Below are 46459 nucleotides of genomic sequence, written 5' to 3' on the forward strand. Positions count from 1 at the left end.
GCGCTTCGCACTCCCGGGCGGGTCCGCTGCGCTCCCCCGCCTAACAGCCCTTCCAACTGCACCTCCAGGACCGCTTGACCCGCTGCGCGGCCAGGCTGATCGAGTCCTGACGATACGGCTAATACGTTGTTAGGTATGAGAGTTGGGAAGTGCAGGGAGCGCTTCGCACTCCCGGGCGGATCCGCTGCGCTCCCCCGCCTAACAGCCCTTCCGGCTGCGCCTCCAGGACCGCTTGGGCCCGCTTCGCGGGCCAGGCTGGCTACGAGTGGCAGGGGTGTTCGTTTGGGGTGGGTTTCGGTGTGGTGGCTGCATCAGTTTGATGCAGCATGTAGCACTGGTGAAAATGTAGGACGCCCTCTGAGCCCAGCCGCACAAAGCATTGAGGAGGATCACTTGCCTGCGGCCAGGAACATGGAGATTGTCGCTGTGTGTTCTGCTTGGCGCTCAGGGGTATGTTTCCAGCGGTCAGCGCTGCGGTGAGCGTCGGCCGTGCGGGCGGCGCCGTGGTCCAGCAACAACCGGACGGTTGTCGGTCGGCCCCCGAACGCCGCCCACTCCAGCGGTGTCTGGTCCCGTCCCACCGACTCAAGGCCTGCGCCGTAATCCAGCAACATTTGAGCGATGCCCTCATGGCCCTCGGCGGCCGCCATCATCAAGGCAGTAGCCCGTCCCTCGCACAGCCGGCCATCAGGCTCCGCCCCGGCCTCCAGCAGAATGCGGGCGGTGGCCCGCATACCTCGCTCGGCAGTGAAGCGTAGTGGCAGCGTCTCGGCGTACTGCCCGATGGACCTCTTGGTGGCCAGGGCGGATTCGTCGACCGGGCGCACGCTGAGCTCCGTGGCAGCGGACTTCCCGGCGAGATCGGAACCTCAAGGCTCCTGACTGCTCGGCTAGAGCGTGTCTCTTTGGTGTTGTCCGCCATGCGAAGCTGTTCGCCGTGGCGCCTTCGATAGTCCGTGGACTTGCTTTGCCCGCCCCGCTGACATCGCTCATCGATCGCGGCCTCTGGCGTCACCCGGGCGATGCGGTGCTAGCGAAGGTCATCCCGTGGTTCAGGGACCCACTTGCCTTTGTATCGAACCCCGAGCAGATGGCGTACGCGTCCCAATCAATGGACATGTTCGCCGATGATCCGCACTCCGCCTTCTTTCGCCAGGCACGCGGAATCAGGGGCGCCGCCCCGCTCGAACTTCCTTGGCTTGACGTTGAACAGGCAGTGCTGATCGCCACCACTCGCAACCCCGGCGATGATGGCGCCTTGGCTCTCGACTACCGGACTGACCCCTCTGATCCCCGCGTAGTCGGCAGTGACTTCTGGACGGACCACCTTCTGTGCCAGTGGCGGGTCGTATCACCTACTTTCTCGGGCTTCGTCTCGAGCTTGGGCCTGTAGGTTCTGCGGTCATGTCATTGACGCGCCCAGATAAGGATGGACGCGACGTGGAGTGCGGCCCGGTAGGCAATGGCGAGTTTGTCAGTCCGCAGGGCCAGGCCGCGACACTGCTTGAGTCGGGCGATGCACCGCTCGACGGCATTGCGCTCCTTGTATTTCTCGGCGTTGAAGCTGGGCGGGCGGCCTCCGGCACGGCCTCGCCGCAGGCGGTGACCGATCTGGTCGGCGGGCTGCGGGATGACAGCCCGGCTGCCTCGGCGACGAAGGTGTCTACGGATCGCGCGGGACGAATAGGCGCGATCCGCTAGGACGATTGCCGGGCGGGTCCTTGGCCTCCCAGGTCCGCTGCGCGGGATCCGAATCCTGGCCATGACCGCCTCGAAAGCCGGCGCGTCACCAGCCTGACCGGCGGTGACGTGGATACCCAGAGGACGAGCCCGGCTGTCACTGGCCAAACGGACTTTCGTGCTCAGCCCGCCACGAGAGCGTCCGAACGCGTGATCCTCAGGCGCTGACCGGCCTGGCGCCCCCTTTTCCTGGCTCCGGCCGAATGCTGGTGACCCCGGCAGGCAGTGGAATCCACGGAGACTGTCCAGTCCACACCGTCACCATCATCCGTCGCAGCAAGTAGTGCCGCGAAGGTGCGTTCCCATGTGCCTACCACGGCCCACCTGATCAAGCGCTTGTGAGCGGTCCGAAAAGACCCGAGTTTGCTGGGCAGATCCCGCCAGGGCGAGCAGGTGCGCTACTTCCACGCAATAGCCTCAAGGGTCCACCGGTGGTCAGCCCACCGTCACCCACGGGCCGGATCGGCCGGCATCAGCGGCTCGATCCGGCCCCACATCGCATCAGTGATCACCAACCGGACAGACATATCCGATCAACTGGCCAGCGCATCAAAGAGACACGCCCTAGTCGAGGTACAGGTGAGTGGTGCCGCACGGCCGTCTCGGCGCGGCCTCGGTAGGCGCCATCATCAAATCGGAGTCGGGGAAGGTCCATCTGACTGCCCTGACAGGGCGGAGGTGACTTCCTCGATTTCGCCTCGGGACGTCATGAGGAGCAGCCCGACGATGTCCTCCCAGGAGGAGAGCATTGCGTCCAGCGGTTCCGGCCGGCCGGGTTCGGCGTTCTCCCACCGTACGAACTTGTCCGGAAAGACGCTCAGCGCCCATCCGGACTCGTGCTTCAGTGAGACGTCCGGGTGTTCCTCGTCCGCGTTGCTGAGTTCGGCGAGGATTTCGCGGATCCGGGTCTCGTCGGGCTCGTCGAATGCTTCGCCCATGTTGTCGTGCATGGAGTAGGTCACGGTCATTCTCTCCGGATTGCCGGTGCGCCGCTGGGATGGCCCCGTCCGCCCGCACGCTGCTGTCACCGGCTACGTTGCCAGAATTCGCTCGGCCCGCCTAACGGGTGCCTCAGCAAACCCGCTGCATGGAAAGGGAGTTGCCGACGTGGGGCCCGGCATGTCCGTTCGCCCGTCCGCGGTTTGTGGGTGAAGCCGGAGAGTACCTGCGTGCAGCTCGACACCCCCACTACCTTCGGAGGATCCCGTGATCTTCAAGCGCCTCTCACCGCTCAAGGGCACTTCCAGACGGACTCGGCTCGTCGCCGTGGCGGCCGCTCTCGTGACCGCCGTCGCGCTCGCCGCTCCCTCGGCGATCGCCGCCCCGTCGGCCGACACCTGCGCCGTCAAGTCGAAGCCCGCCGGCAAGGTGCTCCAGGGCTACTGGGAGAACTGGGACGGCGCCGCCAACGGCGTTCACCCGCCCCTCGGTTGGATCCCCATCACCGACAGCCGTATCCAGAGCCACGGCTACAACGTGATCAACGCGGCGTTCCCCGTCATCCGCTCGGACGGCACCGTCCTGTGGGAAGACGGCATGGACACGACGGTGAAGGTCGCGACTCCGGCCGAGATGTGCCAGGCCAAGACCTCGGGGCAGACGATCCTGATGTCGATCGGCGGCGCGGCCGCCGGTATCGACCTCAGCTCCAGCGCCGTCGCCGACCGCTTCGTCGCGACGGTGGTGCCGATCCTGAAGAAGTACAACTTCGACGGAATCGACATCGACATCGAGACCGGCCTGGTCGGCAGTGGCAACATCAACACGCTGTCCGCGTCGCAGGCCAACCTGATCCGCATCATCGACGGCGTACTCGCCCAGATGCCCTCGAACTTCGGTCTCACCATGGCGCCGGAGACGGCGTACGTCACGGGCGGCAGCGTCGCGTACGGCTCGATCTGGGGCGCGTACCTGCCCATCGTGAAGAAGTACGCCGACAACGGACGCCTGTGGTGGCTGAACATGCAGTACTACAACGGCAGCATGTACGGCTGCTCGGGCGACTCCTACTCAGCGGGCACCGTCCAGGGCTTCACCGCCCAGACCGACTGCCTGAACCGGGGGCTGGTGATCCAGGGCACCACCATCAAGGTTCCGTACGACAAGCAGGTCCCCGGGCTGCCGGCCCAACCGGGCGCGGGCGGTGGCTACATGAGCCCGAGTTTGGTGGCACAGGCCTGGAACACGTACGGCAGCAGCCTCAAGGGGCTGATGACCTGGTCCGCCAACTGGGACGGCTCGAAGAACTGGACCTTCGGCAACAACGTCAAGGCCCTCCAAGGCCGCTGACTCACACCTCACCACGCCACGGGTACCAAGTTGGCTGGAGCCCGTCTCCAGAGTGGCTCAGGGAGAACGGCATCCATGGCGCGGGGCCGGCCTGGGCCGTCGTGCTCAGCGGTCCAGTCGGTGTCGGACGTACTCCGGTAAGGCATCACCGGTCTCGATGCGGTTTTCGTCGAGGCCGTTGGCGATCCGCAAGCAGCCCCCGGCGAAGACGAACTCCACCGTCACCGAGCCGGCGGCCAGGTCGCGATTGGGCTCTGCCGGCCGCCACTCAAGTAGTGCGACCTCGCGCAGTTCCTGGCCGACGAACGGCTCCAGATATTCATCGCGGTGGGACCACCGGGGTGTGAACTCGGACCACTCCCACCCGGTGATACTCGCTTCGGTGTCGATCGTGTCCCAGCCGATCGCGAGTTCGTCGAACTTCGAGTGACACACCTCCACCTGAACGCCGTCGAAGTCCAGCATCACCGGGCAATCGGCGAACCAGTCCCCGTCCTCGACGAAGCGCACCAGAGCGAACTCCGTCAGCCGCTGGCCTGCGAGCTTCACCAGAGGTGATTCGTGTGCCTGCCGAACCGACTCGATCCCGACCAGGAAGGACGGATTGAAACCAGAGATCCCCATGTTCACACCACCTGAGTCTCCCGGCCCTCAGCCCGACAGGCCAGCGCAAGATATCCAGAGCGAGCCGCGGTCGCGGCGCCACCCGGCAGTCCCGGCCCGCAGAACCCGTGAAAGGCGGTCGGGGGTTCATGGCCCGCTGGGATGCTGCCAGTTGCTCGACAGGCTTGCTCCGTCGATGCCGGGGAGTCAGAGACCCCGGCCCGGGCATCGAGGGCCGCGAGACCTCCACGAACTGCTAGCGCCGCCTCGTCGAGCACACGGCGTTCGTGCACTCACCAGTTCGCGTCGATGCGAAACGAATCTCCCTTGAAACGGGGGAAGACATGCAGGTGGACGTGGAAGATCTCCTGGAAGGCCGCCTCGCCGTCAGCCAGGAAGAGTGCGACGCCTTCACACCGAAGGCCGGACAGCCTCAGCGCCCGTCCGACACGGTGCCCCACTTCCCAGACTCGTACCCCCAGATCGTCCGGCAGGTCCACCAGTCCTTCCGCATGAGACTTCGGAACAACGAGCACGTGCCCCGGGGTAACGGGGCTCAGGTCCATGAAGGCGACAACCCGGTCGTCCTCATGAACAACGCTCGCAACCACATGGCCTCGCGCGATCCCGCAGAAGACGCAACCATCGTTCGGCAACCCGGCCTCCTCAGACTCGCGGACATCGCCTGCCTCAGCACATCAGACATAGCTGTTTCGGGGGAGGGCGCTTCCCGCCGACGCGCAGTCGGCCAGTGCGGGATGACGCACCGGACGATCAGGTTCGACGTACGTTCCTTTTGCCTGGAACTGGCGCGAAGCGGCTCGAAACCCGGGCAATGCGGCGCTCAACTACTGTTGCTGCGCATGGCAGTCACCACGACCGACATCACCGAGGACTTGATCCGGGATCTGCTGCGCGAGCAGCATCCCGACCTGGCTGACCGGCCCGCGAGGCTCGGAGCGCGGGGTTGGGACAATCAGGTGTGGCGGCTCGGCGACGATCTCGCCGTCCGGCTGCCCTGGGCGACGCAGTCTGCGGACGCGCTGCTGCGGAAAGAACATGCCTGGGTGCCCGCCCTCGCCCCGCGCCTCCCTCTGCCGATTCCCGTACCGCAGCGTCTCGGTGAGCCCTCCGAGCGGTTTCCACGGCCTTGGATCGTCACCACGTGGGTGCCGGGCGAGCCCGCCGACCGTGCCCCCGTCACGCGCGCCGCAGAGGCGGCCGACACCTTGGCCGCTTTTCTGACGGCCCTTCACCAGCCCGCCCCCGCCGGTGCGCCCGCCGGCCGTGATCGCGGGGGCCCGCTGGCCGGCAGTGCCGAAGGCCTCGCCCAAGGGCTCGCCTCGGCAACCGAGCTGGGGCTGATCCGTGAACCGGACGCCGTCCGCGCGGTGTGGGAAGACGCCGTCGCCGCGCCCGGCTGGACGGGCCGCGAATTGTGGCTGCACGGCGACCTGCATCCGGCCAACGTTCTCACCGCTGACGGCACCCTGTGCGGCGTGATCGACTTCGGTGACCTCTTCGCCGGTGACCCGGCCTGCGACCTCGCCGCCGCCTGGTTCCTGCTGCCCGACGGCGCCGCCGACCGATTTCACCGCGCCTACCGGCCGACCCCGGACGCCGCGACCTTGCGCCGCGCCCGCGGCTGGGCCGTACTGCGGGCCCTCAGCGGCCTCCACATCGGACACGCCGGTGACCACGGACGCCCCGGAGGCAAGTCCACGTGGGGTCCGCCCGCCCAGGCCGCACTGCGGCGCCTCACCGCGACGGTCCACCGGTGAGAGGCAAGCCCCGAAGCCGCGTGAGGCATCCGTCATCCCGGAAATCGGCTCGGCAGTACACCGCGGAACCGGCACAGTGAACTCATGAGTGGACAGGGACTGGCCCCCGACGGAACGATCGCTCGCGAGGGCGCGCCGGACCGGGTGCCGGCGGCGTTCGTCCCCGTCGTCGACGCCGCCCGCAACCGAATCGCCGAGACGTACGGCGGCGTGCGGCTGCACAGCGCCTACCTCTACGGCAGCATCCCCCGCGGCACCGCCGTCCCCGGCGTGTCCGACCTCGACCTCCAGCTCGCCCTTCGCCATGAGCCCACCGACACCGACCGGGCCGACGCGGTGGCGATCGAGGAGGCACTCGACCACGCGTACCCCCAGATCGACGGCGTCGGCATCCTGCTGACCAGCACACGCGCTCTGCTGAGCGACATCGAACGCCACGACGCCGGGTTCTTCATCGCCTGCCTGTGCACCCCGCTGCTCGGCCCCGACCTCGCTGAGCAGCTCCCCCGCTACCGGCCCACCACCCTCCTCGCCCGCGAAACGAACGGCGACCTCCATCTCGTGCTGAAACGCTGGCGTAGTCGGGCCGCCGAGGCCGTCACGGACGCCGATCGCCGCGCCCTCAGCCGCGTGGTCGCCCGCCGTATCGTGCGTACAGGATTCACTTTGATCATGCCCCGCTGGGGTGGCTGGACCAGCGACCTCGACGAATCCGCCGAGCTCTTCGCGCGCTACTACCCCGAGCACGGTGACCGGATGCGTACCGCCGCGGCGGTCGGCCGTGTGCCCTCGGCCGACCCGGCCGTGCTCGGCGCGCTCATCGGCGACCTGGGGCCCTGGCTCGCCGCCGAATACACGGTCGTGCACGGCGAGAAGCGACTCCGGGTGTAGAAGCCTCACCCCGTCGCCCTTACCATCCCGGAATGAACGTCCGCGAAGGCACAGCCCATCTGGAATGGTGGGCCAACCCCGCAACGTGCCTGGCTCGCCTACCGGTCAGGGTCACCTCCACGCCCGATGGCGCCGCCTTCTGCTCGCTCCACTTCGATGACAGCTCGGCCGTCAGTGTCGAAGCGGCACAATCCGGAGACGTCAACTACCTGTGGCTCAGAGTGGTCTTGGCCCCTGATTCGGGGGCCGAATTCGATCGAAGCGGGGCGGTGCTCGAAGCAGTAGCGTGAACCCGCGACAGTCAGATCCCCTCGAAGGCATTCACTCGGGTGGTGGGGCGGGAGTGAGGCGGGTCCAGCCGGTAGGTGGGGCCAGGAGTGTGCGGACATGGGGTTTGCGGGTGCGCGGGCGTACGTGGCCCTGGTGGCCGTGAAGGATGAGGTGGGCGAGGTGTTCGAGAGCCTTGACGGCGAAGCCGTTCGCCGGGCACATGCCGTCGCCTTTGCCGAAGGGGAGGTAGGAGCGCCGCTGGGCGTCGGTCGGCCGCTCCCAGCGTGAGGGACGGAAGTCCAGCGGTCTGTCCCATACGGCCGCCGACCGGTGGATCGCGTGCGTCCCGATCAGGACGTGTTCACCCTCCTGGACCCGGGCGCCCGCGATGTCGTGGGCGGTGGCTGCCACCCGGATCAGGCGCCACGCGGTCGGATACAGGCGTAGCGCCTCTCTGACCAGCCGCTGGATCTGCGTGTGGCTCACCGTCGGGGTGTCGTAGCCGTGCTGGATGCCGAGCATCACCACCCATTCGAGCGTCACGCCGGTGAAGCCGACGGTGGACAGCACGAGGCGTTGCAGTAGCTGTGCGCGGTCGGCCGGGGTCAGGTCTCCGGGCAGGCCGAGCACCAGGTCGACCAGGTCCTGTGCGCCGTCCTCCGGCGCGGGGAGTCGGTCGAGTTGTTCGGCGAGCCCGGCCCGGATGGCGGGCACCGTGCGATGCGACCGCCTCAGGACATGGCCGACGATGTCGTCGGCGACGACGCTCGACGTCACATAGGTGTCAAGGAGGACGTTGATCTCGGTATGACGCCGGTGAGCGATGACGGGGGCGAAGTAGCGCCGGACCAGCTCGACGCCCCAGTGCTGGTGCCGCAGACGGCCGTGGCGGTCAGTCACCTCGCCGAGCGCCAGGTCGAGGTCGAACGACTGCGGGAGGTCGTGCCGGGCCAGAACCCTGAGCAGGGCGCGGGAGGCTTCGCTCCGGACCTCGTCGGGCAGGGACTTCCGTCCGAGGCGGAAGAACCCGGACTGGGAGAGGTAGTTGCCGGCCGGATCGACGAGCACGTCCCGGGCCGCGGCGGCGTCGGCCACGAAGAGGGTGCCGAAGCGGAGCCTGAACGGACCGTCGCGGTCCGCGGCCTGCTCCTCCCACCGCCGCAGATGCGGCCACAGGCTCTTTCTGTCCAGGAACACGGTCGTCCGCCCGAGGTCCGCCGGATGTCAGTCGTTGTGGCCGTACCTGTCGCCGTACTCGTTGCGGCGCGTACGCCCCTCACCGCTGAGCGCCCGAAGGCTCCTGATGATCCATGACATCGCGGATGTCCTCCTTGTCGTTCGGGGTGTGCCTGTTCCGGCCGCCGGGCGTCAGTCCTGCTGCCCGTAGCCGACGAAGTACCCGTGCCACCGTGCACGCATCTCACCGCTGAGGGCTCGGAGGCTGCTGGTCACCCATGACATCGCCGGTCGTACTGCCCGATACGGCGACTCGGCGCCTTGGCACCACACTCGCCGGTCGGCCGCGAGGTGAGTAAGCACGCTACTCCCGCCGCAGGGCCGGACCAGCTGCCGGAACCGGCCAAAGACGCTCCCCAAGTGCCTTCCGACCAGCCCGTGGAGCGACGCCGTCAGCGAGGTGGGCCGAGGATGATCTGGCCGTACTTGTCCGTCGCCTCCGCCAGGCGCTCCGGTGAGATCTCGAAGCCTTCGGGGCGGGGGGACGCCAGGTCGCGTCCGGCGTGGCGGAACATGCCTTCGATACCCGCCGGGGTGCACATCATCAGCATGTCTGCTGTGTCGGACGTGATCCGGTATCCGTGCGGCACGTTACGGGGCAGGTAGACGATCCCGCCCTCCGACAGCTCCATCTCCTCGTCGTCGCACCACAGCAGCGCGGTGCCCTTGAGCAGCATGAAGACCTCGTCCTCGCGGGTGTGCATGTGGTACGGGGGTGCCTCGCCCTTGTTCACGGTGAACCGTCCGACTGTCAGCTGGCCGTCCGTGGCCGCGCTGTCCAGGAGGACGGCGAACTGGCCGCCGTCCAGCCATTCGAGCTTCTGCTGCTGATCGGGCTGTGCGAGATAGGCCATGGTCACGGCGGTCTCCGTTCCGTACTGTCGGCGGGCCCTGAGTCATCGCCGATGGGTTGACGCAAGCGTCAAAGGTGGTCGTGAGTGATCATTGTCCGCCCCGTATCGCACCATAAATCGACAGACCATGGGCAGTGCATGACTGATCTTGTCAGTTCGTGTCAGGGCCCCGTTTCGGCGTCCCGTCAATTTCCGCCGCGTCGACTTGCCCACGCGCTGTTGCGCGTGGGAGGGCCAACCGCGGCGGCCACGCGGACATCACGATCGGCGCGACGCGCGGTGGCTCAGGAACGCAGGAACGCCGACAGGGCCGCCGTCAGGCGTTCGATGTCGTCCGCGTTGTTGTACGGGGACAGGCCCACGCGCAGGCCGCCGGCGGTTCCCAGGCCGAGGTGGCGGGAGGCCTCCAGGGCGTAGAACGAGCCCGCCGGTGCGTGGATCCGGGAGCGGGCCAGGAAGTGGTAGGCGTCCGTCGCCTCGTGGTTGTCGAACGTGAGGAGCAGCGTGGGGGTTCGCAGGGCCGCGCGGGAGTGCTGTGTCACGCCGTCGAGTTGGGACATCGCCTCCTCGGCGCGCTCGCGCAGGGCCGTCTCGTGCACCTCGATCGCCGCGAAGGCGCTCCGGAGGCGGGTACGCCGGTCCTGCGCCGTGCCGGGGGTGTCGGGGGTGTCGGGGGCGAGGTCCGCCAGGAAGTCCACGGCGGCGCGGGTGCCCGCCAGGGCTTCGTACGGGAGGGTGCCGAGCTCGAAGCGTTCCGGTACGGCGTCGGTGGACGGCGCCAGTTTGTCCGGTCGCAGGGTCTCCAACAGGCCCGGGGAAGCGGCGAGTACGCCGTGGTGGGGGCCGAAGAACTTGTACGGCGAGCAGACGAAGAAGTCCGCGCCCAGTGCCGTGACGTCCACGAACGCGTGGGCGGCGAGGTGGACGCCGTCGACGTACAGCAGGGCTCCCGCCCGGTGGACCAGGTCGGCGATGGCCGTGACGTCCGGGCGGGTGCCGATCAGGTTCGACGCGGCCGTCACCGTGACCAGGCGTGTGCGGTCGGTCAGCAGGGCGCCGATGGATGTCACCGGCAGTTCGCCGGTGGCCGGATCGAAGTCCGCCCAGCGCACCACCGCACCGGCTTGTCCGGCCGCCTGGACCCAGGGGCGGATGTTGGCGTCGTGGTCCAGCCGGCTGACGATCACCTCGTCGCCGGGGGCCCAACCGCGGGCCAGTACGCGGGAGAAGTCGTAGGTGAGCTGTGTGGCGCTGCGCCCGACGACGATGCCCGCGGTCTCCGCGCCGAGCAGGTCGGCCATCGCGAGCCGGAAGTCGCGCACGATCGTCTCGGCGTTGATCTCTCCCGGTGCGACGGAGCCCCTGACCGAAAGGGGGTTGCTCAGCGCGTGCGTGATGGCCTCGACGACCGGCGTGGGCGTCTGCGTGCCGCCCGGGCCGTCGAAGTGCGCCACTCCCGCGCGCAGGGCGGGAATCCGGGCGCGCAGCGCGTCGATGTCGATGCCGGTCCTGGTTCCGGTGTCGTACGTCATGAATGCCCCCGGCCGCCGCTCGGTCCGGGACAGGTGTCCCGGCTACGGCCGATCATCGCAGAGGGGACCGACATCTTCCCCGTGCGCTCACTGCTCGTACGACTCCACCTCGGCCACCGGGCGCGCTTCCACCCGCTGCGTATCCGCGCCGGAGTCCGCCTCCGCACGCCGTCTGCGCAGCAGGTCCCAGCACTGGTCCAGCCGCTGTTCCAGCACCTGGAGGCGTGCGCGTTCCTCCGGGTCGAGGCCCTTTCCGGGGGCCCGCTCACGGAGGCGGTGTTCCTCCGCGACCAGTGTGTCGATCGTGCGCAGAATGTCGTCCGCCATCACTACCTCCGCTGTTGTGGGCCGCCACCCGGCCGGACTCGCCCGCTCACAGCATCTCCAGCGGTACCGGGCCCCGGACGGGCGGAAAAGCGTCGTCAAGGGCGGCGAGGTCGTCGTCGGTCAGGGTGAGTGTGAGCGCGGCGTGGTTCTCGCGTACGTGCTCCGCCCTGCCCGTCCGGGGGATCGCGATCACGCCGCTCTGCCGGAGGACCCAGGCCAGGGCCACCTGCGCGGGTGTGGCCTCGTGGCGGCGGGCCACGGCGTGGAGCACTCGGGCGGGCAGCAGCCGGCCTTGTTCGACCGGTGAGTAGGCCATGACCGGGACGCCGGTCTCCTGGCACCGGGGCAGCAGGTCGTACTCGATTCCGCGCCGGGTCAGGTTGTAGAGGACCTGGTTCGTGGCCGCCGCGTCGCCGCCCGGTAGCGCCGCCAGCTCCCGTAGGTCCGCCGGGTCGAAGTTGCTGACTCCCCAGTGGCGGATCTTGCCCGCGTCGCGCAGGTCCTCGAAGGCTTCGAGCGTCTCCGCCAGCGGGACGGCCCCGCGCCAGTGCAGCAGGTAGAGGTCGATCCGGTCGGTTCGCAGGCGTTTGAGGCTGCGTTCGCAGGCGTTGGCGGTGTCCGTGCGGCTCGCGTTGTACGGCAGCACCTTGGTCACCAGAAAGGCCTCGTCCCGGCGGCCGGCGAGCGTTTCTCCCACCAGTTCCTCCGCGGCGCCCTGGCCGTACATCTCGGCCGTGTCGATCAGGGTCAGGCCGAGGTCCAGTCCCAGCAGCAGGGACTCCTTCTCGCCGGCCCGTCGCGCCGGGTCCTGTGCCCAGCCCCATGTGCCCTGTCCCAGCACGGGAACGTGCTCGCCGGAGGGGAGCGGGACGGTGCGGACCTCTGGTGGCTGTCCCATCGGCACCCCTCCTCTCCTGGCTCTTCGCGCGCCTCTTCAAGGCTCTCACCGGGGCGGCGTCTGTCAACCGCGCTGATCACATCGCTCTGCCGCCGTACACGTTCCCGCGCCGTGCGGCCGAGACATGACGTTCCGGGACGGCGTCCCTTGCACCACGCAGTGGTCTAGACCTAGCGTGTGCCCCTTGCGGCCCGTCCGTCTCGTACAGAGGACCGATCCTGTGATCGACATCGTTGTTGTACTCCGCGCCGAAGACGCCGTACTCGACTTCCTGTCCGTTCTCACCGACGGGGAGTGCGCCCTCGTCCTGGCCGATCACGGCCGGACACTCGCCTTCCCCGCCGGGCGGAGCCCGGCCGAACGGCTCGCCGGGATCGCGCGGTATGTGCGGCCGGCCGACGACGGGGCCGGATCGCCCGGTCCCGGTGCCCTGGCGGAGCTCGTACGCGAGGCGGGCGGTGACCGTGACGCGCGGGTGTGGACGCACTCGCCGGCGGACAACCGGCGCAGCAGGGGCAAGGTGGGGCGGGACACGGCGATCGGCTGTGCGGGCCGCGAGGTGCGGCACGCCGTCGGTTATTCGCCGTTCCTCCAGGTCGTGAGCGACATCGACCGGCCCCTGGAGCGTGAACTGGTCGCCACCAAGCTCGACTTCGTCAACCGGGCGTGCGAGCACCTGCTCACGGAGCCGTCGGCGGAGTACGTGGTCCAGACACCGCGCATACCCGCCACCGAGCGGTTCTTCCACACCGACGCCGACGAACGCGAACGGCTCTTCGCGCTGCTGGCGAGCCTGGACGACGAGGCCGCCTCCGTGCCGGATCCCTGGGAGTTCGGCAGCTCTCCCTACGAGAAGGACCGGCTGGACGCCACCGCCGCCTGGGTGCTGGGCCATCGCGGCGAGGCGGGTGACCCGCTGGTGGAAGTGGGCGCGTGCGAAGGCGCCCTGACACATCGTCTGGTGGCCGCAGGCCGCACCGTTCACGCCACCGAGCCCAACCCCCTTTTCCGGACGCGTCTTTCGGAGGCCGTACGCGGGACGGAGAGCGTACGGGTCTCCGCCGACGATCTCGCGGCGCTCACCGGGGAGGGCCGTCCGCGCGCCGGAGCCCATCTGCTCATCGAGATGCTCTACTACGGCCAGGACCTCGGCCTGCTGGACGGGCTGCCCACCGACCATGTCTTCGTGGCCCTCGAACCCGCCACCATGGACACCCTTCTGCGGCCGTGGCTCGCGGCGTCCGCGACCTGGCGGGAGGCGGAGAGCGTGCGTCTGGTCCCGCCGCGCGTCGAGACCGTCTGCGCGGGCCGCGCGTATCTCATCAAACGCGGCAGCGACGGGCTCCTGCTCCGGCGCACCGCCGGCTGAACGCCCCCATGACGCACCTGAATCCGGCCGCCTGGTCCGACGCGAACGACCCGTACGACGTCTGCGTGGGGCTCGGCTACCACTGCGAGACGACCTATCAGCTCCGCCGCATCACCGGGAACGAGTCGGCGCACTTCTTCGACTGGCTCGACCTCGACTTCGACGCGGTGGTCGAGACCATCACCGAGGACTTCGCCCACGTACTGCGTCCGGGGCGGGTGGAGCCGTTCAGCGACGGGCTCTGCGCACTCGACCGGGGCTCGGACATCCGCTTCTTCCACGACTTCGCGCCGGGCGAGGGACGCCTGCTCACCCAGGACGACATCGATCGCCAACTCGACGGCGTCCGGGCCAAGTTCATGGCCCTCGCGGAACGCTGGCGCGCCCTCGCGGCGTCCTCGGCCCATGTGCTGTACGTCCACCACGACGCCTTCGACGAGTGCGCCGCCAGGGACCTGGCCCGGCTGCGCCACACGATCGCGACCGCGCACCCCGGGCAGCGGTTCTCGCTGCTGTGGCTGCGCCGTACGCCGCCCGCCGACGCCGCGGACCTCGCGCCGGGAATCGCCTGGGGGACGGTGGCGGAGGCCGCCGGCCGCTGGGAGGGTGACGACGCCCAGTGGGACGAGGTGTTCAGCGCCGTACCGATGGCGCCGCGGCGTACCGATGCCGCCCGATCCGCCGCGACCCATCCGATGACCGAGGAGACCCCTGCATGACTCCCCCACCGCCCGGCACCGTCATCCTCTCGCCGCACTTCGACGACGCGGTGCTCTCACTCGCGGGGCTCATCCCCCAACTCCCCGGCCCCGTGACGGTCGTGACGGTGTACGGCGGTGAGCCCGGGCCGCACAACCCCGTCTCCTGGTGGGACAGCGTCTGCGGGTTCTCCACCGCGCGGGAGGCCCATCGCGCCCGCCGTACGGAGGACGAGCGGGCCTGCGCGCTCCTGGGGGTCCGCAGCGTCGCCCTGGGCCATCCCGACGGCCCCTACGGCGAGCGGACGGAACTGACGGACATCGACTCCTGTCTGGCCGAACTGTCCCCGGAGACCACGCTGTTGATCCCCGTGGCCACCAACCAGAAGGACCACCAGAAGGTCCGGGACCGCGCGCTGGCGGTGACCGAGAAGCTCGGCCGCCCGCTGCCGCTCGTCTACGCGGACCTCCCCTACACCGGCCATCTTGACGAGTGGGGCTCCCCCGAGACCGACGACGCGCTCGGCCGCAGCCATCCGTACGGGCTCGCCTACCAGGATCTGACGAGCCGTCATGAGCTGCGTCTCGCCCACCATCTGATGCTGACGGACGAACAGTGGGCCCTGAAGCGGGAGGCGGTGCAGTGCTACGGCTCGCAACTCGCCCCGCTGGCCGCCGATCACGGCATGGTGCTGGCGCGTACCGGGCCGCTGCGTGCCGAGCGAGTCTGGTCGATGGAGCCGCTGGCCGGGAGCGTCTGACGGAATTGACGGACGGTCACCAGCGGACGGATCGCGGGGGCTCGGGCGGCGGGGTGCCGGTGTCACGGTTCGCCGTGCCGGCCCCGCCCGTCCAGGTCGGCGGAACGGGCATCGTACGCGAGGCGCCCGGCGCCTCGGTCAGCTCCGGCCGGTTCGTCTCGCGCTTCCTGGCGGAGGTTTCGTTCCACTCGCCGTCCCCGAGGATCAGGAGCGGGTCGAACATGACGATCACGCCGGCCAGCACGAGAAAGACGACCGGCCCCAGCAGCATCGGGAACATGATCGAGGGCAGCGCGTCGCCGGAGGCCCCCGTGCGGGGCGCCCCGCCGGCGAGATGCACGCTGACCGCGGCCATCCCCGTGTAGTGCATCGCGGTCACGGCCACGCCCATGATGAGGCTCGCGAGGAGGCTGGGGAAGAAGCCGCGTACGGAGACCGCCGCCCACAACGCCGCGGTCGCGGCGACGACGGCGATCACCACGGAGATCGTCACGATCGCGCTGTCGTAGTGGAGTTGGCCCTCCAGGCTCAGGCCGGCCATGCCCAGATAGTGCATCGCCGCGACGCCGAGACCGGTGATGACTCCGGCGGTGATCAGGACGGCCGGGGCGCTGCCCAGGTAGCCCACGATGAACACTCCGGCGCCGACCACGAGGACCGCCACGGCCAGGCTGGCGACGGTGAGCGGGACGTCGTGGCCGATCGGCGTCTCGCGTACCTGAAAGCCCATCATGGCGATGAAGTGCATCGTCCAGATGCCGCAGCCGATGGAGGCCGCTCCGAGCGACAGCCAACCGGGTTTGAAGGACTGCGCCGCCCGGAGTGAGCGGGTGACGCAGCGCAGTCCCAGCGCGCTGCCCAGACAGGCCATCACGAAAGCCGCGATCGGCGTGAAGACCCCATAACTGAATCCGTCAACCGTGCCTTGCATGCGCAGTGCCCCTGTCCCTCACATCTGTGGAGATGATGTGTAGGCGCTCAGATGGCCGGATGACAAGCCTCGTGCCCCAATATGCAGGAACTCCGGTGCGCAAATACCCTGTAGCGGCTGATAGTCACCCGGCGGCGGGGCGGGGCGGCCACGCGCAGGGCGAGCCCATCGAGTCGCGGATGACCGTCGAGATCTGGCCGAGCGCGCGCAGTTGGTCCGCGTCGATCGGGTCGAGTACGAGCCGGCGGACCGCCTCGACATGGCCGGGCGCGGTGGCGACGAGTTTGTCGTATCCGGCGTCGGTGAGGGTCGCGACCGTGACGCGGCCGTTCCCCGGGGAGGGGCTGCGGCGGACCCAGCCGCGCTTCTCCAGCGTGGACACGGCGTGGGAGAGGCGCGAGAGGGAGCCGTGCGCCAGGACCGACAGGTCGCTCATGGGCAGCGTACGTCCGGGTGCCTCGGACAGGCCCGCCAGCACCAGATAGCCGAAGAAGCTCACCTTGGCGTCGCTCTGGAGCTGGGCGTCGAGCGCGCTGACGAGACCGAGGAGCATCCCGCTCAACGGCACCCACGACTCCAGCTCCGTCGCGGAGAGCCACGGCGTGTCGTCGCCCGGGGTGGTCTCGTCTGTCATGCGACGATCGTAGCGGCTTGACTTGAGACTTCAAGCGCGGGCAGGATTGCGTCAGTTGACATCTCAAGCCAGGAGCAGGTTCATGACGGTGAAGATCGCGATCATTCTTGGCAGCACCCGCCCCGGCCGTAACGGCGAGGCCGTGGCCAAGTGGGCCCAGGAGATCGCCTCCCGGCGCACCGACGCGGAGTTCGAACTGGTCGACATCGCCGAGTTCAAGCTGCCGCATCTGGACGAGGCGATTCCGGCGACGATGGGGCAGTACGCGCACGACCACACCGTGGCGTGGGCGGAGAAGATCGCCTCCTTCGACGGCTATCTCTTCGTGACTCCCGAGTACAACCACTCGACGTCGGGCGCCCTGAAGAACGCCATCGACTTCCTGTACGGCGAGTGGAACAACAAGGCCGCCGGCTTCATCAGCTACGGCAGCGTCGGCGGCACCCGGGCCGTAGAGCACCTGCGTCTGATCATGTCCGAGCTCCAGGTGGCGACCGTACGGGCCCAGGTCGCCCTCACGCTCAACGGGGACTTCGAGAACTACACCAAGTTCACGCCCGGCGCGCACCAGCAGGGGGCCCTGGAAACCACGCTCGACCAGCTCGTGAGCTGGACGAAGGCGCTGCGGACGGTCCGTACCGACGCCTGACCGAGCACGACGCGGGACCCGGCCGTTGGCGGGGGCCGTTGACTCGGTCCTTGGCGCGTCCTACGTTCCCCTTGTTCATGTCCGGGATCGCGACCGGCGTCCGACATATCGAACAAAGGTGAGGAACGCATGGCCTCTACCGCCCACTTCACCCTCGACCCCGCCTTCAGCGTCGGCGAGGTCGACGCCCGCCTCTTCGGCTCCTTCGTGGAGCACCTCGGCCGCTGCGTCTACACGGGGGTGTACGAGCCGGGCCACCCGTCCGCCGACGCCGCGGGCCTGCGGGGTGATGTGCTCGCTCTCGTAAGGGAGTTGGGCGTCAGCGTGATCCGCTATCCCGGCGGCAACTTCGTCTCCGGCCACCGGTGGGAGGACTCCGTCGGCCCCGTCGACGAGCGGCCCCGCCGGCTCGACCTCGCCTGGCACTCGACCGAGACCAACCGGTTCGGCCTCGCCGAGTTCATGGATTTCGCCGGCAAGGCCGGCGCGGAGCCGATGATGGCGCTCAACCTCGGTACGCGCGGGGTGCGGGAGGCGCTCGATCTCCAGGAGTACGCCAACCACCCAGGCGGCACCGCCCTGTCCGAGCTGCGCCGGTCGCACGGCGCGAAGGAGCCGTACGGGATCAGGCTCTGGTGCCTCGGGAACGAGCTGGACGGCCCGTGGCAGACCGGGCACAAGACGGCACGGGAGTACGGGCGGCTCGCCGCCGAGACCGCGCGTGCCATGCGCCAGCTGGACCCGTCCGTCGAGCTCGTCGTGTGCGGCAGTTCGAACCAGTCCATGGCGACGTTCGCCGCGTGGGAGGCGGAGGTGCTGCTGGAGACGTACGACCTGGTCGACCACATCTCGCTGCACGCCTACTACGAGGAGACGGAGGGCGACCGGGACTCGTTCCTCGCCTCCGCCGTCGACATGGAGTCCTTCATCGAGAACGTGGTCGCCACCTGCGACCATGTGGGCGCCCGCCTCAAGTCCGGCAAGCGCGTGACGCTCTCCTTCGACGAGTGGAACGTCTGGTACCAGTCACGCTACGAGCCCCCGGCCGGCGACACCTGGGACGAGGCGCCCCGGCTGCTGGAGGACGCGTACTCCGTCACCGACGCGGTCGTGTTCGGTTCGCTGCTGATCGCGCTGCTTCGGCACGCCGACCGCGTGAGAGTCGCCTGTCTCGCCCAACTGGTCAATGTCATCGCGCCGATCATGACGGAGCCGGGCGGCGCGGCCTGGCGGCAGACCACGTACTTCCCCTTCCAGCAGGCGTCGCGGTACGGCCGGGGCCGGGTGCTCCAGGTGGCGCCGGACTCGCCCACGTATGCGACGCGGAAGTACGGGGAGACCGATCTGCTGCACGCCACCGCCGTGCGGGGGGACGACGGGTCGGTCACGGTCTTCGCCGTGAACCGGAGTACGGCCGAGCCGCTGCCGCTGCAGGTCTCTCTGCACGGGACCGGCGTGCGCGAGGTCGTCGAACACAGTGCGCTCCATGACGCCGATCCCGACGCCCGCAATACCCTCGCCGACCCCGAACGGGTCGCGCCTCAGGCCCAGTTGGGCACCGTACTGTCGGGCGACCGGCTGCGTACCACGCTCGCACCGCTGTCCTGGAACATGATCCGGCTGGCCTGATCGCGGGGGCCCGATGTCGAGAAACCTCTGTGCGAGGTATTTACACCGGGCCTTTTACATCGATGTAATCGATGTCCGGCCGCACGCGTCCGCCCAGCCTCCCCGCTGTCCGTCCCGTGCCCGAGTGCTCAAGTGCCCCGCGCGCCCGTGCGCCTTCGTACCCAAGCGCCTACGTGCCTCTTCCCTGACCGGAGACGCCATGTCACTGCCCCCCGCCGGCCCGCCCGACTCCCTGTCCGACCAGTCGAACACCGTCCCACGGCCCGAATATCCGCGCCCGAGCTTCGTGCGTGAGGAGTGGCGGAATCTCAACGGCACGTGGCAGTTCGCCTTCGACCCCGGCGACAGCGGTCTGGAACGCGGCCTGGTCCACCAGGAGTTCGACGGCCGGATCCTGGTGCCCTTCTGCCCCGAGTCCGAGCTGTCGGGCATCGGGGATCCCGACTTCCATCCCGCCGTCTGGTACCGGCGTACGGTGCGTGTGCCGGCGCACTGGGCGGGCCGGCGGGTGCTCCTGCACTTCGGCGCGGTCGACCATGACGCGACCGTGTGGGCCGACGGACGTGAAGTGGCCAGGCACAGCGGCGGGTTCACGTCCTTCACCGTGGATCTCGGGGATGTCGCGGGGAGTTCGGCGGCGGGTCCGGGCGCGGACGGCGAGGTGGTCGTCGTCGTACGGGCCAGGGACAATCCGCACGGTCCGCAGGCACGCGGCAAGCAGTCCGTGGAGTACGCCAACTCCGCCTGCCACTACACGCGGGTGACCGGGATCTGGCAGACGGTGTGGATGGAGCCGGTCGCCGACGTCCGGCTGGAACGGCCCCGCATCACGCCGGACCTCGGCTCGGGCGCGTTCCATCTCGACCTGCCGCTCTCCGCGAACCGTCCCGGGCATCGCGTACGGGCCGTGCTGCGCGACGCGGACGGCGACGCCGTCGTACGCGCCGAGGTCCGCGCCGACCTCGACCTCGCGCCGCGCATGGTGCTGACGGTCCCCGCCGGCCGGCTCAGGCCGTGGAGCCCGTCGGACCCGCATCTCTACTCGGCGCTGATCGAGCTGGTGGACGCGGCCGGGCAGGTGACCGACTCCGCCGTCTGCACGGCGGGGCTGCGGTCGGTGGCCATCGACGGCAAACGGCTGCTGCTCAACGGGCGGCCGGTCTTCCAGCGGCTCGTGCTCGACCAGGGCTGGTACCCGGACGGGCTGATGACCGCGCCGGACGACGCCGCGCTGGTCCGTGACATCGAGCTCTCGCTCGCCGCGGGCTTCAACGGTGCCCGGCTCCACCAGAAGGTCTTCGAGGAGCGGTTCCTGCACCACGCCGACCGGCTGGGCTATCTCGTCTGGGGCGAGTTCGGCGACTGGGGCTGTGCGAGCGGCACCACCACCCGGGACAACCAGCGGCCGACCGCCGGGTACACCGCGCAGTGGCTGGAGGCCCTGGAGCGGGACTACTCCCATCCCTCGATCGTCGGCTGGTGCCCGCTCAACGAGACCCATCAGAAGCTCCACGACCGGCAGAGCGTCCTGGACGACGTCACCCGGTCGATGTTCCTCGCGACGAAGGCCGCCGACCGTTCGCGGCCCGTCATCGACGCGTCCGGGTACTCCCACCGCGTCGCCGAGACCGACGTGTACGACTCGCACAGCTACGAGCAGGACCCGGCGCTCTTCCGCGCGCAGATGGCGGGCCTGGACAAGGACGCGCCGTTCGTCAATCCGGACGAGCGGGACACCGATGCCGTGTGGTCGCTGCCGTATCGCGGACAGCCGTACTTCTGCAGCGAGTTCGGCGGCATCTGGTGGAATCCGGAGGAGGCGGCGGCCCATCGCGACGGCCCGGACGGGGACGCGGGGGTGGACGACGCCGATCGCAGCGTCTCGTGGGGCTACGGCCAACGCCCGCGTACGGAGGAGGAGTTCCAGCGGCGCTTCGCCGGGCTGACGGGCGTACTGCTGGACGATCCGCACATGTTCGGCTACTGCTACACGCAGCTCACCGACGTGTTCCAGGAGCAGAACGGTGTCTACCGCTTCGACCGTACGCCGAAGCTCGATGTCGGGCGGCTCCGCCTGGCACAGGAGCGCCGCGCGGCGTTCGAGGGCCCGGCGGGAGCGGAGGCGGCGGCGGTCGGCGACGGCGGGGACAACGGGGACGAGCGGTGAACGGGCTCTCCCGGCGGCGGCTGCTGAAAGGGTCGCTGTACGGGGCCGGGGCCGCCGTCCTCGCTCCCGCGCTCGGCGCCTGCGGCTCGGTCACCGGCAGCGTCTCGGACGCCGACGAGGTGCAGTTCTGGAATCTGTTCCAGGGGCCCGACGGGGCGCTGATGAAGGACATCACCCGCGACATCGAGCGCCGTACGCCGGGGCTGAAGGTCCGGAGCACGGTCCTGGAGTGGGGAGCGCCGTACTACACCAAGCTCGCCATGGCCTCCGCCGGCGGGCGCTCGCCGGACCTCGCGATCCTGCATCTGACGCGGCTGCCCGGCTACGCCCCCGGCGGGCTGCTCGATCCCTTCGACATGGATCTGCTGGCCGAGTTCGGGGTGCGCCGTGAGGATCTCAACGAGTCGGTGTTCAAGCGCTGTCTGTACGAGGGCGAGCCCTACGCGATCCCTCTCGACACGCACCCGTTCATCATCTACTTCGACCGGGACATGATGGACGAATCCGGGCTCCTGAAGAGCGACGGGCAGCCGGTTCCCTTCGAGTCGCCCGCGCACTATCTCGAACTCGCGGGGAAACTGCGCGCGGACCATCCGGGCAAGCTCGGCCCGGTGTTCGGGCATACCAGCGACGCGGGCATGGGCTGGCGCATGTTCTGGACCCTGTTCAACCAGACCGGCGCCACGTTCGACCTGTCGGGCCGACGGCTGGAGATCGACCGCGAGAAGGCCGTGGAGATCGTCGAGTTCATGGCGGACATCGTGCGGCCCGACTGCCGGACGATGGACCTCACCACGGCGATCGCCACGTTCGCCAACGGGCAGTCCCCGCTGATCTTCGCGGGCGAGTGGGAGCTGAACACCTTCCGTACGGCCAAGAAGGACACCCTCGGCGCCGCTCCCTTCCCCACCTTCTTCGACCGGCCGGGCGGGGCGTCCGACAGCCATTCGCTGGTGCTGCCCCACCGGGCCGACGCCGATCCGCGACGGCGGCGCCGTACGCATCAGTTCGTCGCCGAGCTGCTCAAGTCGAGCCTGGCGTGGGCGGAGGCCGGGCACATCCCGGCGTACCTGCCGGTGGTGGAGTCGAAGGAGTACGCGGGGCTGCGGCCGCAGGCCGACTACGCGGCGGCGGCCGATCATCCGGTGCTCGATCCGCAGGCCTGGTTCACCGGCTCCGGCTCCGACTTCCAGAACCGGATGTGCCAGGCCCTTCAGCCGACCCTGACCGGGGCGGCGTCCGCGCGGAGCGCCGTACGGACGATGGAGTCGGAGATCAACACCCTTCTGTCCAAGCCGAATCCGGCCTGATCGCGAGGAGGAGGAAGAACGATGGCGATGAGCAGCCCGCCCACCGGTACGGGCCCAGACCCCGGCACGGAACCGGGGATCGGGAACGGGACCGACACCGGTCCGGACGCGGTCGATGACAGCCGGGCCTCCGCGGAGCGCCCACGACGTGGACGTGGTTCCTCGGGGGTCGCCGGGTGGCCGTTCGTCGCGCCGTTCCTGGTCTTCTTCGTCCTCTTCCTGGTCGTGCCCATCGGCTTCGGACTGTGGATGAGCTTCACCGACTCCAGTCTCACCGGCCACGGCGACACGGACTTCGCCGGACTGGGCAACTACACCGAGGCGTTCACCGACAGCGAGGTCTGGCAGAGCCTGGGCAACACCGCCTGGTTCACGGTGCTCTCGTCGGTGCCGCTGGTGTTCTTCGCCCTGGTCATGGCACTGCTCGTACACACCGGGCTGCCCGGCCAGTGGATGTGGAGACTGTCCTTCTTCGCCCCGTACCTGCTGCCGGTGGCCGTCGTCACGCAGGTGTGGAATCTGCTGTACCAGCCCGAGTCGGGAATGTTCAACACCGTGCTGAAGGCCGTCGGTATCGACGGGATCGGCTGGCTGGTGGAGGAGAGGTACGCGATGTGGTCCGTCGCGATTCTCACGCTGTGGTGGACGGTGGGCTTCAACTTCCTGCTGTATCTGGCTGCCCTCCAGTCCGTCCCGGACCATCTCTACGAGGCGGCGGCGCTCGACGGGGCCGGTGCGTGGCGCAGGCTGTGGTCGATCACGCTGCCGCAGTTGCGCCGTACGACCGGGCTGATCGCGGTCCTGCAAGTGCTGGCCTCCTTGAAGGTGTTCGACCAGATCTATCTGCTCACCAAGGGCGGGCCCGCCGGGTCGACCCGGCCGATCCTCGAGTACATCTACGACACCGGCTTCACCAACTACCGGCTGGGCTACGCCTCCGCGGTGAGTTACGTCTTCTTCGCGATCGTCCTCGTCCTGTCCCTCGCCCAGCTGGGGCTCTTCTCGCGCAGGGAGGACTGATCCGGCCGTGACCACCGACGCATCACGCATATCTCAGGCGCCCGGACCGCGCCGCAGCACCATGCCGAGGGAGGTGGCGCGCAGACGCCGTGGCGGAGGCGGAAGCGGGGGCGGCGGGCGCGGTTGGCATCCGATGCTGGGTGCGGGCCTTCTCCCCCGCGTACTGTCCGTGCTGGCGCTGATCCTGATGGCCGGTGTCTGGCTGGTGCCGCTGGCCTGGGGTGTGAACACCTCCTTCAAGTCGGAGGTCGACGCGAGTGCGGCGGGCGGCGACTGGATTCCGGCGGGCGGCTTCACGCTGGCTGCGTACCGGGAGATCTTCGCGCAGGGGAACCTGCCCGTGTGGGCGCTGAACAGCCTGCTGATCGGCGTGGCGGTGACCGTGCTGACGGTCGTCGTGTCCGCGATGGCGGCGTACGCGCTCTCCCGGGGGCTGTTCCGTGGCCGGCGGGCGCTCCTGGCGGTCACGGTCGCCTCGATCATGGTGCCGCCGCAGATCCTGATCGTCCCGCTGTTCCGGCAGATGCTGGTGATGAACCTGGTGGACACCTACGCGGCGGTGATACTGCCGCAGGTGGTGGCACCAATCATGGTCTTCATCCTGAAGAAGTTCTTCGACGCGGTCCCCCGCGAGTTGGAGGAGGCCGCGCGGATCGACGGCGCGGGGAGCGTGCGGATATTCGTCAGCGTCATACTGCCGCTGTCGCGGCCGATCCTCGCCGCCGTGTCGATCTTCGTCTTCATCACCACCTGGAACAACTTCCTGTGGCCGTTCATCATCACCAGTGACCCGACGCTGATGACGCTGCCGGTGGGCCTGTCGAGCGTCAAGGACTCCTACGGTCTGCAGAACGCGCAGGCGTCGGCGGCGTCGGTGCTCGCGGCGGTTCCGCTGCTGGTGGTCTTCATGCTCTTCCAGCGGCAGATCGTCAAGTCCGTGGCGACGACGGGGCTGGGAGGTCAGTAAGGGGTGTTGTCGCCCCGGTGGTCGGTCATCACCTGCCGTACCTCGACGGGCCGTTGGGTCGGCGCCCCGCCGGGGCCGGGGGCGGCGGAGATCCGGGCGGCGATCTCCAGAGCTCGGGCCTCGGAGGCGACGTCGAGGACGTGGAAGCCGGCCAGGAAGTGCGCGGTCTCCGGAAACGGCCCGACGGTCACCAGGGGCGGCGCGTCGGTGCCGTCCGCCCGTACGATCTTGGCCAGTTGGGGGTCGGCGAGCGCGGTGAACCGGCTCAGCTCGCCGCTGTCGGCCAGCTCCCTGCCGAGGGCCGCGTAGTAGTCGAAGTGGGCGGCGATGTCGACGGGCTCCCACTGGTCCATGGGCTCGTCGAGGACGCCGCCGTCGTGATTCACCATGAGCAGGAACTTCGGCACGGGGAACTCCTCTGTCTCGAACGCGCGCCCAGTGTGGCGGAGCCGCGTACGCTTTCGCGGGAGGCGGCTCCGGCGCCGTTCCTCGATCATCTTTCGATCATTCGCCGTCAGATGCGGAACGATCAGAAGTCTCATACGGAACAGCTTTCACATCAGCCGCAGAGACCTCCCGGCCGAACCACGCACTCCATACTTTCTTTTGAAGAGCGGTCGCGTTCAATTTGAAGATCACCGTGTTAATCTGCGAGTCCCGGACGACACGATGAAATCGTCCTCGCCGGGAATGGGGAGGAAATGATCGATTTACGTGAACAGCTCGGCCCGGCCGGCGGAGTCAAACAGATCAACCGGAAACGCGTGCTGCTCGCCGTAATGATCAAGGCGGACACCCAGGCGGGTCTGAGCCGGCGGACGTCGCTCTCCGGCGGCACGGTGTCGGCGATCGTGCGCGACATGGCCGCGGACGGCACGCTCCTGATCGAGAAGAGCGACAACGGGGGCCGGGGCGCGCTCGTACGGCTGTGCCCGACCTCGTCCGTCGCGGTGGGGGTGCACATCGGTTTCAACCACACGCGGGTCGTCGCCCGCCGTCTCGACCAGGGATTCGCCGACCGCCATCCCGGCGAGTACTCCAACATCGGCGCCAACAGCGGGCTCGACCGGCTGCTGCCGGAGATCCGGCAGCAGGTGGACGCGGCGGTCCGCCGGGCCGGCGGCGGGCAGCAGCCCGACATCATCTCCCTCGGGGTGGCCGTGCCGCGCATGATCGATCCCCGGACGGGCCGGTTCACCAGCCCCGTACTGCCGCCCTGGAACCGGAGGGACGACCTCGCGAAGCAACTCCGGCGGACGCTGGGCCTGACCACGGTGGTGCTGGACAACGACGCCAACCTCGGAGCCCTGGCCGAGCAGACGTTCGCCACGGACGACGGCATGGAGACCGTGGTCTATGTGAAGGTCTCCACCGGCGTGGGCGCCGGGCTGATCATCGGCAACAGCCTGGTCCGCGGGCACCGCGGGATGGCGGGCGAGATCGGCCACTCCGTCATGGAACCGCGCGGCGCCCTCTGCCGGTGCGGCGGGCGGGGCTGTCTGGAGACCGTCATCGGCGCGGACTCGATCGTGCGGCAGGTACGGGAGGCGCTGTCCGGCAGTTCCCTCGACGTACCGGACTCCCTGCGGTCGGTGATCGACCGGGCCCACGGGGAGGACGCGGTCTGTGTCCGTGTCCTGGAGGACGCGGGGCGCCGGCTCGGCGAGGCGCTGGCGGTGGTCTGCAACATGCTGAACCCGAACCTCATCGTGCTCGGCGGCCGGCTGGAGGCGGCGAGCGATCTCGTGCTCGGCCCCTGCAAGGAGTCCCTTGTCCGGTACTCCCTGCGCGGTACCGCGGACGCCGTGCTGCGCAAGAGTTCACTGGGGCAGCTGACCGAGGCGCACGGAGCGCTGGTGCTGGGGCTGCGGTCCTACGACCGGGACGGCGAGGCGCAGGCCGTCGCCGGGTGACGGGGTGAACTCCGGCGGCCCGTCCTGGGCCGCCGGGGTTTCGAATTGACCGCTCGGGCCCGCCGTGCGCGATTCGCCGCCCACAATTCATCGACCGGATTCCCTCAACTTCCTGAAATCAATTCCTCGCCGGGCTCGGGGGCACCTTCATCTGTTCGAAAAATCAATACGGGTCAGCTACCCTGAAGAGATGTCATCGTGTGGATGAGATCGAGTAACGTACGGCTGCGCTGCCTGTCCGGCCGGGATATCCGCCGGCATGTATTCGGCACGATTTCCTGACGTACTTTCCGACGTAGACCCGAGGTGGATCACATGACGACGTCGCACAGAGGGCACGAGTACCCGCTCGGCGGATCAGCCGAGGCCGTGGTCCTGGACGACGTCGACGACATGTTCTACGAACCCCCGGTGGTCGTCGGTCTCGGTTCTGTGCGGGACGTGACGCTGGGGAGTTCCACCAGCGGTACGGCCGATGCCAATTCCCAGTACTACTGGTAGGAACGGCCCGTGCGGAATGGGCTGCTCGGTGTCTTTCCCCCGGCGAGTTCCGGTGAGGTCGTGCGGGTTCAAGGGCCTTGGCGGGAGGGCGAGTTACGCAGGGTCGACGGTCCGGAGGGGACCGTCGTCGTGCTCGGTCAGTGTCTGAGTGACGACGACCGATTACGGCGCACGGCCCTGCGGGCACTCGCGTCGGGCGGGCCGGACGAACTGACCCGGCTGCCGGGGAGCTACCTCTGTCTGGTGATCCGTCACGAGGAGCTGACCGCCTACGTGGACGCGGCGGGTCAGTACCCGCTGTTCTTCCGGGACACCGGCGCCCGCCTGGTGTTCGGCACCCGGCCCGTCTCGGTGGCGGACGCGGCGGGCGCGCGACGACGGCCCGACACGGCGGTCCTCGCCGCGGGGATCTTCTGCCCGGGGGCTCCCTCGCTGACCGGCGAACGGTCCGTCGTCGCCGGCGTCAGCAAGGTGGGCGGCGGGCAGGCGCTGCGACGTACCGTGCGGGGCAAGGTTGAACGCTGGGTGCATGAACCGCTGGAGACCGACCCGGGGGCGTCCTTGGCGCGGAGCGCCGAAGCTCTGCGTGACGCGCTGGAGACGGCGGTCCGGTTGCGCGTCGCGGGCAAGGAGCGGGTGAGTGCCGACCTCAGCGGCGGTCTGGACTCCACCTCCCTCGCCTTCCTGACGCTCCGTCACCGACCTGGCACGCTGCCGGTGACGACGTACCGGGGCGCCGCGTCGGCGTGTGACGACCTCGTCCACGCCGAGCGTTTCGCGCGGCTCGACCCGCGGCTGCGGATGGAGGTGGTGACCGGCACCCGCGAGACCCTGACCTACCAGGGCCTGGGCGACCGCTCGGGCGGTGCCGGCCACGACAGCGATGAACCCGACCCCGCCGTGGTCGCACTGGCGCGCAGCCGGCTGAGGCTGGACCAGGTGGCACGTCTGGGTTCGGGAGTACATCTGGGGGGTGAGGGCGGGGACGCACTGCTCGTCGCGCCGCCCGGCTATCTCGCCGCGCTCGCCCGGCCCGAGCGGCTGCGCCAACTGGCCAAAGAGAGCAGGGTGTTGGCCCGCGCGCGACAGGAGGCACCGTCCGCCGTCGCGGCGCGGGCGGTCGGCCTGGCCCGTACGCCCCTCGCGACCGCCTTGCGGCGGCTGGCGGACGGCTTCGAGCGCCACGCGACGGGTGGTCCGGGACGGGCGGGCACGGGCGACGTCGGCTGGCTCGACGCCATCGCCTGGTGGCCCGAGCCCGGCTCCGAGACCGGATGGCTGACGCGCGCGGCGAGCACGGACCTGGCCGGGCTCGCACGCGAGGCCGCCGGGAGCGCCGGGCGCACGGCAGGCTGGCGGGCGGGTGATCTCACGGCGCTGGACAACGTACGTACGTCGGGAGCCGTACAGCGGCAACTATCGGAGATGGCGCGGCCGTTCGGGGTGTGGCCGCAGGCGCCCTTCCTCGATTCGGATGTCATTCGCGCGTGCGCCGCGCTGCCCGCCCATCTGCGCGCCGCGCCGCCCGCCTTCAAGCCGCTGCTCGGCGCGGCGCTCGCGGATCTGGTGCCGGCGCCCGTCCTGGCCCGGCGGACGAAGGGCGACTACGGCGACGAGGACTACCGGGGCGCCCGCGCGTGCGCCCGCGAGCTGCGAGGGCTGCTGGTCGACTCGCGGCTGGCCGAACTGGGCGTCGTCGAACCGTCCGCCGTCGTGGCCGCCCTCGATCGGGCGGTGATGGGGCTGCGGGTTCCGTTTCCCGCGCTGAACCGGTTGCTGGCGGCGGAGATCTGGCTCAGGAACACCACATGGCACTGACGTCGAGGAGAGAACGGCCCATGGCTGCCTTCCACATCCCTGAGCACGTGCACGAGAGCAGCGGACCGCACGGCGGGACGGTGCTTCTCGACGCCCGCACCGGACAGTGGTACGCGATGAACGGCACGGCGCGCGCACTGTGGTCCGAGTGGCGCGAGAGCGGGGACTTCGACACCGGTGTACGCACCGTGGCGGCCCGGTTTCCGCCGGCGCTCGGTGAGCGGGTACGTACCGACGCCGGGCAGTTGGCCGAGACGCTGCTCCGGCGCGGACTTGTGAGCGCGGAGCCGTCGTCCGACGGGTCCGAGCGGTGCCCGCGCCCCGTGAGACGGGCGGGGCGCGGGTTCTCGGCCGCTCCTCGACGCAACCGGTCCGGGGCGACGGCCGCGCTCGTCGTCGCGCTGTGTCTGCTGCGACTGCCTTTCGGCGTCACCGTACGCGTGGTGGCGGCCCTCACCTCACGGTGCCCGCGCCCCGCCACGCACGCCCAGGCGGAGCAGGCCCTGGCGGCGGTGCGGCGGGTCTCGCGGCGCTATCCGGGGCGTGTGGCCTGTCTGGAGCTGTCGTTGGCCGCCACCGTACGGCTGGCACTGGCGGGGCTCGGCGCGCAATGGTGTCTGGGCAGCGCCGACGACCCGTACCGGTTCCACGCGTGGATCGAGGCGGGGGGCCGCCCGGTGACCTCGCCGTCCGAGGGTGAACTGAGCGGTTTCCGCAAGGTCTTGACTGTATGAAGGCCGCGGCATCGACCGTGGGCTGTGCGGGGGCGGGCGCCGATTCGGGTCAGTTGCGGCCCGTGTGACGCAGCCGGCGTCGTACCGCACGCTGGGCCAGCGGTCCCAGTTCGTCCAGCACCGAGGCGAGCACGGCCAGTTGCTCCAGGGCGTCGAGGGCGTGGCCCGCGCCTTCCTGGTCGACACCCTCGTACAGCTCAAGGCCGACGAAGGACGCGGCGACCGCGCGTGCCAGGCCCGGGGTGTCGGTGAGATCGGCGATCGGGCTGCCGGTCAGCACACGGGCCAGGACCTGTTCGATCTCGTCGATCCACAGTTGGAGGCCGCGTCGGGCCGCGTCGGCGAGGCGGGGCTGAGTCTGCGCTCCGGCGAGCATCTGGCCGAGGACGGCGACCTGGCCGGCCGCCCGTTCCTCGGCGTGCATCTCCCGGCCGAATGCGAGGAGTTCGCCGAGGGACGTGACTGCGGCGAGCCGGTCGCGGTAGCGGGAGACGCGCTGTTCGGCGCCGTGGTGGCAGGCTGCGCCGAGGAGTTCGTCGACGGAGCCGAAGTGGTAGAAGACCAAGGCCTGGTTGACCCCGGCGGCGGTGGCGATGGTGCGGGCCGAGGTGCGGGCGATGCCCTGTTCGGTGAGCGTGCGCAGGGCGCCCTCCAGCAGTTTCGTCCTGGTGTCGCCGCGCTTGGTGCCGGAGGTCGGCGAGGGTGCGGGCTCGGGTGTGAGTGCGGGTGCGGGGGTCGCGTCGGCGTTCATGCGCGGGCCTCTTCCCGTACCGGACGCAGCCCGGCGCGTAGCCCGTAGGAGCGCAGGGGCACGTACGTGGCGGTGAACGAGCCCTCGTACCCGAAGAGGGGGCCGAAGCGGCGGTTGGTCACGCGTACGCGGATACGGAAGCGGCCGGTCGCGTCGTCGTAGGACTCCCGTACCTCTGCGTCGCCGCCGATGAGTTCCGGTACGCGGACGTCCACCGGCCCCTCGCGGAAGCGGTGGTGGCCCGAGCGGATCAGCAGGGAGCCGTCGGGTTCGGCGGTCGGGTGCAGATCGCTGGCGAGGTGCTGGTGCGTGCCGAGGTAGTCGAGGACGCAGTCGCGCTCGGGGCTGTGGATCATGGTGGCGTCGAACCGGCGCGGTCCGTCGGCCAGGGCGAAGGTCCGGACGAAGGTGACGGTCTCGCGGCCGTAGGCGTCGGTGTAGGGGACGTTCTCGATGGTGAACGGGACCCGGCGGCCGGTGCGTGGGACGAGTATGTTGCGGCTGCCGCCGAGCGCGAGGAACGGCTTCACGAAGGGGCGGCCGTGCCAGATGCGGTCCATCACGCCGCGCCCCAGGCATGCCTCGCCGCTGTCGAGTCCGACGGAGAAACGCCGTCTCAGCTGCGGGTGGAGGCGGTCGAAGTCGTCGCCCATGGCGAGGCGGAAGATCGAGGTCACGGGCGCTCCAGTGTGGCGAGAAGTGCGGGGGCCGCCTGTGTACGTACGGAGGTGGCCTGGCGTTCCGGCGGCTTACGCAGACAGCGCCGGGCGGCCGGGGTGCGGGGCAGCGGGGGTACGAGGAACAGCAGGACGGCCGGTGGGAGCGCCGCGACGGCGGGCAGTGCGAGCAGGGCGGTCAGCGCCAGCACACAGGCCGTGGCGAGCAGTCGGACAGCCACCTCGGCCACCCCGTGCGCGAGGGATCGCGCCGGGCTGACGCCGTGCTCGCACCAGAGTCGCAGCCGGTCGAAGGACCAGGCCGTCGCCCACCCCATCAGGGGCCGGAACACCCGGCGGTCGGCGACGGCGCCGAAGCGGCCCCAGCGCGGCCGGTAGTCGTAGCCGGTGAGGAAGCGGATGCCGTCGGGGGTGGGCACGTAGCGCCAGTACCCGCTGCCTTCCGCGAGGAGGGACAGCGGGTGCGCCGAGGCGAACCTCAGTACGGAGACGCGCCGCCCGTCGGCCCCGCCGCTGTCCCCCGCGCTGATGCCGGTGCCGGAGACGGTGAGGAAGGGCAGTATCCGGACCGCGTAGCGGAAGCGCTGCGGCTCACCGGGTGGGCGGGGCAGGTAGTCGATCTCCGAGAAGCGCAGATCCCATCGTTGGTGCTGCGCCGGGTCCTGGGTCCGCTGCCAGAGCGTGTCCATCTCCGTACGGATGCTTGTCTCGACGTACAGGCCCATTCCGTCCCCCGATCGTCGGCCCAGCGCTGTTGGGCGATCACACTTGAGCGACCGCTCAACTGAAGGTAGCAGTACTTTGAGCGGTCGCTCAAGAAGAGGTGAGGGTTGACGACAGGGACGACAAGGACCACAGGAACGACTTCGGCGGCAGGAAGTGATTTCTGCCGCCGAAGGGCACAGCCGTGGCGCCGGACGGTGCGGTCCGGCGGTGGGCGTCAGGCCAGCAGGCGCTTCCACCGCGTCGCGTCGAGTACGCCGGCCGAGTGGGACCGGTCGGCGCCCGCCCGGTGCAGGGTGGTCACGGCCCTCTCGACGTCGGCGTTCTCACTCGCCCTGACCTTCGGGGTGATCAGCGGCCAGATGTCGGAGCCGAGGTAGCCGGTCTCGTCCGTGCCGGCGCGGAGCGTGGCCGCGCAGGTGTGCTTGTCGATGTTGTGCACGTCGGCCAGCTTCGCGACCGCGCGCTTGGTGTCCGCGCCGAAGACCCCGTCGACCGGGACGTCCGAGAAGCCTCGGGCGCGCAGGAGGTACTGCGCGGCACGCACCTGAGGACCTGCCGCTCCCGGCCGCAGCAGCGGCCAGACGGAGGGCCGGGCGGCGGGCGCGACGCCCAGTGCGCCGGCGACCGCGTCGCGCAGCTCCTGGAGTCTGCCGTAGAGCACGTCGCCCGGGCATTCGGTGGAGTTGAAGTCGCGGTGGCCCATGATGTCGGCGACCGGCCGGCCGTACCGCGAGGCGATCCACGCGACGAGCTGGACGAGGGAGTCCCAGAGCGCGGCCGGTACGTCGACCTGGGTGTAGAGGCCCTCGTTCTCGATGCCGATGACTTCGCTGTTGCGGCCACCGACGTTCGCGCCCTGCACGTGCCGCGTACCACCGCGTACGACATCGAGACTCTGGTGCCTGCCTTCGAGGACGAAGCCGCCGCGCGAGTTGGTGAACTGCTGGCCGGAGTCGCTCCAACCCTGGCCGTCCATGTGGTAGTTCTGGATCGACCGGCAGATCGCCATCGCGTGCGCCAGCGAGTAGTCCTCGCTGTTGCCGGGCTCGGCGGTGTGGTGGACGACGATGTAGGTCGGCACCCGGTCGAGCACGACGATCTGTCCGTTCGGGGGCCGCGCGCCCCATTCGGACGTGCTGTAGATCCGCGGTTCGGGCACGGCGAGCAGGCGGCGGCTGTCACGCGCCGGGGCGGCGGCGGCAGGGCCGTTCGCGGCGAGCGCGAACGCGCCGGCCGCCGTGGCGGTCAGACCACCCCGCAGCACGGTGCGACGGCCGGGTCCAGGCTGGGTAACCATGTCGATCTCCTTGGGAAGTGGGGGGGGAAGCTCTCCCGGGTTCAACGACAACGGGCACGTCGCGCAACAGTCGTACGCCCGTGCTGTGAGGCGGAGTTGACGCGCGTCGACTGTCCACGACGCATCAAGACAAGCAATCCCGCCATGTCCTCGACAACCCTGTCGGACAAGCTATTTGACACTCTTTCGGCCGACTGAAACCGCGCGTGTTCGCGAATCACCCGCAGGGCGACGAATCGCCTCCGGTTGCCTTTGCTCGGACCAATGACGGGGATCGAATGCTGTAGGCCGCCTGAAGGCGCGGCCCCTTTCCGGCATCTGACGGCGCCTTAGGCAGAACGGGGGAAATCTCCGGGTCCGGCTCTGATCGCGCATCGCGGGGCGGTCGGATCACACGATGATCGCGTTTCATGGCGCAGAGACACGCGGCGGACGAGGACGGACCGTCTGCCAACGCCCACGAAAGGCTTGACATGCTCCTCCTCCCCCGCGCTCTCCCTCTCGCCAGGGGCGCCCTGGCCCTCGCCTCGCTCTGTACGTGTCTGCTCCTGACCGGATGTGCTGAGCAGGCGCCCCCTCCGAGCGCAGGGCCGGTGGTGGAGAGCCGGGCGGCGCGGACCGGGCCGCCGCCGAGCCGGAGCGCGGAGAGCGCGGCCACGGAGAGCAAGTCGGCGGAGGGGAAGCACGCGGCTGGGGAGCATGCGGCGGGGACCGCCGAGCGGCGCCAGGGCTCGCCGAACGAGGCGGCACGCGGTCTCGCCGGAACGCCGGTGGAGGCGGCGATGGTCCACGAACTCCCCGGCCTCGGCCCGGCCACCCGCGCCCGTATCCCCGTCGCCACCCGCCAGGCGCTCGTCGTCAGCGGCGAGGGGCGGAAGTCCTCCCGCTCGGGCGTCGTGCTGTACGAGCGCGACGCGGACACGGGCTGGCGGCCCGTCACCGACCGCTGGCCCGCGCACAACGCGCTGCGCGGCTGGACCTACGACCACCACGCCGACGACCTGCGTTCGCCGATCGGTGTCTTCACACTCGGCGACGCCGGGGGCCGGCTTCCCGATCCCGGGGCGCGGCTTCCGTACGACGAGAGCGAGGACTTCGAGTCCCCGGGCACCGGCTTCCTGGGTGAGCCGCTGGAAGGCTCCTTCGACTATGTCGTGGCCATCGACTACAACCGGACGCCGGGCACGACTCCGCTGGACAAGAGCCGCCCGCTCGGCCTCGGCAAGGGCGGCGGTGTCTGGGTCCATGTCGATCACAAGGGGCCCACCCAGGCGTGTGTCTCACTGGCGAAGGAGCGGATGGTGGAGCTTCTGCGGCTGCTGGACCCGGCGAAGCGCCCCGTGATCGTGATGGGGGACGCCGTCGCGCTGCGCGACTGACGCCGCCGGAGGGGCTCTTGCCGTCGGGGGCGGGATGGCGACAGGGTGTCTGCCACAACACCGGCAAGCACTCCCCCCACGAGTCATCCGAGGTGCCCGGCATGAGAAGCGATCACACGGAAACAGCGTCAGAGGCACGGACGGCAGAGGCGGCGGCCGGCGGGCCGAGCCGTCGTCAGGTCGTCGGCATACTGGCAGCCGCCGTCGCGGCGGTCTCGGTACCCGCCACGGCTCAGGCGAACGCGACGGCTGCGGGGAGCGTGAGGCGCTCCCGTCAACCGCGCGCCACGAGGCCCCTGTTCATCGGTACGTACACCTCCGGCGGCGGTCCGGGTATCGGGCTCGGCTCGTACGACACGGCCACGGGCCGCATCACCGGCGCTGGGACTCTCCAAGGCGTCGGCGACCCTTCCTACCTCGCCGTACACCCCGACGGCAGCACCCTGTACGCGGTCAACGAGCGCCAGGACGGCGGCGTCACCGCGATCGCGCTCGGCGCGGACGGTGATCACACGGTCCTGGGCACGCGCGGCACGGGTGGGTCGTCGCCCTGCCATCTGTCCGTACACCCCGGCGGGCGTTGGCTGTTGAGCGCGAACTACGGCTCCGGCGATGTCGCCGTCCACCCCATCGAGGCGTCGGGCGCGCTGGGCGAGCGCACCGATCTGGTCGCCCATGACCAACCTGCTCCGGGGCCCGGCCAGAACGGCCCGCACGCGCACCAGGTCGTCACCAGCCCGGACGGCGGTCATGTGCTCGCCGTGGACCTCGGTACCGACAGCGTCTACAGCTACCGCCTCGACGAGACTGCGGGCACGCTCACCCGGGTCTCGTACGCGACGCTTCCGGCGGGTGCCGGGCCACGGCATCTGGTCTTCCACCCCTCGGGCCGATTCGCCTATCTGGCCAACGAGTTGAACAACACGATCGCCGTCTGCGGGTACGACCCCGGCAGCGGCGCCCTGACTCCCGGCGAACCGCAGCCCACCGGCGCCGGGGGCGCGGGCAGCAGCTTCCCGTCCCAGCCGGTGATCACGGCGGACGGGGCATTCGTCTTCCTCGCCAACCGGGGGCACAACAGCCTGTCCCGTTTCGCGGTGGAGGACGACGGGGCGGGTCTGCGACTGCTGGACACGGTGCCGGTCGGCGGTGACTACCCGAGGCAGCTCGCCCTGTCCCCCGACGGGGCGCTGCTCTTCGCGGCGAATCAGCGGTCGAACGCCGTGTCCGTCTTCCGGGTCGACCAGGGCAGCGGCCAACTCGTCCCGGCGGGCGAGCCGTTCGCGTCTCCGGTCGCCGTCTGCGTACTGCCGCTCTGAGACGTGTGCCGCCGGGCCGGCCGGGTCAGTGCGGGCGGTCCGGCCGGTCCTTCGGTATCCGTACGACCGCGGTGCCGCCGTCCAGATCCACCATGGTCCGGTTCGGCGGGGCGCCGTCCTCCTCGTCGTCGCGCATCAGCAGCGCCGACCGGCGTTCCTTCAACTCGCTCTGCTTGCCGGGCGAGAAGCTCGCGTGCAGCATCTCGAATCCGGTGGTCGAGACCTGGCCCTGGCGGACGGAGTTGCGCCACGGCAGGACACCGGCCCGGCCGGCGCGCAGCAGCAGTTGATCGACGAAGGCCAGCGCGGTCAGCAGAATGACCAGACCGGGCAGAGTGACGAAGACGGCGAATCCCATACGTCAGTATCCCCCGCACCCCGCACCGCGTCACGTGCCTGTGGAGCAGAGCTCCTGCCGAAGAGCCGGGTAGTCGGTGTAGCCCTCGGCACCGTGCGTGTAGAGGTGCCGTTCATCGACGGTTTCGAGGGGCGCGCCGGAGGCGAAGCGCGCGGGGAGGTCCGGGTTGGCGATGAAGGACCTGCCGTACGAGACGAGGTCGGCGAGCCCGTCGGCGAGCACGGCCTCGCCGCCCTCGCGGGTGGTCGGGTCGCGGTTCTCGCCGATGTTCGCGATGAGCGGTCCGTGCCAGCGGGGGCGCAGGTCGGCGAGGGCCGGGTAGGTGTCGTTGTCTGTGAGGTGGAGGTAGAGCAGACCGAGGCCGTCGACGGCGTCGAGGAGCGCGCGGTAGACGGGGGCGGGGTCGGCCTCGGCCATGCCGAACTGCGGGTTGCCCGGCGAGAGCCGGAGCGCGGTGCGGCCGGCTCCGATCGCGTCGGCGACCGCCGTGACGAGTTCGACGGGGAGGCGGATGCGGCCTTCGGTCGTACCGCCGTAGGCGTCGGTGCGCAGATTGGTGTTGTCGGCGAGGAACTGATGGATCAAGTAGCTGTTGGCGCCGTGCAGTTCGACTCCGTCGAACCCGGCCGCCATGGCGTTCCGGGCCGCCTTGACGTGGTCGGCGACGGCCTGCCGGATGTCGGCGTGCGTCATCTCGCGGGGCGGGAGCGGGTCGGCCTTCCCGCCGTCGCGTACGTGGACGGGGCCCGGCACCAGTACCGAAGACGCACCGCTCGGCACGTCGCCGTCGATCCGGGACAGCGGGTGTCCGTGCCGGCCGCCGTGCATCAGCTGGGCCATGATCCGCCCGCCGGCGGCGTGCACGGCCTCGGTCACGGCCCGCCAGCCCTCGACGTGCGCCTCGGTCTCCAGCCCGGGGAGCCGCCAGCCGCTCTGGCCCCGGCTGCTTGGCCAGATGCCTTCGGTGACGATCAGGCCGGCCCCGGCACGCTGCGCGTAGTGCTCGGCGACGACGGGCAGGGGCGTGCCGTCGACGGCGGCGCGGTAGCGGGTCATGGGGGCCATCACCATGCGGTTCGGGAGGCTGAGGGGGCCGAGGGAATACGGGGCGAGAAGCGTCGTTTTCGTCATGGTGGGACGGTAAGACCTCACACTGGTGTGAAGTTCAATCCCCGTCGCCGCCACGGCGACGGCGCGGACCCCGGGAGGAAGCGTGAAGATCGGCGAACTGGCGCGACGTACCGCCGTCAGCGAACGGTCGCTGCGCTACTACGAGGAGCAGGGGCTGCTCGTGTCCACGCGTACGCCCTCCGGCCATCGCACCTATCCGGAGCGGGCCGTCGACCGGGTGATCCGCATCCAGGAGCTGTTCGCCGCCGGACTGTGCAGCGGGAAGATCGCGGAGCTGCTGCCGTGCATGCGGGACGAGGACGGGGGTCCCTCGGAGGCCGCGACGCCGTGGCTCGTCGCGGATCTGAGGCGGCAGCGGGCGAGGATCGACGAGCAGATCGCGGAGTTGATGCGTACGCGGGAGATCCTTGACGACGTCATCGTGGTGGCGTCGGGGGCGTCGGCGGAAGCGGGGGTGGAGACAGTGGAGCCGGCTCCGTCGCGGCGCTAGGGCCGCTTGCCGGGTCGCTTCAGGGTGGGGCGTTTCACCCCGCGTAGCCACTGGGTGAACGCGGTGAGTTGTGGGTGCCGTTCGCGCTGTTCACGGGTGGAGCGGTCCAGTTCCTCCATCAGGCGCTGGGAGCGGTGGTCGGTGTCGAGTTCGTCGAGCAGTCTGTCGATGTCCGACAGCAGCGCGCCGTGGAGCTGCCACTGCCGTGGGTGCCGCTGTACGCCTTCCAGCAGCAGGTGCGCCGCCCTCTCGCGCGTCGCGGCGGCTGCCCCCAGGTCCCCGGCGAGGCGGTCCTCCGCCGCCTCCGCGGCCTCGCTCGTCTGCGTGGTGACCAGCACGGCGAAACTGACGAGCGCGTCGGCGACCTGCGACAGGAGCTCCTCCAGGGCCGACCCGACCTCCGGCGCGAAGAGGTCTTCGTCCTGGCGCTCCTTCGCGAGGTCCGTGATCGTACGGGTGAGGACGCGCAGCACCACCGCGCAGATCTCCAGCGTGTCGAGGCCGGTACGGAGCACCACGCGGTGCAGCAGGCCCTCCTTGACGCGGGGATTGAGCCGCAGGCTGTCCTCGGCCTGGCGCAGGGCGGCGTCGACGTCGGCGATGCCGTTGTCGAGGCGCCGGGCCTCGCGCAGTCGCGCGGCGGCGCGTTCGACGGGGGTGTGGCTGGTCAGCTCCTCGCCGACGTCGCGCATCAGCCGGCGCATCCGCCGGGCGAGGTCTTCGATGGACTCCCCGGCGGCGCCGACCCAGACCGGCGGCACGAACACCACGTTGAACAGCAGCCCCACCACCGCGCCGATCAGCGTCTCCAGGACGCGGTCCCAGGCGGTGCCCGCCGCGTGGGTCACGCCGAGGACGAGCATGGCGCTGATCGCGACCTCGGGAACGAATTCGTTGACCCGGACGAGCCGGCCCGCGAGGAGTGAGGCCAGGATGATCAGCGCGAGGCTCCACCACGAGAGCCCGACGAGGACGCTGAATCCGATGGCGATCAGCACGCCGGCGACGACGGCGTTCACGCGGCGGATGCTGGTGGTGATCGTGGAGTAGAGCGTCACCTGCACCACGAGCAGCGCGGTGAGGGGCGCCGTCAGGGGCGCGGGTTCGCTGCTGAGCCACAGCGCGACGATGTAGGCGAGCGTCGCGGCCGCCGTGGAGCGCAGCGTCTGGGTGACGGTCACGTCGTGCCGCAGATCCAGCAGCTCGGTCAACGGCCCCTTTCCGGAGCCCCCTTTGTCGTCCTTGTTCGCGCCCGGCAGTCTCATGATCAGCACCCTGCACACAGACTGCGGGCGGGGCACGTACGACACGCTGCGCGCGGCGTCCGTTGGCGTGTGTCAGGTGGTGGACACCAGGCGGTCCGCGCCGCTCGGCGGGCGGCGAAGTGGCGGCCGGCCGGCTCGGGCCTTACAAGCGCTCACACCGCGGGATGACGTACCGGGTGCTGCCACGCGGGGTGCGGACGGCCGGCCCCGTCAGCGGACTGATCGCGCCTGCCTGACGCCGCCGTCTGATTCAAGGTCCGGGTCCGGGTCCGGGTCCGGGTCCGGCTCCTGGCGGGGCTTCGTGCTCGGTGGGACCACGGGGTCGTCGGCCGGGCGGCCCTTGCCCCGCAGGCGGTCCATCTCCCGCCATTCCGGGCGCAGTCCGGTGAGGTTCGTCGTCAGGAAGTACAGAGCCCCGCCCACCAGCAGTACCGGCGCCAGTCCCGCCGAGGCCACCGCCGCGCCCGCGGCCAGGCCGCCGAGCGGCATGCCCGACCAGGAGAGCGCGCCGCTGAGTGCCTTGACCCGGCCCAGCAGTCGGCGCGGCACGCGTTCGTAACTGACGGCCGCCAGGATGGGGTTGAGGAAACCGGCCCCGAAACCGCCGACCGCGAACACGGTCACCACGGCCCACACGGGCGCGGGCGAGGCGAGAATCAGCCAGCGGGGCGCGCCCGCCAGCAGGAACCCGGCGAAGAACACCACGCGCCGCCGCATCCGGTGCGCGACGCCCGCCGCGATCAGGCTGCCGCCGATCGCCGCGAGTCCGCCCGCGGCGGCGCACAGGCCGATGGCGCTGGGCCCGTGGCCCGACTCCTTGGCCCAGACGGGCAGGAGTACGGCGCTGAACGCCGCGTCCAGGAAGTTGGTGACCATGACCATCACCACGATCGTCAGCAGCAGCGGTTCGCTCCGCAGGAAGGTGAAGCCCTGCCCGAACCGCCGCCAGTAGCCCGGCTCGGCGGACGGGCCGGTGGCGTCCTGGGGCGACGGGAGCTGCTGGGCCGGCCGGCCCATGCCGCGGGGCAGCGCCAGCCCGATGATCACCGAACCGAGCGCGAAACAGGCCGCGTTGACGGTCAGTCCGGACAGCGGTCCGAGGAAGGCGATCAGCGCGCCGCCCGCCGCCGGGCCGAGGGTGGAGGCGAGCCGCTCGGTCACACCGGCGAAGCCGGTGGCCCTCTCCAACGGTACGCGGGCGTGGTCGGCCGCCTCCGGGACCATGACGTCCTTCGCCAGATCGCCCGGCCCCCGCGCCGCGCCGATCAACGCGACCAGCACGAGCAGCAGGGGGAACGAGAGCCGGTCCGCCGCGTGCAGAAGGGGAACCGCGAGGGCCGCCGCGGCGCTGATCAGGTCGGTGGTCCAGGAGATGGTGCGGGGTCCTGCCCGGTCCACGAGCGGTCCGGTGAACGCCTTCACCACCACGTACGGCGCCATCTCGCAGAAGGCCACCACTCCGGTCTGGGTGGCGCTGCCGGTGGTGACGAGTACGAACCAGGGCAGTGCGATGGCCGACACCCGTGTACCGGTCAGCGACACGGCCATCGCGGCGAGTACGCCGACGAGCGGCAGCGACGCACGCCGCCCTGATATGCCGTCAGAATCCTTCGCCCGCCTGGTGCTTGACCCGGGCTTTCTCACGAGGTCTCCATTCCGCGCCGGCGTGCCCGGGGCGGAGCGCTCGCGGTGCCGGTGGCGCCGTCGGGAGTGTCCGGGCCCGGCACGTCCAGCTCCGGCAGGATCTGGGTGATCAGGGAGACGCGCTCGGCGCCCTCGGGCGCCTCGGCCACCGTGTCCGGCCCGTCCACCCGGTAGCGGGCGAGGAGCGCGTACAGCTCGTGCCGCAGGTCCACCGCTTCCTCGGGCGTCAGCCGTAGCGCCCAGTCGCTCATGTCGAAAGTGCCCCGCCACTGCTCGGGCATGGTCTGAATCTCGCCGAGGGCTCGTTGGGTGTGCAGGGTGTACACGGCGGCGACCGACTGGAGATACGCCAGCGCCGCCTCGGGCTCCTGTTCCGCCAGCTCACGGTCGCTGAACCAGGTCGACTGGTGGACCGCACGCCACCAGCGTTCCCGTGCGTTGCCGCGCTCCGTGTCCTCCTCGACGAACCCCGCGTCGCCGAGCTGACGCAGGTGATAGCTGGCCGTACCGGAGTTGACCCCCAGCCGCTCGGCCAGCCGCGTGGCGGTCGAGGGGCCGAACTTCCTCAGCAGACCGACCAGTTGGACGCGTACAGGATGCGCCAGGGCGCGCAGTCCCTTCGCGTCCAGGACGACCGTGTTCGACTCGTGCTTCGGACCGCGTGCGGCGTCGTTGGAATCCGTCATGCCGAGCAGCTTAGACCGCAAAGAGTTCTTCGCAAAGACTTATTCGCAAAGAACTCTTTGTGATTCGATCCGGACCTCGGCGGCGGCTCTCCGGTTCAGGCGTGCGGCCCCTCCGTCGCGGCCAGCCACTTGACCAGCAGGGATTCCAGATGCGCGACCTCCTCCTCGGTCAGCGCGGCCAGAAGGCGGCGTTCGTTGGCCATGTGCTCCGAGAAGGCGCGGTCGATGAGCTCACGGCCCTGCGGGGTCAGCGCGACGACCCTGCCGCGCCCGTCGCTCTCACTGGCGCGCCGGGACACGAGCCCTGCCCGTTCGAGCCGGTCGACGCGCTTCGTCATGGCTCCCGTCGTGACCATGGTGTGCTCGGCCAGCTCGCCGGGTGCGCGCTCGAACGGCGCGCCGGCGCGCCGCAGCGCGGCCAGGACGTCGAAGTCGCCCTCCCCCAGCCCGTACTTCCGGTAGACGACGCACAACTCCTCGGTGAGATACGCCCCGAGGCGGTGCAGCCGCCCGATGACACCCTGTGGGCGTACGTCGACATCGGGTCGTTCGCGGGCCCATTCCCGCTGGATACGGGCCACGCGGTCAAGAGATTCAGCCAGGTCAGCCATGGCAGGAATAATACCTTCCAGGGAAGATATTATTCCTTCCATGGAAGCCACCGCTCGTTGGTCACTCGTCACCGCCGTCGCGCCGATCGCGTGGGGCACCACGTACTTCGTCACGCAGCACTACCTCCCGGCCGACCACCCCCTGTACGGGGCGGTCTTCCGCGCCCTGCCCGCCGGGATCGTCCTGCTGGCGCTGCGCCGGCGACGGCCGCACGGCGCGCTGTGGTGGAAGGCGCTGGTGCTCGGCACTCTGAACATGGGGGCGTTCTTCACCCTCGTCTACATGGCGGCGCAGCTCCTGCCGACGAGCATCGCCTCCACGGTCATGGCGACCGCGCCCGTGGTGATGATGCTGCTGGCCTGGCCGTTGCTGGCGGAGCGCCCGCAGGTGCTACCGGCCGCGGGTGCGGTCGTCGGGATCGCGGGCGTCTGCGTCATGCTCCTCACGAACGCGACCGGGATCGATCCGCTCGGCGTGCTCGCCTCCGTGGCGGCCATGACGATGTCCTCGATCGGCTTCATCCTCACCAAGAAGTGGTGCCCGGACGTCGACGTGTTCGCGCTGACCTCCTGGCAGCTCATCGCCGGAGGCGTGGTTCTCCTGCCGGTCGCGGTCGCCGTCGAGGGGGCGCCGCCGGCGTTGGACGGCGGCGCGGTGCTCGGCTTCGTCTACATATCCGGCGTGGCGACCGCTCTCGCCTTCAGCGCGTGGTTCGCCGGTCTGCGGCATCTCAGCGCGGGGACGGTGGGGCTCGTCGGTCTCCTCAACCCGGTCACCGGCGTGCTGCTCGGCACGCTCGTCGCCGGAGACACCCTCACCGCGCGACAGGGCGCCGGGCTGGTGCTGGTGTTCCTCGGCGTCGTGCTGGGGCAGCCGGGCGTGACCCGCGCCGTGCGGGCCCGGCGCGGGCGTCGGTCGGCGTCGGCGTCGGCGTCGGCGTCGGCGTCGGCGTCGGCGTCGGCGTCGGCGTCGGCAGAGCGGCCCGAGGTACGCGAGTCGCGTCCACACCAACAGGCTTGATTCCGGGGGCGGTTGGCCAGGTTCGGGGTCCGGGCCGACGTTCGCCGCCGTACGCGGACCCCGCCCGCACCTCAGTGGACGTGGAACCCGCCGTCCACGAAGAGCGACTGCCCCGTGACGTACGCGGAGGCCCGGCTCGCCAGGAACACGGCGGCGCCCGCGAAGTCCTCGGCCACCCCGTTGCGCCCGGTCATGGTGCGCGCGGCGAGCGCGGCCACGCGCTCGGGGTCCGACGACAGCCGTTCGTTGAGCGGCGTCATCACGAACCCGGGCACGAGCGTGTTGCAGGTGACCCCGTACGGCGACCACGCCTCGGCCTGGGAGCGAGCCAGCGACTCCAGCGCGCCCTTGGAGACGCCGTAGACACCGCTCTGGACGAACGCCCGGTGCGCCTGCTGGGACGTGACATGGATGATCCGTCCGAATCCGCGCTCGGCCATGCCGGGTCCGAACCGCTGCCCCAGCAGATACGGCGCCTCGAGATTCACCGACATCGTCGCGTCCCACACGTCGTCGTCGATCTCGGACATCGCCGGGCGCAGGTTGATCCCGGCGCAGTTGACGAGGGTGTCGGGCTCGCCGAAGACCTCCGCCGCCTCGTCGGCCGCCGTACGTACGCCCTCGCGCGTACCGAGGTCGCCGCGCACCCACGCGGCCCGGCCGCCACGGTCCGTCAACTCCTCCACCGTGGCCGCCAGTTCGGCCTCCCTGCGGGCCACGATCACGACGCTCGCTCCGGCGCGGACGAGGGCCTCGGTGATGGCCCTGCCGATGCCGGAACTGCCACCGGTGACCAGGGCCACGCGGCCTTCCAGGGAGAACAGTTCGGAGAGGTACGCCTGCGATTCCATGCCCGCAGATTAGACGTCCGGCCGGGCTCCCGGCCTGGTGGGTGGGGTGGGCCGCGCGAAATCCGTTGGGCCGAACCCCTTGACGACGGCGGCGGGGACACTCCAGGATCCTGCCCACGGAAACGTTTCCATGGAATCGTTTCCAAGGCGACCCGACCGACCCGAACCGAACAGCAAGAGGCACTCATGGACAGCACCGTGACCATCAAGGACGTCGCCGCACTCGCCGGCGTCTCCGTGGGCACGACGTCCCGGGTCCTGTCCGGCAACCCCTCCACCTCCCCCGCCGCCCGTGAACGCGTCCACGCCGCCGTCGCCGAACTCGGCTACCGGCCCGACGCCCGTGCGCGCTCGCTGCGTTCGGCCCGTTCCCAGACGGTGGGGCTGCTCATCTCCGACGTACGCAACCCGTTCTTCGCCGACGTGGCGCACGGCGCCGAACAGGCGGCGCTGCGCTCCTCGTACGTCACCCTCCTCGCCAACGCCAACGAGGATCCCAAGCAGCAGGACACCTATCTGGAGTCCTTCCTCACCCAGCGGGTCGACGGCATCATCATCGCTCCGCAGGGCGAGGAGAGCGCCCACCTCCGGACCCTCGCCACCACCGTGCCCCTCGTCTTCGTCGACCGGACCGTCGACGGATTCGAGGTGCCCAGCGTGACCTCCGACAACGCGCTGGGCATCGACCAGGCCGTCGCCCATCTCGCCGACCGCGGCCACACCCGTATCGGCTACATCGGCGGCCCCCGGTCCATCTCCACCGGCCGCGCCCGGCACGACGCCTTCGTACGCTCCGTGGCCCGGCACGGTCTCGACACCGACCCCGGCCTGATCACCTCCGGCGACTTCCGCTCGGCGAGCGGCGCGGTGGCCGCCGAACGGCTGCTGTCCGGTGGGCAGCCGCCGACCGCGCTGCTCGCGGCCGACAGCCCGATGGCGGTGGGCGCGCTCGGCGCGCTGCGCCGCCGGGGGCTGCGGATCGGGTCGGACGTCGATCTGGTGGCCTTCGACGACATCGAGTGGTTCTCCGAACTCGACCCGCCCCTCACCGTCGTCTCGCACGACGCGCAGGCCATGGGGTCGACGGCGATGAGGCTCCTCCTCGACGTCATCGAGGGCCGCACACCCGAATCGGTGGTCCTGCCGACGCGCCTCGTCGTGCGGGAGTCATCGGGCGGGGCACGCCGACAGGCGTAACCGGCGCGAGGCGTAACCGGCAGGAGGCGGTACGCGGCCACACCCCGGTCCGCGCCCGCCGTCCGACCCCGGGCTGCCCGGTAGCCGACGCCCCGTACCGCTCGTCGTCCCACTCGCACCACAGACAACTGCTCATCCGAATCAGGCCCTTCGAGGGAAGCGGCGCGCCCGACCGGCGCCCGCCGTCCCGCACCGCACCGTGCCTTCCGCACCCATGAACGGGGATCCCCCATGCCCACCACCGTCTTCGTCGTCGGCAGCCTCAACGCCGACCAGCTCCTGGAGGTGCCCGCGTTCCCGGCGGCCGGCGAGACCGTGCTCGCCTCCGACGTACTGATCACCGCGGGCGGCAAGGGCGGCAACCAGGCCGTGGCCGCCGCGCGGGCCGGTGCGGCGGTCGTCATGATCGGCGCGCTCGGCGACGACGCGCACGGCGTCCTCGTACGCGGGGCGCTGACCGAGTCCGGTGTGGACACCGGGTGGGTACGAACGGCCGACGGTACGCACACGGGCACGGCGGTCGTCGCCGTGGAGGCGGGCGGCGAGAACCGCATCATCGTCGCCTCCGGCGCGAACGCCCGCCTCACCAGGCAGGACGTCGAGGCGGGTCTCGCGGGCGCGGCGCCGGGCGACCTCGTACTGCTCCAGCTGGAGACCCCGGTGGCGGTGGTCGCCCACGCGGCCCGCTTCGCCAAGGCCCGCGGCGCCACCGTCGTACTCAACGCCGCACCCGCTCCCGCCGACAACGGCTGTCTGACGACCGACATCGACGTCCTGGTCGTCAACCAGGTGGAGATGCGGGCGGTGGCCGAGCTGGTCGGGGCCGGTGCGGGCACCGGCGAGACAGGGGATGTGCCGGGGACGGTGCTCGCCACGTCCCGGACGCTGAACTGCGTGGTCGTCTGCACCACGGGCGCCGGCGGCGCGTACGTCAACGCCGGCGACCGGGTGGCGCACATCCCCGCCGTACAGGTCACCGCCGTGGACACCACGGCGGCCGGCGACACCTACACCGGCTATATCGCGGCGGCCCTCGCCCGCGGCGAGACGGATCTGACAGCGGCACTGACGACCGCTTCGGCCGCGGCGGCGGTGACGGTCACCCGGCGCGGGGCGATGGCCTCGATCCCGTACGCGCACGAGATCGGCCCGGTGGCGGCGCACGCCGGACCGGGCACCGACAGCAACTCACCACGAAGGGCTGACACATGAGAATCGCTCTGGGCAACGACCATGCCGGACACGCGCTGAAGGACCATGTGCGCGGCGTCATCGAACGGCTCGGGCACGAAGTCGTCGACCGGGGCACGGACAGTGACGCGCCGGTCGACTTCCCCGACATCACCTTCGCCACCTGCGACGCCGTACGTACGGNNGTGCTCGTGTGCGGCACCGGGGCCGGCGCGCTGATGGCGGCCAACAAGATCGCCGGGATCCGCTGCGGGCTCGGGCACGACGTCTACTCGGCCCATCAGGCCGTCGAGCACGACGACGCCAACGCCCTCGCGATGGGTGCCTGGCTGATCGGCCCGGC

Annotated in this window: 48 protein-coding genes and 1 pseudogene; 25 read left to right on the forward strand and 24 right to left on the reverse strand. The window is 70.3% G+C overall.

Translation table 11 applies throughout. The features are described 5' to 3' along the window. Window positions 1-389 precede the first annotated feature (389 nt). The 3 genes and pseudogenes from BHU15_RS32275 to BHU15_RS32290 form a co-directional block, all read right to left on the reverse strand. Window positions 390-827, reverse strand: a complete 438-nt coding sequence (locus BHU15_RS32275) for an ankyrin repeat domain-containing protein (protein ID WP_069630374.1) — start codon at window positions 825-827, stop codon at window positions 390-392. A gap of 580 nt (window positions 828-1407) precedes the next feature. Further along, a pseudogene (locus BHU15_RS38765) lies at window positions 1408-2267 on the reverse strand (IS5 family transposase). Window positions 2268-2369: 102 nt separating this feature from the next. Beyond that, window positions 2370-2708 carry a hypothetical protein gene (locus BHU15_RS32290; protein ID WP_069630377.1) on the reverse strand — a complete coding sequence of 113 codons (339 nt, stop codon included), beginning with the start codon at window positions 2706-2708 and terminating at the stop codon, window positions 2370-2372. 298 nt (window positions 2709-3006) lie between these two features. On the opposite strand from BHU15_RS32290, the gene BHU15_RS32295 reads away from it, so the two are divergent. Beyond that, complete coding sequence (locus tag BHU15_RS32295) at window positions 3007-4029, forward strand: chitinase (protein WP_069630412.1); 1023 nt, start codon at window positions 3007-3009, stop codon at window positions 4027-4029. 105 nt (window positions 4030-4134) lie between these two features. On the opposite strand, the gene BHU15_RS32300 is transcribed toward BHU15_RS32295, so the two are convergent. Next, window positions 4135-4653, reverse strand: a complete 519-nt coding sequence (locus BHU15_RS32300; RefSeq protein ID WP_069630378.1) for a hypothetical protein — start codon at window positions 4651-4653, stop codon at window positions 4135-4137. A 272-nt stretch (window positions 4654-4925) separates the two neighbouring features. Further along, complete coding sequence (locus tag BHU15_RS41695; RefSeq protein ID WP_255293261.1) at window positions 4926-5288, reverse strand: HIT family protein; 363 nt, start codon at window positions 5286-5288, stop codon at window positions 4926-4928. 207 nt (window positions 5289-5495) lie between these two features. Here BHU15_RS41695 and BHU15_RS32310 point away from each other — a divergent pair, with 207 nt between their 5' ends. From BHU15_RS32310 to BHU15_RS39840, 3 genes are all read left to right on the forward strand, one after another. Further along, window positions 5496-6413, forward strand: a complete 918-nt coding sequence (locus BHU15_RS32310; protein WP_069630379.1) for an aminoglycoside phosphotransferase family protein — start codon at window positions 5496-5498, stop codon at window positions 6411-6413. Window positions 6414-6497: 84 nt separating this feature from the next. After that, window positions 6498-7304 carry a nucleotidyltransferase family protein gene (locus BHU15_RS32315; protein WP_069630380.1) on the forward strand — a complete coding sequence of 269 codons (807 nt, stop codon included), beginning with the start codon at window positions 6498-6500 and terminating at the stop codon, window positions 7302-7304. 32 nt (window positions 7305-7336) lie between these two features. Beyond that, window positions 7337-7594 carry a hypothetical protein gene (locus BHU15_RS39840; RefSeq protein ID WP_141726925.1) on the forward strand — a complete coding sequence of 86 codons (258 nt, stop codon included), beginning with the start codon at window positions 7337-7339 and terminating at the stop codon, window positions 7592-7594. A 31-nt stretch (window positions 7595-7625) separates the two neighbouring features. Here the strand turns inward: BHU15_RS39840 and BHU15_RS32320 are convergent, their stop codons facing one another. The 5 genes from BHU15_RS32320 to BHU15_RS32340 all read right to left on the reverse strand — a co-directional run bounded on the left by BHU15_RS32320 (window position 7626) and on the right by BHU15_RS32340 (window position 12421). Next, complete coding sequence (locus BHU15_RS32320) at window positions 7626-8771, reverse strand: cytochrome P450 (protein ID WP_069630381.1); 1146 nt, start codon at window positions 8769-8771, stop codon at window positions 7626-7628. A gap of 431 nt (window positions 8772-9202) precedes the next feature. Further along, entirely contained in the window at window positions 9203-9664 is a 462-nt protein-coding gene (locus BHU15_RS32325) for a cupin domain-containing protein (protein WP_255293264.1), read from the reverse strand. A 284-nt stretch (window positions 9665-9948) separates the two neighbouring features. Beyond that, on the reverse strand, window positions 9949-11196 hold the full coding sequence (locus tag BHU15_RS32330) for a cysteine desulfurase-like protein (protein WP_069630383.1): 1248 nt from the start codon (window positions 11194-11196) through the stop codon (window positions 9949-9951). Window positions 11197-11283: 87 nt separating this feature from the next. Beyond that, window positions 11284-11523 carry a DUF2630 family protein gene (locus BHU15_RS32335; RefSeq protein WP_069630384.1) on the reverse strand — a complete coding sequence of 80 codons (240 nt, stop codon included), beginning with the start codon at window positions 11521-11523 and terminating at the stop codon, window positions 11284-11286. Between the two features lie 46 nt (window positions 11524-11569). After that, window positions 11570-12421, reverse strand: coding sequence for an aldo/keto reductase (locus tag BHU15_RS32340; RefSeq protein ID WP_069630385.1), 852 nt, complete (start codon window positions 12419-12421; stop codon window positions 11570-11572). A gap of 220 nt (window positions 12422-12641) precedes the next feature. Here BHU15_RS32340 and BHU15_RS32345 point away from each other — a divergent pair, with 220 nt between their 5' ends. The 3 genes from BHU15_RS32345 to BHU15_RS32355 are packed head-to-tail and all read left to right on the forward strand — an operon-like array spanning window position 12642 to window position 15249. Then, the gene (locus BHU15_RS32345; RefSeq protein WP_069630386.1) at window positions 12642-13790 is read left to right on the forward strand and encodes a class I SAM-dependent methyltransferase; all 1149 of its coding nucleotides are present in this window, start codon (window positions 12642-12644) and stop codon (window positions 13788-13790) included. A gap of 8 nt (window positions 13791-13798) precedes the next feature. Then, on the forward strand, window positions 13799-14509 hold the full coding sequence (locus tag BHU15_RS32350; RefSeq protein WP_069630387.1) for a DUF1796 family putative cysteine peptidase: 711 nt from the start codon (window positions 13799-13801) through the stop codon (window positions 14507-14509). Beyond that, window positions 14506-15249 carry a PIG-L deacetylase family protein gene (locus tag BHU15_RS32355; protein ID WP_069630388.1) on the forward strand — a complete coding sequence of 248 codons (744 nt, stop codon included), beginning with the start codon at window positions 14506-14508 and terminating at the stop codon, window positions 15247-15249. Before BHU15_RS32350 ends, BHU15_RS32355 begins: the two co-directional genes overlap by 4 nt. A 16-nt stretch (window positions 15250-15265) precedes the next feature. Here BHU15_RS32355 and BHU15_RS32360 read toward each other — a convergent pair whose 3' ends face one another. Together BHU15_RS32360 and BHU15_RS32365 are read right to left on the reverse strand one after the other, a co-directional pair. After that, window positions 15266-16180, reverse strand: a complete 915-nt coding sequence (locus BHU15_RS32360) for an MHYT domain-containing protein (RefSeq protein WP_079128521.1) — start codon at window positions 16178-16180, stop codon at window positions 15266-15268. A gap of 124 nt (window positions 16181-16304) precedes the next feature. After that, window positions 16305-16814 (reverse strand): MarR family winged helix-turn-helix transcriptional regulator, encoded by a 510-nt coding sequence (locus BHU15_RS32365; RefSeq protein ID WP_069630389.1) that lies wholly within the window; start codon window positions 16812-16814, stop codon window positions 16305-16307. An 82-nt stretch (window positions 16815-16896) separates the two neighbouring features. Between BHU15_RS32365 and BHU15_RS32370 the strand changes: the two genes are divergently transcribed. From BHU15_RS32370 to BHU15_RS32395, 6 genes are all read left to right on the forward strand, one after another. Then, window positions 16897-17463 carry an NADPH-dependent FMN reductase gene (locus BHU15_RS32370; RefSeq protein WP_069630390.1) on the forward strand — a complete coding sequence of 189 codons (567 nt, stop codon included), beginning with the start codon at window positions 16897-16899 and terminating at the stop codon, window positions 17461-17463. A 129-nt stretch (window positions 17464-17592) separates the two neighbouring features. Next, entirely contained in the window at window positions 17593-19092 is a 1500-nt protein-coding gene (gene arfA / locus BHU15_RS32375; RefSeq protein ID WP_069630391.1) for an arabinosylfuranosidase ArfA, read from the forward strand. 199 nt (window positions 19093-19291) lie between these two features. Further along, on the forward strand, window positions 19292-21259 hold the full coding sequence (locus BHU15_RS32380) for a glycoside hydrolase family 2 protein (protein ID WP_107422971.1): 1968 nt from the start codon (window positions 19292-19294) through the stop codon (window positions 21257-21259). Continuing rightward, entirely contained in the window at window positions 21256-22569 is a 1314-nt protein-coding gene (locus BHU15_RS32385; RefSeq protein WP_069630392.1) for an extracellular solute-binding protein, read from the forward strand. The genes BHU15_RS32380 and BHU15_RS32385 overlap by 4 nt, the downstream gene beginning before the upstream one ends. 27 nt (window positions 22570-22596) lie before the next feature. After that, window positions 22597-23589 (forward strand): carbohydrate ABC transporter permease, encoded by a 993-nt coding sequence (locus BHU15_RS32390; protein WP_069630414.1) that lies wholly within the window; start codon window positions 22597-22599, stop codon window positions 23587-23589. Between the two features lie 61 nt (window positions 23590-23650). After that, entirely contained in the window at window positions 23651-24556 is a 906-nt protein-coding gene (locus tag BHU15_RS32395; RefSeq protein ID WP_079128522.1) for a carbohydrate ABC transporter permease, read from the forward strand. Here BHU15_RS32395 and BHU15_RS32400 read toward each other — a convergent pair. After that, window positions 24550-24963, reverse strand: a complete 414-nt coding sequence (locus BHU15_RS32400; RefSeq protein ID WP_069630415.1) for a YciI family protein — start codon at window positions 24961-24963, stop codon at window positions 24550-24552. The genes BHU15_RS32395 and BHU15_RS32400 overlap by 7 nt on opposite strands. A 294-nt stretch (window positions 24964-25257) precedes the next feature. Here BHU15_RS32400 and BHU15_RS32405 point away from each other — a divergent pair, with 294 nt between their 5' ends. From BHU15_RS32405 to BHU15_RS32420, 4 genes are all read left to right on the forward strand, one after another. Further along, window positions 25258-26469, forward strand: a complete 1212-nt coding sequence (locus tag BHU15_RS32405) for an ROK family protein (RefSeq protein ID WP_069630394.1) — start codon at window positions 25258-25260, stop codon at window positions 26467-26469. A gap of 315 nt (window positions 26470-26784) precedes the next feature. Beyond that, window positions 26785-26970: a lasso RiPP family leader peptide-containing protein gene (locus tag BHU15_RS40950; protein WP_069630395.1), complete on the forward strand. Its 186-nt coding sequence runs from the start codon at window positions 26785-26787 to the stop codon at window positions 26968-26970. Between the two features lie 129 nt (window positions 26971-27099). Continuing rightward, window positions 27100-28788: an asparagine synthase-related protein gene (locus BHU15_RS32415; protein WP_069630396.1), complete on the forward strand. Its 1689-nt coding sequence runs from the start codon at window positions 27100-27102 to the stop codon at window positions 28786-28788. Between the two features lie 20 nt (window positions 28789-28808). Next, the gene (locus BHU15_RS32420; protein ID WP_069630397.1) at window positions 28809-29522 is read left to right on the forward strand and encodes a lasso peptide biosynthesis B2 protein; all 714 of its coding nucleotides are present in this window, start codon (window positions 28809-28811) and stop codon (window positions 29520-29522) included. Window positions 29523-29571: 49 nt separating this feature from the next. Here the strand turns inward: BHU15_RS32420 and BHU15_RS32425 are convergent, their stop codons facing one another. The 4 genes from BHU15_RS32425 to BHU15_RS32440 all read right to left on the reverse strand — a co-directional run bounded on the left by BHU15_RS32425 (window position 29572) and on the right by BHU15_RS32440 (window position 32973). Then, a complete protein-coding gene (locus BHU15_RS32425) occupies window positions 29572-30273 on the reverse strand; it encodes a TetR/AcrR family transcriptional regulator (RefSeq protein ID WP_079128524.1) in 702 nt (233 codons plus the stop codon). Continuing rightward, entirely contained in the window at window positions 30270-30950 is a 681-nt protein-coding gene (locus tag BHU15_RS32430) for a DUF4166 domain-containing protein (protein ID WP_069630398.1), read from the reverse strand. Before BHU15_RS32430 ends, BHU15_RS32425 begins: the two co-directional genes overlap by 4 nt. Beyond that, window positions 30947-31675 carry a hypothetical protein gene (locus tag BHU15_RS32435; protein ID WP_069630399.1) on the reverse strand — a complete coding sequence of 243 codons (729 nt, stop codon included), beginning with the start codon at window positions 31673-31675 and terminating at the stop codon, window positions 30947-30949. Before BHU15_RS32435 ends, BHU15_RS32430 begins: the two co-directional genes overlap by 4 nt. A gap of 215 nt (window positions 31676-31890) precedes the next feature. Further along, window positions 31891-32973 (reverse strand): peptidoglycan recognition protein family protein, encoded by a 1083-nt coding sequence (locus BHU15_RS32440; protein WP_069630400.1) that lies wholly within the window; start codon window positions 32971-32973, stop codon window positions 31891-31893. 473 nt (window positions 32974-33446) lie between these two features. On the opposite strand from BHU15_RS32440, the gene BHU15_RS32445 reads away from it, so the two are divergent. After that, the gene (locus BHU15_RS32445) at window positions 33447-34352 is read left to right on the forward strand and encodes a hypothetical protein (RefSeq protein ID WP_069630401.1); all 906 of its coding nucleotides are present in this window, start codon (window positions 33447-33449) and stop codon (window positions 34350-34352) included. A gap of 101 nt (window positions 34353-34453) precedes the next feature. Further along, entirely contained in the window at window positions 34454-35671 is a 1218-nt protein-coding gene (locus BHU15_RS32450; protein ID WP_069630402.1) for a lactonase family protein, read from the forward strand. Window positions 35672-35696: 25 nt separating this feature from the next. On the opposite strand, the gene BHU15_RS32455 is transcribed toward BHU15_RS32450, so the two are convergent. Both BHU15_RS32455 and BHU15_RS32460 read right to left on the reverse strand, forming a co-directional pair. Further along, on the reverse strand, window positions 35697-36029 hold the full coding sequence (locus BHU15_RS32455) for a DUF6191 domain-containing protein (protein WP_069630403.1): 333 nt from the start codon (window positions 36027-36029) through the stop codon (window positions 35697-35699). A gap of 30 nt (window positions 36030-36059) precedes the next feature. After that, window positions 36060-37160: an alkene reductase gene (locus BHU15_RS32460; RefSeq protein ID WP_069630404.1), complete on the reverse strand. Its 1101-nt coding sequence runs from the start codon at window positions 37158-37160 to the stop codon at window positions 36060-36062. A gap of 82 nt (window positions 37161-37242) precedes the next feature. Between BHU15_RS32460 and BHU15_RS32465 the strand changes: the two genes are divergently transcribed. Then, the gene (locus BHU15_RS32465) at window positions 37243-37650 is read left to right on the forward strand and encodes a MerR family transcriptional regulator (protein WP_069630405.1); all 408 of its coding nucleotides are present in this window, start codon (window positions 37243-37245) and stop codon (window positions 37648-37650) included. On the opposite strand, the gene BHU15_RS32470 is transcribed toward BHU15_RS32465, so the two are convergent. The 4 genes from BHU15_RS32470 to BHU15_RS32485 all read right to left on the reverse strand — a co-directional run bounded on the left by BHU15_RS32470 (window position 37647) and on the right by BHU15_RS32485 (window position 41856). Further along, window positions 37647-38915, reverse strand: a complete 1269-nt coding sequence (locus tag BHU15_RS32470) for an FUSC family protein (protein WP_079128528.1) — start codon at window positions 38913-38915, stop codon at window positions 37647-37649. The genes BHU15_RS32465 and BHU15_RS32470 overlap by 4 nt on opposite strands. A gap of 210 nt (window positions 38916-39125) precedes the next feature. After that, on the reverse strand, window positions 39126-40559 hold the full coding sequence (locus tag BHU15_RS32475) for an MFS transporter (RefSeq protein WP_255293263.1): 1434 nt from the start codon (window positions 40557-40559) through the stop codon (window positions 39126-39128). Next, window positions 40556-41245, reverse strand: a complete 690-nt coding sequence (locus BHU15_RS32480) for an ArsR/SmtB family transcription factor (protein ID WP_069630406.1) — start codon at window positions 41243-41245, stop codon at window positions 40556-40558. Before BHU15_RS32480 ends, BHU15_RS32475 begins: the two co-directional genes overlap by 4 nt. 95 nt (window positions 41246-41340) lie before the next feature. Continuing rightward, window positions 41341-41856 carry a MarR family winged helix-turn-helix transcriptional regulator gene (locus BHU15_RS32485; RefSeq protein WP_069630407.1) on the reverse strand — a complete coding sequence of 172 codons (516 nt, stop codon included), beginning with the start codon at window positions 41854-41856 and terminating at the stop codon, window positions 41341-41343. A gap of 40 nt (window positions 41857-41896) precedes the next feature. Between BHU15_RS32485 and BHU15_RS32490 the strand changes: the two genes are divergently transcribed. After that, window positions 41897-42877, forward strand: coding sequence for an EamA family transporter (locus BHU15_RS32490; protein WP_079128526.1), 981 nt, complete (start codon window positions 41897-41899; stop codon window positions 42875-42877). Window positions 42878-42948: 71 nt separating this feature from the next. Here the strand turns inward: BHU15_RS32490 and BHU15_RS32495 are convergent, their stop codons facing one another. Further along, on the reverse strand, window positions 42949-43728 hold the full coding sequence (locus BHU15_RS32495) for an SDR family NAD(P)-dependent oxidoreductase (RefSeq protein ID WP_069630408.1): 780 nt from the start codon (window positions 43726-43728) through the stop codon (window positions 42949-42951). Between the two features lie 186 nt (window positions 43729-43914). Here BHU15_RS32495 and BHU15_RS32500 point away from each other — a divergent pair, with 186 nt between their 5' ends. From BHU15_RS32500 to BHU15_RS41705, 4 genes are all read left to right on the forward strand, one after another. Further along, entirely contained in the window at window positions 43915-44925 is a 1011-nt protein-coding gene (locus tag BHU15_RS32500) for a LacI family DNA-binding transcriptional regulator (RefSeq protein ID WP_069630409.1), read from the forward strand. A 231-nt stretch (window positions 44926-45156) separates the two neighbouring features. Continuing rightward, window positions 45157-46137, forward strand: coding sequence for a ribokinase (locus tag BHU15_RS32505; RefSeq protein ID WP_069630410.1), 981 nt, complete (start codon window positions 45157-45159; stop codon window positions 46135-46137). After that, window positions 46134-46299 (forward strand): RpiB/LacA/LacB family sugar-phosphate isomerase (locus BHU15_RS41700; protein ID WP_255293265.1); only part of this gene is annotated, 166 nt, incomplete at its 3' end. The genes BHU15_RS32505 and BHU15_RS41700, both read left to right, overlap by 4 nt. 2 nt (window positions 46300-46301) lie before the next feature. Further along, the coding region (locus BHU15_RS41705; protein WP_255293266.1) for an RpiB/LacA/LacB family sugar-phosphate isomerase at window positions 46302-46459 on the forward strand (158 nt) is incomplete at its 3' end.

The sequence above is a fragment of the Streptomyces niveus genome, from assembly GCF_001723055.1.
GTDB lineage: Bacteria > Actinomycetota > Actinomycetes > Streptomycetales > Streptomycetaceae > Streptomyces > Streptomyces niveus.

Coding starts and splice junctions, on each gene's coding strand:
- BHU15_RS32290 (WP_069630377.1), bottom strand. CDS start 2,708: ATGACCGTGACCTACTCCATGCACGACAACATGGGCGAAGCATTCGAC.
- BHU15_RS32300 (WP_069630378.1), bottom strand. CDS start 4,653: ATGGGGATCTCTGGTTTCAATCCGTCCTTCCTGGTCGGGATCGAGTCG.
- BHU15_RS32310 (WP_069630379.1), top strand. CDS start 5,496: ATGGCAGTCACCACGACCGACATCACCGAGGACTTGATCCGGGATCTG.
- BHU15_RS32315 (WP_069630380.1), top strand. CDS start 6,498: ATGAGTGGACAGGGACTGGCCCCCGACGGAACGATCGCTCGCGAGGGC.
- BHU15_RS39840 (WP_141726925.1), top strand. CDS start 7,337: ATGAACGTCCGCGAAGGCACAGCCCATCTGGAATGGTGGGCCAACCCC.
- BHU15_RS32325 (WP_255293264.1), bottom strand. CDS start 9,664: ATGGCCTATCTCGCACAGCCCGATCAGCAGCAGAAGCTCGAATGGCTG.
- BHU15_RS32330 (WP_069630383.1), bottom strand. CDS start 11,196: ATGACGTACGACACCGGAACCAGGACCGGCATCGACATCGACGCGCTG.
- BHU15_RS32335 (WP_069630384.1), bottom strand. CDS start 11,523: ATGGCGGACGACATTCTGCGCACGATCGACACACTGGTCGCGGAGGAA.
- BHU15_RS32340 (WP_069630385.1), bottom strand. CDS start 12,421: ATGGGACAGCCACCAGAGGTCCGCACCGTCCCGCTCCCCTCCGGCGAG.
- BHU15_RS32350 (WP_069630387.1), top strand. CDS start 13,799: ATGACGCACCTGAATCCGGCCGCCTGGTCCGACGCGAACGACCCGTAC.
- BHU15_RS32355 (WP_069630388.1), top strand. CDS start 14,506: ATGACTCCCCCACCGCCCGGCACCGTCATCCTCTCGCCGCACTTCGAC.
- BHU15_RS32360 (WP_079128521.1), bottom strand. CDS start 16,180: ATGCAAGGCACGGTTGACGGATTCAGTTATGGGGTCTTCACGCCGATC.
- BHU15_RS32365 (WP_069630389.1), bottom strand. CDS start 16,814: ATGACAGACGAGACCACCCCGGGCGACGACACGCCGTGGCTCTCCGCG.
- BHU15_RS32370 (WP_069630390.1), top strand. CDS start 16,897: ATGACGGTGAAGATCGCGATCATTCTTGGCAGCACCCGCCCCGGCCGT.
- arfA (WP_069630391.1), top strand. CDS start 17,593: ATGGCCTCTACCGCCCACTTCACCCTCGACCCCGCCTTCAGCGTCGGC.
- BHU15_RS32380 (WP_107422971.1), top strand. CDS start 19,292: ATGTCACTGCCCCCCGCCGGCCCGCCCGACTCCCTGTCCGACCAGTCG.
- BHU15_RS32390 (WP_069630414.1), top strand. CDS start 22,597: ATGAGCAGCCCGCCCACCGGTACGGGCCCAGACCCCGGCACGGAACCG.
- BHU15_RS32395 (WP_079128522.1), top strand. CDS start 23,651: ATGCCGAGGGAGGTGGCGCGCAGACGCCGTGGCGGAGGCGGAAGCGGG.
- BHU15_RS32405 (WP_069630394.1), top strand. CDS start 25,258: ATGATCGATTTACGTGAACAGCTCGGCCCGGCCGGCGGAGTCAAACAG.
- BHU15_RS40950 (WP_069630395.1), top strand. CDS start 26,785: ATGACGACGTCGCACAGAGGGCACGAGTACCCGCTCGGCGGATCAGCC.
- BHU15_RS32420 (WP_069630397.1), top strand. CDS start 28,809: ATGGCTGCCTTCCACATCCCTGAGCACGTGCACGAGAGCAGCGGACCG.
- BHU15_RS32425 (WP_079128524.1), bottom strand. CDS start 30,273: ATGAACGCCGACGCGACCCCCGCACCCGCACTCACACCCGAGCCCGCA.
- BHU15_RS32435 (WP_069630399.1), bottom strand. CDS start 31,675: ATGGGCCTGTACGTCGAGACAAGCATCCGTACGGAGATGGACACGCTC.
- BHU15_RS32440 (WP_069630400.1), bottom strand. CDS start 32,973: ATGGTTACCCAGCCTGGACCCGGCCGTCGCACCGTGCTGCGGGGTGGT.
- BHU15_RS32445 (WP_069630401.1), top strand. CDS start 33,447: ATGCTCCTCCTCCCCCGCGCTCTCCCTCTCGCCAGGGGCGCCCTGGCC.
- BHU15_RS32450 (WP_069630402.1), top strand. CDS start 34,454: ATGAGAAGCGATCACACGGAAACAGCGTCAGAGGCACGGACGGCAGAG.
- BHU15_RS32455 (WP_069630403.1), bottom strand. CDS start 36,029: ATGGGATTCGCCGTCTTCGTCACTCTGCCCGGTCTGGTCATTCTGCTG.
- BHU15_RS32460 (WP_069630404.1), bottom strand. CDS start 37,160: ATGACGAAAACGACGCTTCTCGCCCCGTATTCCCTCGGCCCCCTCAGC.
- BHU15_RS32470 (WP_079128528.1), bottom strand. CDS start 38,915: ATGAGACTGCCGGGCGCGAACAAGGACGACAAAGGGGGCTCCGGAAAG.
- BHU15_RS32480 (WP_069630406.1), bottom strand. CDS start 41,245: ATGACGGATTCCAACGACGCCGCACGCGGTCCGAAGCACGAGTCGAAC.
- BHU15_RS32485 (WP_069630407.1), bottom strand. CDS start 41,856: ATGGCTGACCTGGCTGAATCTCTTGACCGCGTGGCCCGTATCCAGCGG.
- BHU15_RS32490 (WP_079128526.1), top strand. CDS start 41,897: ATGGAAGCCACCGCTCGTTGGTCACTCGTCACCGCCGTCGCGCCGATC.
- BHU15_RS32495 (WP_069630408.1), bottom strand. CDS start 43,728: ATGGAATCGCAGGCGTACCTCTCCGAACTGTTCTCCCTGGAAGGCCGC.
- BHU15_RS32500 (WP_069630409.1), top strand. CDS start 43,915: ATGGACAGCACCGTGACCATCAAGGACGTCGCCGCACTCGCCGGCGTC.
- BHU15_RS32505 (WP_069630410.1), top strand. CDS start 45,157: ATGCCCACCACCGTCTTCGTCGTCGGCAGCCTCAACGCCGACCAGCTC.